We start from the raw sequence: 57671 nt of genomic DNA, 5'->3' as shown, positions 1-57671 counted from the left end.
TGTCTACACCATTAAATATCAAACAAGCAGTAGAAAAAAGTGATTTAGTCATTGGGGCAGTACTTATTCCAGGTGCCAAAGCACCAAAACTTGTTACTGAAGAAATGATTAAAAATATGTCACCAGGATCAGTCATTGTTGATATTGCAATTGACCAAGGTGGTATTTTCGAAACTACAGATCGTATTACAACACACGATGATCCAACATACGTAAAACATAATGTAATACACTATGCCGTGGCAAACATGCCAGGTGCGGTGCCAAGAACTTCAACGAATGCTTTAACTAATGCGACTTTACAGTATGGACTTTTAATTGCGAACAACGGTTACAAAGAAGCTGTAGCTAAAAACCCGGTTATCGCTGGAGGTTTCAATACTTTCCAAGGTCACATTACCTATAAAGCAGTTGCTGAAGCACAAGGTAAAGAATATAAAGATATCTTAGAGTTACTAGGATAATTGCTATAAATTAAGAAAGCGGTGGAGTCGATGGGAGTCCACCGCTTTTTTGAGTTTATCGAGTGAATGGTGGTGGGTTTTGAGTGGGCTTGGTGGGTGGATGGTTGAGTAAGTGATTGCACCGCTTCGAACTGAAAACGAAGCTGACGAATTGCGAGGCCGCCGCTTCGAACTAAAAACGAAGCTGATGAATTGTGCGGGCGCCGCTTCGAATTCAAAACGAAGCTGATGAATTGCGAGAGCGCCGCTTCGAATTAAAAACGAAGCTGATGAATTGTGATTGCTCCGCTTCGAACTAAAAACGAAGCTGATGAATTGTGATTGCACCGCTTCGAATTCAAAACGAAGCTGATGAATTGCGAGGGCTCTGCTTCGAAATCAAAACGAAGCTGACGAATTGCGCGGGCGCCGCTTCGAACTAAAAACGAAGCTGACGCAAAATGAAAAGTCCCCTTAACAAAGCCCCAACATCACTTATTACTTACATCTCATCAATCACACAGACATCAAAGGGAATACTTTTCTTTAAAGCTTCTAGTTGTTCGGCTTTAATTAAAGGAATAATTGAAATTCGTTTTTTTACGTGCATCTTCAGCTTAGCTAGAGGCTGTAAGGCTTTAAAATCACTCAAATCTATTTCTCTTAAATCATATATAATGCCGGAAACATCGTTGTCGATAAAGACCTCGGCTAAGCGGCTATGTAAAAAGTAAGGGACCTTTGTAAATGCGGGTCCAATAATAAAGTGACAGTTACGAATTTCATTTGATAGGGTACTTAACAAAGCTTCGTTCACATCGTGATAATCACGGGTAAAGATCTGATCGACAATAAAGCCATCGACCTCATTTGCTCTGATTGTTTCAATCAATGTATTTTCTAACATAAAAGCATCTGTCTCGTAATTGTTGTTTATAGACATGTAGATTTCAGCTTGTGGTGTTAATGCTTTTTGCATAGAGATTAAAACACTGTTGGGTGCATTAAAATCTGACTGACTAAATAAAACATGGTCGTAAGCTAGTGAAAGGTTATGGCTAAGTGTAATTTGTTTCAACATAATTCTCCTTTACATTTATGATTAGAACTTAATTTTTTAGGGAATGGATAATTATTAAACATTTTCTATAGGAGTGAAAATAATGACTGTAAAATTTCATGGACATGCAGTACTATCATTTTCTAATAACGATTCAAATGTAATTATTGATCCATTTATAAATGGTAATGAATTAACTGATTTAAGGGTTGAAGATGTCAAAGCAGATTATATTATTTTAACACACGGTCATAATGACCATGTGGGTGATACGATTGAAATTGCAAAAAATAATGACTCTACTATCATCGCACCTGTAGAGCTCGCTGACTACCTTGAAGGACAGGGCCTAAACGCTATCGGTATGAACGTTGGTGGTGAAGGTGAGTTTGAATTTGGTTCGATTAAATTTGTTCATGCCTTCCACACATCAAGTTTTACAGATGACGACGGTGTCATCAATTATACTGGCGAATCCATGGGACTCATCCTAAAGATTAATGGAAAAACAGTATACGTGACTGGGGACACAGGTATCTTTGGTGACATGGAATTGATTTCTAAATTGAATGGGCCAATTGATGTGTGCTTCATTCCAATCGGTGGCCATTTTACTATGGGTATTGATGATGCGGTTTATGCAATTAACAACTTCATTAAACCCACTATTGTTGTACCGACGCATTATGATACTTTCCCACCAATTAAGGCGGACCCTGAAGTATTTAAAGATAAGGTCAACACAAACTGTCAAATCCTAAAACCAGGTGAAGCAGTTCAATACTCATAAACCATAATTTATTTTAACCGGAAGCTCAAGCTTTCGGTTTTTTGTTTTCGGACTTTCTATTTACATGCTATGATAAATTTAAGCTGAATTAATGGAAAAGGTGAACTTATGTCTAAACACGATGAAATTTTAAAGTATATCAGAGGTCTAAGGGAAGGTAGCAGTCTATCAGTCAGACAGATATCTGCCTACATGGGTGTCTCCTTAGGCACGAGTTACCGTGCAATCAAGCAAGCTGAAGAGGACGGACTAGTGAAGACCGTTGAGCGCGTCGGGACTTTTAGAATTGTCCAAAGAGAGCTAAAGAATCACGGTAAGATTATGTTTAGAGAAGTGAACCGTGTCATCCAAGGGACCGTTTTAAGCGGGGATAACTATCTGGATAAAGAAATATCAAGAATTTTAATCGGTGCCATGCAGACTGAGGACATTGTAAAATATTTAGAACCCAACGGTTTATTAATTGTCGGGAACCGTGAAAAATCTCAGAGAAGTGCTTTAGAAAACGGAGTGGGTTTACTTATTACTGGTGGCTTTGGCACAGGGAAGGAAATATTAGAACTTGCTGAAGAAAAACAATTACCCGTGATATCGACCACACACGATACTTTTACATGTGCATCAATTATTCATCGTGAAGTGTATAGTTTATCATTATCACAAAATATTGTTACAGCCGGGCGATTGATGGTAAAACAACCTCAGTATACCGTAGATATCAAAGACCTTGGTACTGAAATTCACCCTGAAGATAAGAATATGATATTACTTGATGGCAATCGATTTGTCGGTGCAATCCGAGCAAAGGATTTACCAGAAATGACTGCTCAAAATTACACTTCTTATTTACTACCGGATTATAGTGCTGAAGAAGATACAACGGTCCTATCACTCAGACAAATTATGTCCTGGCATCAATTAAATACAATACCCGTTGTAGAGTCAGGTGATTATAGAGGCATTGTTCACCGCAGAGAAGTATTTAAAAATATCTCATCTAGAAATTTAAAATCTGGCATGTCGACTGACCAGCTTATCGACCGTGAAATTCAAATCGATAGCCATAAGATTAAGATTCGGGTCATGCCATTTATGACAGATGAATATGGATCACTTTCACAGGCGAACTTTATGCGTCTAGCAGAACGATTGATACTCGTCGTGTTACAAGAAAACAATATACACAGTTATCACATCGATACTTATAATATAATGAACTTTAAAGTCGTCCAACTCTATCAAGAAATTGAGTTACTCGGACAAATCATAGACAAGGGTGAGCAATTTATACGTCTTGAGATTGTCTTGAATATTCAAAGTGAAGCATATTCAAAAGCAACTTTCCTTATCCAACATTTCAATGAAAAATAAAAAGGCTTCCGGACAAACCGGAAGCCTTATGTATTAGCTACGCTTTTTCTTTTTCGCCTGATTCTTTTTCATCGCTTCAAATTCTTGCCATGCTTTTTCTTCTATCGGTAAGTTACCTTTAAAATACTTGCGTGCTTTATTGAAATAATTAAGCTGGAAGCCACCAAAAATAATGAACAATCCACCGATTAAATATGCAACAAAGGTGTGGAATTGGACGATGGTATTTAATCCGAAGACAATCATGAATAAAGCGAGCCATATCCGAGAGATGCTATTATAGTAAGCACCTCGAACGTCTCTTATCGTTCGTATTTTACGAACTTTAAAGACGACGAAGAGAATAAATGTAACAACAATTGCTGTAACTAAAAATGAAACAACAAAAGAATATAAGAATTCCATCCGATACAACTCCAATCTCTTATGTAGTATAATTGATTGATGAATGTAAGTAAATTATTAATGAGGAGTTTTACTATTGTTAAAAGAATTGACGCAGAATTTAAGTGAGTTAAATAGTAAAGCAAAGGACGTTTTAACACTAATTGAACAACATGATCAAATTGTGATTTTAAGACATCAAAAGCCAGATCCGGATGCCTACGGTGCACAACTTGGTTTACGTAACTACTTAAGAAATAAATATAAAGATAAGGACATCATTGCACTTGGTGGCTTAGAACCTTCTCTGGATTTTTTAGGAGAAATGGACGAAGAAAAACCCCTGAACTCACCACTTATTATCGCAGTGGATACAGCAAATCTCGACCGTTTAGATGGCACAGTAGAAGCAGGTAATAAGTTAGTAAAAATTGACCATCATCCTGATGTTGAGCCATTTGGAGATTTGTCGATCGTTGAGACAGCCGTTTCTTCTGCAAGTGAACTGCTCTATTTGTTGATGGATTTATGGGATACTCATCCTATAGATAATGAAGTAGCAGCCTGTCTATACATGGGTATTGTCGGAGACACCGGTCGCTTTTTATATAACAATACAAGTCCTTTAACATTTCAAGTTGCTTCTAGATTAATCGCTTTTGATTTTGACGCAGCTAAGTTAAATAATCAGATGCATCAGTCCACAAAGAAAGCCTTTATGTATAAGGGTTGGTTGATAAGTCAAGCTGTCTTCTTAGACTCCGGTATTGCCTATACTTATGTCCCTGAAGAAGTTATTAAAGAATTCGATCTCTCTATGTCAGAAGCAGGATTAGACGTCAACATATTTAGAGATATAGACGAAGTGAAAGTATGGTTCCTAGCCTTAGAAGATAAAGACCAGATTAGAATACGATTACGCTCTAAAGAGATCGTAATTAATGACATCGCCGGGGAATTTGGCGGTGGTGGTCATCCACTTGCCAGTGGGATTAGAGTAAGTGACAAAGATGAGCTCGAGGCGTTGATTGAACGAATAGAAGAAAAACTAGTATAGGGTGTGTCTGTATGCTTAATTTGAATGTTCATAGTGCATTTGACTTTTTAAATTCAAATATAACGCTAAATCGTTTGTTAGAAACGCTTAAAAACGATGGCCAAACTGCAGTCGCAGTGACGGACTTCAACCGAATGCATGCAGTCTACCAGTTTATGAAAACGGGTCAAGAGGAGAATATCCATGTTGTGCCAGGAATAGAAATTCTAGCAGAGGATGGCTTAAATGGTATTCCCTTAGTTTTATTAGCTAAAAATGTGGAAGGGTATTTAGAACTCGTCCGTTTAAGTGCGATGTTGTCATATAAAGATATCGAAAGGACACCACTCGCTTACCTTATTAATAATATAAGAAACTGTATTGTGATTGGTAAGACACAGTCTAGTGTTGAACTATTAGCAGAACTTAGAACGAGTGATGAAGATCAGTATCTTTCCCACCAAGTTGAAGGACAATATAAAAAAGTTTATATTCAGGCGAGTCATTACGTAAATAGTGATGAGCGCGGGGCATTAAAGGTATTAAATGCGATTCGTGATAACGAAAAAATCAGCGCAGACTCTATACATTCCTTGAGTGGAAATGACTGTATTCAAGTATCTACAATGCTAGATGACCGTGCAGCCTCTTTTTTAAAGAATAACGAAGAAATATTCAATAAGTGTCAAGTGCCACTTCCTCAGGTTGAACATACCTTACCTGTCTTTGACAATCCTTATGATGAACCATCTAAAGACTACTTGTGGCGCGTGTTGATGGAACGTTTTAAAGCGCTCGGACTAGATAAGAGAGGCTCTGTATACAAAGAGCGTTTGAAATATGAGTATGATGTCATTGTCTCTATGGGCTTTGAAGACTACTTTTTAATCGTACAAGATTTGGTGGCTTTCGCTAAGAATCAAGGCATCTACGTTGGCCCAGGTCGTGGATCTTCATCTGCCAGTCTCGTTTCATTTACCCTAAATATTACTGAAGTTGATCCGATTGAGCATCAGCTCTTGTTTGAACGGTTTTTAAATCCAGAACGTGTCAACATGCCAGATATAGATATCGACTTTGAAGATTCAAGACGAGATGAAGTTGTCAGTTATCTGATTGAGAAATACGGCCAGATGCAAGTCGGTAATATCGTAACCTACGGGACACTGAGTGCAAAAATGGCAGCCCGTGATGTTGGTAGAGTGCTCGGTTTTACTGAAGATGAATTAAAATTAATGTCCAATTTAATTCCTTCGGAATTAAATGCAACTTTAAATCAAGCTTTCGATACAGACCGTTTTAAACAACTAGAAGAGAATGACAGTAAATATAAAGTTTTAAAAGAAGTCGCCTTAAAAATTGAAGGGCTGCCAAGACACACCTCCACACACGCTGCTGGGATGGTGTTAAGCAGTAAGAAATTGACCGACTCTGTGCCAATTATTTTTGTTGACCAGCATGTAATGACCCAGTGGCCAATGAAAGATGTTGAGTCTGCTGGGCTCTTAAAAATTGACTTACTTGGCCTTAAAAACTTATCGCTTATCCGATATATGATACAGGGCGTTCACCGTCACGATAAAAACTTTTCTCTAGATGACATCAAAGAAGATGCGCGTGTTTACAAGATGTTATCCCTTGGCATGACCTTAGGCATATTCCAGTTAGAGTCAACTGGAATAAGACGTGTGATTGAAAAATTTAAACCAGAGAGTCTTAGTGATTTAGCCGCAGTACTTGCCCTCTATAGACCGGGTCCAATGAAAGAAATAGATAATTTTATATATCGTAAAGAAAATCCGAAAACAATCGCATACCCACACGAAGACTTAAAGGAAATATTAAAAGAAACATTTGGTATCATCGTCTATCAGGAACAGATTATGCAAATTGCTGGAAAGATTGCAGGCTTTAGCTATGGACAAGCAGATATATTAAGACGTGCCATGAGTAAAAAGGACAAAAATATCTTAGCTGAAGAGCGTGAACACTTTATAAATGGCGCCTTAGATCAAGGATACAGTCAAGCGTTGGCAGAGCAGATATTTGAATTGATTATGGAATTCGCAAATTACGGTTTTGTAAAAAGTCACGCGGTTGCCTATAGTAAAGTGGCTTATATAATGGCTTACATTAAATTACATTATCCATCGATTTTCTACTCCGTAATATTGACGCATCACCGCTCTAATGAAGATAAAATTAAGCAAGTTTTAAGTGAAATCAAGATGATGAAAATTAATATTCTTCCACCTGACATCAATCGTTCCCAATGGCAAAATATCGAGAGCGATGGTATCCTTCTCGGATTTTCAATGATTAGTGGAATTTCAAAACTACTCTATGATGCCATACAAAAAGAACGTCAAAACGGTAATTTTACAGATATATTTGATCTTGTTAGCCGCGTAAATTTCAAATTCAATGAAAAAATATTGAGAAACTTAATTGTTTCAGGTGCACTCGATTCATTTAAAGAGAATAGAAAAACTATGTTACAAACCATACCGAATGTACTCAATAATGCAGGTGACGAATATCATCATGAATCATTTTTAAGTTCTCTTGGGTTTAGTATTAAAAAAGATTTCCATTATACAGATGAGATGTCTCAAGGTGAAATAATTCAAGGTGAGAAGGAGACACTCGGTTTTTATATTTCCGATCATCCAGTCTTACTGAAGCATCAAGCTTTAGAATATATCCCTTTCTCATTTATTCAACAGCATAAAAAACACGCGAGTTATCTTTTGTTTATCGAAGAAGTTAAAACCATCAAGATTAAGAAAAGTGGTCAGAACATGGCCTTCTTAACACTATCAGATGGGTATACATCAATAGATGGTGTTATATTTGCTAAGGAATATTTTAAATATCATCCTTTACTGAATGAACCCATTGTGGTCGCAGTGGCAACCATGGGTGAGCGTAACGGTAGGGATCAACTCGTCATCGATCGCTTGTTCACACCTGAAACATATAAGGATGCTTACATTAAACGGACCAAGAAAATTTATATTAGAAATCTACAAAAAAGTGATATTGAACCATTTCTTTCAGCTGAGGGGATACCGGTTCTAGACTTTGAACGTCATTCAACGATTGGTTATATAGAGGCAATAAATATCAGCGGATTAATTGATACAATTGATTATGAAAATTTCAGATTAATCGTATAAATATATTGTAAAACGGGTAGGTTAGTGATAATATACCGTGGTATGACCACTATAGGAGGAAATGATTTGTCACTTAAAAGCGATGCATTAGAACTACACAAAGTTAACCAAGGAAAATTGTCCGTAAACTCAAAAGTTGAGATTAAAGATAGACAAGCACTATCCCTTGCATATTCACCTGGCGTAGCTGAACCTTGTAAGGAAATTTACGAAGACGAAAGAAAGATCTTTGACTATACAATTAAAGGTAATACAGTTGGTGTTGTTACAGATGGGTCTGCTGTACTAGGCCTTGGTAATATTGGTGCTTCTGCAAGCTTACCAGTGATGGAGGGTAAGTCTATCCTTCTGAAAAATTTTGCAGGAGTGGATTCATTCCCAATTGCCCTTAAAACAAATGACGTTGATGAGATTGTTAATACTGTGAAATTGATGACACCAGTATTTGGTGGAATCAATTTAGAAGATATCTCAGCACCGAGATGTTTTGAAATTGAAGAACGTTTAAAAAAAGAAGTCGATATTCCAGTATTCCATGATGATCAACATGGTACTGCAATTGTGACTTTAGCTGGTTTAATTAATGCGATTAAGCTGACTGGTAGAAAATTATCTTCAATCAAGGTTGTACTAAACGGAGCAGGTGCAGCTGGTGTGGCAATTGTTAAGCTCTTACACAGCTTTGGTGTAAAAGATATGATCATGTGTGATTCACGTGGTGCAATTTATGAAGGTCGTCCAAGTGGTATGAATCCTATAAAAGAAGAAGTCGCTAAATTCACTAACATAAATAACATTGAAGGGAATTTAGTCGATGTGATCGAGGATGCTGATGTATTTATTGGTGTGTCAGTCGAAAATGCAGTGACTAAAGAAATGGTTCATTCTATGAAGGAAGATCCGATCATCTTTGCAATGGCTAACCCAACACCAGAAATTATGCCAGATATTGCACATGAAGCAGGTGTTAAAGTAATTGGTACGGGGCGTAGTGACTTTCCGAACCAGGTTAATAATGTGCTCGCTTTCCCAGGTATCTTCCGTGGTGCCTTAGATGTACAGTCGACGCATATAAACGAAGAGATGAAGAAAGCGGCAGTGTTAGCAATCGCAGATATAGTAACAGACGAGGAACTTAGTCCTGAATATGTGATACCGGATGCTTTTCACCCAGAGGTGGCACCTACTGTTGCAGAAAAAGTGGCAGAAGCTGCTATGAATACTGGGGTTGCCCGTATCAAGGTTGAGCCTGGTGAAGTATATGAAAAAACAAAAAAATTAATAAGTGAGTTATCAGTGAACTAATGGAAAATAAAAAAGGTCTCGAAACGATTCTAGAAGAAATCGACAAAATCATCGAAGATCAAAACATCGGTATCGGCGAGAAGATACCAAGTGAAAGATATTTAAAAGAACGACTAAATGTAAGTCGGCAAAGTGTCAGAGAAGCTCTAAGAGCCTTAGAACTCATAGGTGTAATCTATGTTAAAAGAGGCGAAGGGACTTACTTAGCAAATATTGACAATCATCAACTGTATAAATTAATTGCAAAGTATTTAATCCATACTGAAAAACAGTATGAGGAGCTTAATGAACTCATGCATATGATCGATTTTTATTACGAACATAAATATCAGGGTATGAAGACGGTAAAAGACGACGATAATCAGATCGTGCGTAGAATTTATTCTTTACTCGAAAAATATGCAGACAGACATAAAGCGTGATTTAATGAGGTGTAGGAATGCTAAGAGATATATTTTTTAAGTTAAATAAAAAAGCGACAGATGAGCAGGGCAAAGACGGTTTAATAGAGCAAGAAAAAATTATGACCAAATGTCCAAATTGTAAAAAGATATTGTATTCTAAAGATCTTCACAAGCGTTTAAACGTATGTTCTAATTGTGATTATCATTTACCGATAACGAGTACAGATCGAATGGAAGCTTTACTTGATGTCGATACTGAGGAACGTCTTTTTGAAAATGTGACTTCTTCAAACCCGTTGAAGTTTCCTAATTATGATGAAAAACTAAAATCTGATAAGGAAAAAACAGGACTCAATGAAGCCCTTGTCGTTTCCCATGGGAAGATTATGGGCAATGATGTTGTTGTCGCAATAATGGACCCTAGATTTAGAATGGGGAGTATGGGTTCAGCATTAGGGGAAAAGCTTGCACGTAGCTTTGTCTATGCAACAGAGCATAGACTACCTGTCATTGTCTTCACTGCAAGTGGTGGTGCGAGAATGCAAGAAGGTATTCTTTCCTTAATGCAGATGGCTAAAGTCAGTGTCGCTTTAGAAAGACATAGTGAGGCTGGGCTCTTGTATATTTCATATATGACAAACCCGACTACTGGTGGCGTGTCGGCATCATTTGCCTCTGTTGGTGATATTAATATCGGGGAGTCAGGTGCCCTAATCGGCTTCGCTGGCCGTCGTGTTATTGAAGAAACCATAAAAGAAAAATTACCAGATGATTTCCAGACTGCTGAGTTCCTACTCAAGCATGGTCAATTAGACGAGGTCGTTAACCGTACCCATATGAAACGCTATCTCGGTACAATCTTAAAAATGCATAAAGAGGTGGTGTAAATATGGCTTTTGACTTTGAGAAACCTATTGGTGAGCTTGAAAATAAGATTAAAGAACTTGAAAAATACGCACATAAAAATAAATTAGATTTAAAAACTGAAATTAGCTTTTTGGAGAAGAAAGTGAAGGATAAGAGAGCGGAAATATATTCAAATCTAACACCTTGGCAACGTGTCGAAATTGCAAGATATATTAAACGTCCAACTTCTAAGGAGTACATTGCTGCTTTATTTGATGATTTTATCGAGTTAAAAGGTGATAGAGCTTATAGCGATGACAATGCGATTATTGGTGGTATTGCAATGTTCAATGGTCGCCCTGTGACAGTGATCGGTAACCAAAGAGGGATGGATACTAAGGACAACATTGCCAGAAACTTTGGTATGGCACATCCAGATGGTTATAGAAAAGCGTTAAGATTGATGAAACAGGCAGAGAAGTTCAATCGTCCGGTCATTTGCTTTATTGATACGAAAGGCGCTTACCCAGGTAAGGCAGCTGAAGAACGTGGACAAAGTGAATCTATTGCAAGAAATCTCGTTGAAATGGCAGGACTCACTGTACCGGTGATTAGTATTGTTATCGGTGAAGGTGGTTCAGGTGGTGCTTTAGCACTCGGTGTATGTAATCAACTGTACATGCTTGAGAACTCGACCTACTCAGTTATTTCACCAGAAGGTGCGGCATCAATTCTCTTTAAAGATGCATCACTAAAAGAAATCGCAGCAGAATCACTTAAGATCACAGTGGATGATCTTCTAGAATTAGGTGTCAGTGATGGCACGATTGAAGAACCTCCAGGTGGGGCACATAACGATAAGACTTTTGTGTTCAATGAAACTGAGAAAGTACTGAAAAATGCCCTAGAAGAATTGACACAACTCGATGGTGAACACCTTGTAAATCAAAGATTCGAAAAATATATGGCAATTGGTCAATACGAAGAATAATGAGTCGATTTTATTAATAATCCGTACGTTATTAAGTTTGAGTATAAGAAGCTCTAACATTTAACGTATGGATTTTTAATTTTATATTCTTAAGAATAGACCACACTTAAGGTCTGTGCTATGTTTAAGATGACTAAGAAATGGGTGATTCTATTGAAGAAGATTGCAGTATTAACAAGTGGTGGAGACGCACCTGGTATGAATGCAGCCATCCGTGCTGTGGTGAGAAAAAGCATCTATGAAGGTCTTAAGGTCTACGGCGTATCTCATGGATATCAAGGCTTAATCAATGGGGATATAAAGGAGATGTCACTGGGTGATGTAGGCGATATTATACATAGAGGTGGTACGGTCTTATATTCAGCCCGGTCTGAAGCCTTTAAGACAGTTGAAGGACAACAAAAGGCGGTTCAAAATCTAAAGGATTTTGGTATTGAAGGCGTTGTTGTCATTGGTGGTGACGGGTCTTACAGAGGTGCAAGTGTACTTTCAGACTATGGCATCAAGGTCATTGGCATTCCTGGAACAATTGATAACGACATTCCCGGTACAAATGAAACAATAGGTTATGATACGGCATTAAACACCATTGTAGACATGATCGATAAAATCCGTGATACTGCCACGAGTCATGAACGGACCTTTATTGTTGAAGTGATGGGAAGAGATTCTGGAGAACTTGCCTTAAATGCTGGATTAGCAGCGGGAGCTGAAACAATTTTTATACCTGAAAGAAATACGAAGATGTCTGATGTGGCGGACAGAATACAGGCAGGGCTCGACCGAGGTAAGAAACATTCCTTAATAATTGTTGCAGAAGGCGTAATGACTGCAGAATATTGTAGCGTGGAGTTAGTAAAGTATATTAATATAGAAACTAGGTTAAGTGTACTTGGACATATTCAACGTGGTGGTAAACCTTCTGCAAAAGATAGGGTACTCGGTTCACGATTTGGTGCATATGCGGTAGAGTTACTACTCAATGGACAAAGTGAAATTGGGACTTGTATCAAGGACAATCAACTATCTACGGTCACACTCGACTATGTACACGAGCATGAAAAATCTTATAATAATTCTATTTATCAGCTTTCAAAAGAACTATCAATCTAGGGGGAAACTATAATGAGAAGTACTAAAATCGTATGTACAATTGGACCTGCTTCAGAATCTGAAGAAAAGCTTGAACAAATTATTTTAGCCGGTATGAATGTGGCACGTTTGAATTTTTCACATGGTGACCATGCGGAGCATCTTGCACGTATTGAAACGATTCGTAAAGTTGCTAAAAGGCTGGATAAAACCGTCGGGATCTTATTAGACACCAAAGGTCCAGAAATTCGTACACACAGTATGGAAAATGGTTCAGTTGAACTAGTAAAAGGTGAAACAATTGAAGTTTCGATGACTGAAGTGTTAGGTAATAAAGATCGCTTCTCAGTTTCTTATGAAGGTTTGATTGATGATGTTCAGCCTGGCGACTTTATTTTACTCGATGATGGCTTAGTTGAACTACAAGTCGAGAGTATAAATAAAGAAGAAGGTATTATTACAACGACGATAAGAAATAATGGTATTTTGAAAAATAAAAAAGGCGTAAACGTGCCTGGAGTTAGTGTGAACTTACCTGGTTTAACTGAAAAGGACAAAGCTGACGTTAAGTTTGGTATCGAACAAGGCGTTGATTTTATTGCTGCAAGTTTCGTACGTCGTCCACAAGACGTATTAGAAATAAGAGAATTACTTGAAACGCATCAAGGTGAATACATTAAAATTATTCCTAAGATTGAAAACCAAGAAGGCATTGAAAACATTGATGAAATCCTTAAGATTTCAGACGGTCTCATGGTTGCTCGTGGGGACTTAGGTGTAGAAATTGCACCGGAAACAGTGCCGATGAAACAAAAAGAATTGATTAGGAAATGTAATCTAGTCGGTAAACCAGTAATTACAGCTACACAAATGTTAGATTCGATGCAACACAATCCACGTTGTACACGTGCTGAAGCAAGTGATGTTGCGAATGCGATTTACGATGGTACAGATGCTGTAATGTTAAGTGGTGAAACAGCTGCTGGAGATTATCCAGTTGAAGCGGTACAGACAATGGCGAAGATTGCTGAGTCCTCTGAACAAGCACAAGATTACAAGAAATTATTATCTGACCGAACAAAATCAACACAGACAAACATGGTGACTGCCTTAGGCGTATCTGTGGCACATACTGCATTAAACTTAAGTTGTAAGGCGATTGTTGCAGCAACGGAAAGTGGTCACACAGCAAATATGATTGCGAAATATAGACCACATTCAGATATCGTTGCGGTAACACCTTATGATCATGTAGCTAGACAGCTAAACTTAGTATGGGGTGTGCATCCAATTGTTAAGGTGGGTCAAAAGAATACAGATGATCTATTAAATACTTCAGTAACTGCTACGCTTGAAAAAGGTTATGCAAATGAAGGTGATTTAATTATTATTACTGCAGGCGTACCAGCAGGTCGAGCAGGTACAACTAACTTAATGAAACTTCACGTCGTTGGTGATACATTGATTAAAGCACAAGGTATTGGTACGAAAAGCGCAGTAGGAGAAGTTGTTACAGCTCGTAATTTCAGTGAATTAGAGAAGAAAGATACGACAGATAAGATTGTCGTTGTTCAATCTGTCGATGCATTGATGACACCGCTGTTAATTAAAGCAGCAGGGCTTGTAACTATAGAAGGTGGACTGACAAGTCAAGGTGCAATCGTTGGCCTGAACCTAGAATTACCAACTATTGTCGGAGCGACTGATGCCTTTGATGTCTTACAAGATAAAATGCTTGTGACACTTGATAGTGAACAAAGCGTCGTCTATAGTGGACATGCACACGTGTTATAAAGATTAGAGGTGTAAGAGATGAAGAAGACGCTCAGTATATTATTTCTTAGCATGTTCCTTTTAGCTGCATGTAATGCAGGTGGGAATAATGGAGAACAAGAGAACAGTGAACAAGATGAATCAGCAAATGATGCTGAACAAACAGAAGAATCCGCTGGCAATGACAGTGAGATAACAGCAGACCAACTGATTCAAAATGCCGTCAGTAACAGTGAAGGTGTTTTATCTTACACTGGGAATCAGGAATTCACTGTAGAACAAGGTGAAGAGACTACAAGTTTTCAAAGTGTCATCAATTATGATGATCAAAATGAGATGAAACTATCGGTTGATCATGATGGACAAGTGACATCTCACTACATGATTGACGGTTCACATTATATTTATGACAACAATCAATTAAACGAAGTGGACAGTACAGATTCATTAGAAGCGAATAGCTACGAGGCGGTAGTCAGCAGTTTATCTGACTATCCAGCTGGGGAGTTAAGCAGTCTAGAAGAAGGTTACGCAATTACTGTCAACATTGATGATATGTCTACCATAGAACCACTTTTAAACGAAAGTACGAGTGAAATTGCATCATCATTTGACAGTGTCAATGGGACACTGCAGTTGTACTTTGATGCAGAAGAACGCTTTACCGGTAGTCAGTTAGAAGCGACCGTTACAGGAGAAGGCGAAGAAGCGACAATTCAAGCAGCTGCTGATTATACAAATATTGGCGGCATCGAGGCAATCGAAATTCCACAAAATTTAAATGAATAGGTTATTTGATAGGTAGGACTCTTTTGAGCTCTACCTTTTTTGTGTTTAGGTGATTATCGAGAGTATCGGGTCGCTGTGGTATTGACAGCGGACCGCTAGCGAAATATCGGCTCGTTGTAGTACTGACAGCGGTCTGTTAGCTGAGTATCGGGTCGCTCTGATATTGACAGTGGACCGCTACAAAATAACAACTTCAAAATATAAACTTATTCTTATTTATTATTATAAGATAATTAATTTCAACTTATGGATGTGTTAAATTAAATATAATGGGTATAGAAAACAAGAAGTGATAAGTGTTGACGAGTATTTTTGAATATTATTTCACAAAAATGATTGAAATTACTCGAATATCATAACTGTCACAATTTTGTTATACTTGCCTTAAACATTCTGTTGCATATATAGGAGGGGGATTTATGACTGGAAACAGCGGTTTAGAAGGTGTTGTAATTGGTGAATCTAGAATCAGTTCAATTATCGGCACACAGCTGACTTATTGCGGTTATGAAATTGATGATTTAGCAGAAAATGCAGAATTTGAAGAGGTTGTCTACTTATTGTGGCATGATAAGCTACCAAATTCTGAAGAGTTATCAAACTTTAAGAAGGAATTGTTTAATCATGCACATCTTACGGATGATGCAAAAAACTTCTACAAAACTTTTGTAGATAAATCAGTCCATCCGATGAGTGCTTTACGTACGGCAGTTTCATTATTATCTCATACGGATGAACGTGCAGAAGAACAAGTTGAGGAAGCGACTTTACTTAAAGCAATTCGCATTCAAGCGAAGATTCCTTCAATTGTTGCGGCTATCGCACGTACGCGTCAAGGGTTAGGTGTAATTGATCCGAATCCGGATTATGGTTATGCAAAAAACTTCTTGTACATGTTAAATGGAGAAGAGCCGACTGAAGTACAAATTGAAGCGATGAACAAAGCGCTAATATTACATGCAGACCATGAAATTAATGCATCAACATTTGCAGCTCGTGTCATCGTTGCTACACTATCAGATATGTACTCAGGTGTCACTGGTGCAATTGGTGCACTTAAAGGACCATTGCATGGTGGAGCCAATGAGAAAGTGATGGCGATGCTTGAGGAAATCGGTTCTCTAGATAAGGTCGATGACTATATCGAGGAAAAATTAGCAAACAAAGAAAAAATTATGGGTATTGGTCACCGTGTTTATAAAGATGGTGACCCACGTGCGAAGTATCTAGAGGATATGGCACGCCGTCTTACTGAAGAAAATGGAGAACCTGAACTTTACGAAATGTCAGTTAAAATTGCAGAAATTATCGAACGTGAAAAAGGGCTCTTACCAAATGTGGACTTCTTTAGTGCTTCGGTTTACCACTCTTTAGGTATCGAACATGAATTGTTCACACCAATCTTTGCGGTAAGTAGAACTTCAGGTTGGATTGCTCACATTTTTGAGCAGTATGAAAACAATCGTTTAATCCGTCCACGTGCGGAATACAACGGTCATACAGATAGAAAATACGAACCAATCGAAAACAGATAAGATACGGGGGTAAAAAAATGGCAGGAAAAAAGATTGAAACTAAAAATGGTGTATTAAATGTACCAAATGAACCGATTATACCTTTCATCGAAGGTGATGGAATTGGACCAGATATCTGGGCAGCAGCAAGTCGTGTAATCGATGCAGCTGTTGAAAAAGCTTATAATGGTGAAAAGAAAATAGAATGGACAGAAGTACTTGCTGGACAAAAGGCATTTGACCAAACTGGTGAATGGCTACCTCAAGAAACTTTAGATAAAATCGATGAGTACCTCATCGCAATTAAAGGACCGTTAACTACACCAATCGGTGGTGGTTTCCGTTCTCTAAACGTAACATTACGTCAGGAGTTAGACTTATTCGCTTGTCTACGACCAGTTAGACATTACAGTGGTGTACCATCTCCGGTTAAACACCCTGAACACTGTGATATGCAAATCTTTAGAGAAAATACTGAAGATATTTACGCAGGTATAGAATTTAAAGAAGGTACGCCAGAAGTTAAAAAAGTTATCGACTTCTTACAAGATGAAATGGCTGTTGAAAATATTCGTTTCCCAGAATCATCTTCAATCGCAATTAAACCAGTATCAAAAGAAGGTACTGAGCGCTTAGTACGTTCTGCTATTAACTATGCGATTGAGCATAACAAACCATCTGTTACACTTGTTCATAAAGGTAACATCATGAAATTCACAGAAGGCGGATTTAAGAACTGGGGTTATGAACTCGCACGTACTGAATTCAAAGATCAGACATTTACTTGGGCTGAATATGATGAAATTGTAGAAAAAGAAGGTAAAGATAAGGCGAACGAAGTTCAAGACCAAGCGGTTGCTGACGGCAAGATTATCATTAAAGATTCAATTGCCGACATCTTCTTACAACAGATTTTAACGCGCCCTAAAGAGTTCGATGTTGTTGCAACAATGAACTTAAACGGGGACTACATTTCTGATGCACTTGCTGCACAGGTAGGTGGTATCGGTATTGCACCTGGTGCAAACATTAACTATGAATCAGGTCACGCAATCTTTGAAGCGACTCACGGTACTGCACCGAAGTATGCTGGACAAGATAAAGTAAACCCATCATCTGTTTTACTTTCAGGTGTGTTGATGTTAGAACACTTAGGTTGGCAGGAAGCTGCTGACTTAGTGAACAACGCCATTGAAAAAACGATAGCTAAAAAAGTTGTAACTTACGACTTTGCTCGTCTAATGGACGGCGCAACAGAAGTTAAGACTTCTGAATTCGGTGATGCATTAATTGAAAATATGTAATCTTCATTGAATTGTATAGAACTTCATATTATACTTGAAAGGGCTGTCATGGGATGACAGCCCTTAATTTATTTTATCAAATGGGAGGATTATTCTCGTGGAAGATTCAAACAAGAAGCATGGATTGTTTCAGAAATTCCTAGATTTTGTCGAGTGGCTCGGTAATAAATTACCACATCCAGTGACTCTATTTATCTTGCTTGCTTTACTTACTTTAGTCGCTTCGACATTATTTTCTGTCCTAGGTGTATCTGTTACACACCCAGGAGAAGGTAACGAGACGGTTACTGTTAACAACTTATTAAACGCTGAGGGTATCAGTTACATATTTGAAACGATGACTGATAATTTCATAAATTTCGCACCGCTTGGTGTAGTATTAATGACGATGCTTGGTATTGGTGTTGCTGAGCGTTCTGGTTTAATCGGTGCGGCTTTAAAAGGTTTTGTGTTATCGATTCCAAAAAACTTAATTACTGCAGGTCTAGTGTTTGCTGGTATTATGTCGTCAGTAGCGTCTGATGCTGGTTATGTTGTTTTACCACCACTTGGTGCACTACTCTACCTTGCTTTAGGTAGACACCCACTAGCAGGTTTAGCAGCTGCATTCGCCGGTGTATCTGCAGGATTCTCTGCAAACTTACTCTTAAGTGGTACAGATGTAATGCTCGCAGAAATTACTGTTGCAGCAGCATCAGTAATAGATCCAGCATACGCAGATACGATTAATGTCGCGATGAACTGGTACTTCATTGCTTTAAGTGTGTTCTTACTGACATTAGTCGGTTGGTTTGTATCTGCTAGAATTGTTGAACCGCGTTTAGGTTCATTCAAAATGACTAAGGAACAAGAAGAAGAGTTAATGGGTGAAGAAACTGATGATATGCAGACACTTAAACCGGTTGAGAAAAAAGGTTTAATCTGGGCTGGAGTATCAGTAGTTATCAGTTTTGCCTTAGCCTTACTATTAGTTGTTCTACCAAACTCACCAATGCGTGGATCAGATGACTTAGGTAACTACATGGATACGATTATCCAATCACCATTCATGAGTTCACTTGTACCAATTATTGCGATTCTTTTCTTCGTTCCAGGTGTCGTGTACGGTATCGTAACGAAGAGTATTAAAAACGATAAGGACGTTGCCGGTCAAATGAGTGATACGATGGCGTCTATGGGTATGTTTATCGTTTTAGCATTTGCAGCAGGTCAGTTTGTTGCATACTTCACAGAATCTAACCTTGGAATCGTAATTGGTGTTTACGGTGCTGAATTATTAGAAAGTATGAACTTAACGGGTATTCCACTCTTAGTTGGCTTTATGTTAATTACAGCACTAATTAACCTGTTCATTGGTAGTGCAAGTGCGAAATGGGCTATGATGGCACCAATCTTCGTACCAATTCTAATGCAATTGGGTTACTCACCAGAGATGACGACGATGGCATATCGTGTTGCAGACTCTAGTACAAACATCATTACACCATTGATGACGTACTTTGCAATTATTATTGCCTTTGCTCAAAAATACGATAAGAATATCGGTATCGGTACATTGATTTCAGTGATGTTACCATACTCAATTTTCTTCTTTGTATTCTGGGCAATCATGTTGATCGTATGGAGCCTACTTGGTATGCCACTCGGTCCAGATTCACCAATACTTTACTAACATAAATATGTTACTTATAGTAGATGTTATGAATGCACCTCTTGTTTAATACAGGAGGTGTATTTTTATTTGGCTAAACCCTATAATGAACGGTATACTTTAAAATAAGAATGCAATTCAAAGGAGACTATTATGGCGAAATTAATTCTCATGGACGGTAATAGTATCGCATTCCGTGCATTTTACGGCTTGCCACTGTTAACGAATAAAAGTGGCTTGCATACCAACGCTGTATTTGGCTATGCACGCCTCTTAGAAAAAGTAATCAAAGAAGAGAATCCAGACTATTTCTTAGTGGCATTTGATGCCGGTAAGTCTACTTTTCGACATAAGCAATACGAGGAATATAAGGGTGGCAGACAGAAGACACCACCTGAATTAGGGGAACAGTTTGCGCCGATTAGAAAGTTAATTGATGCATATGGTATAAAACGTTTTGAACATGAAGACTATGAGGCCGATGATATTATTGGTTCATGGACAAAACTTGCAGATGAAGCAGGCTTTGAAACGATTGTCATAACAGGTGATAAGGACTTAACTCAACTCGCATCTGATCATACTAAAGTTTACATTACTAAAAAAGGTGTCACGGACATTGAAGTATATACACCTGAACATGTTGCGGAAGTGTATGATGGTTTAAAGCCAGAGCAAATCATAGACTTAAAAGGATTGATGGGAGATAAGTCAGACAATATCCCAGGTGTGCCAGGTGTAGGGGAGAAGACAGCAGTCAAACTCTTGAAAGAACACGGTAGTGTTGAAAATGTAATAGAAAATTTAGATCAGGTCACTGCTAAAAAGTTAAATGAAAATTTAAGCAACAACAAAGATATCGCCTTATTAAGTAAGGAACTTGCTACAATATATCGTGAGATGACTTTTGACTTTAACCTTGAAAGTCTGAAATTTAAAAATGAAGATTCAGAAGAGAAATATGACTTGTTTAAAGAGATGGAGTTCAATTCGCTCTTAGATAATATGGAAGCGACAGAAGTCGATGAAGTTGAAGCTTTTACTGCAAAAGAAACAGATCATCTTAATGACTTTTCAAAAGATATCAGTGTATTTTTAGAAGTTCATGGTGATAATTATATTAAATTAAAACCGGAATTTATCAGTATTACAGATGGTGAACATGTATTTGTAAAAGCTATTTCAGAAATCGATAACAAAGCTTTGGCTGAGTTTTTACATTCTAGGGAATCCGTAAATACCTATGATTTAAAAAGACAAATCGCACTTTTACATCACTTAGATATTGATTTTGAGGACTTTACCGAAGACATAATGCTCGCTAGTTTTCTCATTAATCCATCTAAGAAAATCATCGATGTTGCTGAAACAGTTGCGGACTTTAACATTTCTATCAATAGCGATGACTTCCACTACGGTAAGGGCCGTAAGAAAAAGACACCGACAGAAGAAGAAACGCTTAACTTTTTAGCGGATAAGGTCCAAGCCATTCATCAAGTTAAAAATGTAATGACTGATAAGTTAAAAGCTGATGAGATGTATGATTTATGGCATGATCTTGAAATTCCGCTATCTAAAGTATTAGTTCAGATGGAATTAAAAGGTATAAAGGTAGAAAAAGAGCGCCTAGAAAAAATGGAGGCAGAACTTGCCGGTCAGCTAGAGGAAATTGAAGCTAAAATATATGAACTTGCTGGTGAGACTTTCAATATTAATTCTCCAAAACAACTCGGTGTTATTCTATTTGAGAAGCTCGAATTACCTGTAATTAAAAAGACAAAGACCGGTTATTCAACGGCAGTGGATGTACTTGAACAACTACAAGATAAGCATGAAATCATTGAATACATCTTACACTACAGAACGATTTCCAAGCTACAGTCTACCTATGTTATTGGTCTGCAGAGTGAAGTTTCTGAGGACGGTCGCATTCATACGCGTTTTAACCAGACCTTAGCTCAGACTGGACGCTTATCTAGTATTGAACCAAACCTACAAAACATACCGATTCGTTTAGAAGAAGGTAGAAAAATTAGACAAGCCTTTGTGCCAAAACAGGCAGGTAATGTCTTACTCGGACTCGACTACTCGCAAATTGAGTTGCGTGTACTTGCCGCAATTACTAAAGATGAATCAATGATGGAAGCCTTTACCAATGACATTGATATCCATACGAAGACTGCCATGGAGGTCTACGGCGTTGATTTAGATGATGTTACGCCTCTCATGAGAAGAAATGCTAAAGCAGTAAACTTTGGGATTGTTTACGGCATTAGTGACTATGGACTGAGTCAAAATCTTGGTATTACAAGAAAAGAAGCTGGGCAGTTTATTGAGACATATTTGAATTCATTTAAAGAAGTGAAGACCTTCATGCATGATGTGGTTCAAGATGCGAAAAGAGATGGTTATGTAACGACGCTCTTACACAGACGCCGCTATTTACCTGATATAAATAGCCGTAATTTTAACGCGCGGTCATTTGCTGAAAGAACAGCAATGAATTCACCGATTCAAGGGTCAGCTGCTGATATTATTAAACTTGCAATGGTCAAGTTTGCTAATAGTGAAGCAGCGAAGGACTTTGATGTTGAATTGCTCTTACAAATCCACGATGAATTGATCTTTGATATTCCAGAAGACCAAGTTGAAGCATTCATACCAATAATTACTGAAATTATGGAAGATGCTTTAGATATTGGTGTACCACTGAAAGTGGATGCGGGCTATGGTAAAAATTGGTACGAAGTAAAGTAGGTGTAGCAAATGCCGGAATTACCGGAAGTTGAATTGGTAAAAAGAGAATTAGACCCCATACGTAGTCTAAAGATTAATGATGTAGAATTATCTCAGTATATTTATAAGGGATACGTGAGTGGAAAGCGGACGATTGTTAAAGAGGACTTAGATCACTTTATAAACAAAGTAAAAGGTAAGACGATTATTCATACTGGTCGGCGTGGTAAATATCTGTACTTTTTATTATCAGATGAATATGAGACGACCCATCTGGTCAGCCATTTGGGAATGTCAGGTGCCTATTTTGTAGTGAATCAGCTTGATGATATTCAAGAGATTAACTTCAAAAAACATGCTCAAGTTATTTTCTCACTTGATAACGGACAAAAATTGATCTACTCAGACATTAGACGATTCGGTGAGATGCATACGCATGATCAGTTAAGTGAGTTTCCTCCATTTATGAGAATGGCACCAGAGTATACTGATGAACTTAGTCAGGCACACTTTATAGAGACCTTAAGAACGAAGCGATTTAGTGAAAAAGCTATAAAAGCAGCAATTATGGATAGTAGTGTGATTCCAGGTGTCGGTAATATTTACGCCGTTGAAAGTCTGTACTTAGCGCATATTTTACCGACTAGAAAGGTTAAAAACGTTTCAAATAAACGACTGAATGAACTTTTCGATAAAATTACTGAAGTCTTTGAACTTTCCTTATCACACGGGGGTTCAACGATTTCTGACTACCGCAGTGTTACAGGTGGAAAAGGTGAAATGCAGCACAGTTTCAAGGTGTACGGGCGAGACACTTGTCCGCTTGGTCACCCTTTAAAAACGAAAGTGATCAATACTAGAAACACATACTATTGCACAACTTGTCAGAGGTGACCGAAATGTATAAAGTAATTGGCTTAACTGGCGGCATTGCGAGCGGTAAAACGACGGTCAGTAACTACTTAAAAGATCAAGGATTTACTGTGCTTGATGCTGACGTTTACTCCAGAAAGACAACTGAAAAAAATGGGCCTGCAATTCCCGAAATCATTGAAGAATTTGGTGAAGATATCGTCGATGAGTCAGGGAATTTAAACCGAAAAAAACTTGGTAACATCATCTTTAATGATGAGGGAAAGCGGAAGAAATTAAATGCCATTGTACATCCTTTAATTCGTCAGATGATGAATAGTGACGAAAAGAAATTTAAAGAAAAAGGTCATGTCTTTTTAGATATTCCACTCTTATTTGAAAATGGTCTCGATTCACGATGCGATCTTATCCTAACGGTTTACGTGGACCGAGAAGTTCAAATTGAGCGTCTAAGTGAGAGAAATAATCTCAACCGCTCCGATGCGGTCTCAAGAATTGATAGTCAGATGCCTTTATGTGATAAGGCGAGTAAAAGTGATATCGTCTTTGACAACAACGGTACACTTGATGAGTTGTATGAACAGGTTAATAAATTTTTAGAGACATTAAAAACTATGTGAAAACGCGTTCAATGATAGCTTTAAATGTGTTATACTATTTATGAAAAATGAACTTTTAAAGGAGCTCTAGTGATGAAAAAAGTTGCAATTAATGGTTTAGGTAGAATTGGTAGAATGGTCTTCAGAATCGTTAGCGAATCTGAAGAACTTGAACTTGTTGCAGTTAACGCGACACACCCTGCAAGTACTATGGCACATCTTATTAACTACGATTCAACTCATGGTAAATGGGACAAGCATGTTGAAGTTTCAGGCGACAACTTACTTGTTGGTGGTAAAGAAGTCATTGTTACAAGTGACCGCAATCCTGAAAACTTACCATGGAAAGATCTTGGCATCGATGTTGTTATTGAAGCAACAGGTGTATTTAACCATGGAGACAAAGCACAAGCACATATTACTGCGGGTGCTAAAAAAGTCTTACTTACAGGACCATCTAAAGGTGGTAACGTACAAACACTCGTACGCGGTGTAAACTGTGCGACTTTAGATACGTCATCATATGATGTTTTCTCAAATGCTTCATGTACGACGAACTGTTTAGCACCAGTTGCTAAAGTATTGAACGATGAGTTTGGAATCGACAATGGTCTCGTGACAACAGTTCACGCTTATACAAATGACCAACAAAATCTCGATAACCCGCACAAGGACTTACGTCGTGCGCGTTCAGCTGCAGAGAATATTATTCCAACATCAACAGGTGCTGCAAAAGCAACTGCACTTGTTTTACCTGAACTTGAAGGTAAATTAGATGGTATGGCACTTCGTGTACCTGTACCAAACGTATCACTTGTTGACCTAGTTGTAGATCTTAAAAAAGAGGTCACTAAAGAAGAAGTCAATGAAGTATTCAAAAAACATGAATCAGATCAAATGAAAGGTATTCTTGGTGTAAGTGAACAACCATTAGTATCTAGAGATTTCAATACAGATCCACGTAGCTCAATTGTTGACGCTGACCTTACAATGGTTATGAATGGTAACAAAGTTAAAGTACTTTCATGGTACGATAATGAGTGGGGCTACTCAGTGAGATGTGTTGAACTTGCTGAAATGATTGCTAAAGATATTTAACAAATTCGACATGGGAGAGCAGCTGAGACTGCTCTCTTTTTTTTGTTATAATAGAAGTAACAAATAACGGAGGTAGAGACATGAAACTTATCAATTCAGACGGTCAGAATACAGTACTCGAACTTAATGAATCCAGTGTGACTTATAAGGATGATACTTACGATATCATCATCTACGACGGTGATATTTCACAAGCTGGTCACATTGCGACGAATAACTTTGTCGTAAAACCGGATCGTGTTGAGACACTCATTGAACGCTTCTCTAACCGTAAAGGAAACGTCGACAATTACCAAGGGTTTACTGGCTTCATGCTCATTAAAAATGAACAAAAACTCACTGTTTTAACAGGCTGGAAGACAATAGAAGACTTCAATGCTTGGGTGAATTCTGAAGCCTTTCAAAACTCTCATGTTAAGAAAGAAAATCGTGTTAAAGAAAAAGGTAGTGAGCATCTAGAAGCAATGCCAGTTAGAGAAAATTACACAGTAGAAGCTTAAGTATTACTTACAAACGGTAAATTCCGAGGTGCTCGGTGTTTATCGTTTTTTACTTTTTAAGTTTATGTACTTCAGTGTTATAATAGGTTAAGTATTTATATCAAAAGAGGTGAACATCATATGAGATGTCCAAATTGCAGACATACCAGTTCAAAAGTTGTGGACTCGAGACATGCAGATGAGATGAATGCAATTCGCCGTCGACGAGAGTGTGACAACTGTGGGGCACGTTTTACAACTTTTGAAAGAATGGAACTGTCACCCTTAATTGTAATTAAAAAAGATGGGACGAGGGAAGTGTTCGACCGAGCAAAAGTACTTGATGGTCTTTTAAAAGCTTGTGAGAAACGGGCCATTCCCTATGAAGAAATAGAAAAACGTGCTGATAATGTAGAAGCAACTTTAAGAAATTTAAATAAATCAGAAGTTTCATCAAATGATATTGGTGAATCTGTTATAGACGAACTCATTACACTCGATCAAGTCGCGTATGTTCGCTTTGCATCAGTCTACAGAGAATTTAAAGATATCGATCAGTTGATGGATATCGTGAAAAATCTTGAAAAGGGTAAGACCGATAATGAAATTTAATGACCGTCTAAAACCAAACACGGAATTTATTGTCTATAAATCATTTAGGTTGTCAGAGGATCAATACGATATTTTAAGTATGATATATTTGCCACTGATTGGACCGACAACTTTTTCAATCTATATGTATTTACACCAATCTACAAGGCAGACAGAACCTTTAGATATTAGATTCCATAGAGAATTTATGGATGAATTGTCCATGACCTTAACTGATTTTGAAGGTGATCTTGATAAACTAGAGGCAATTGGTTTGCTTAGAACTTACGTTTCAAATGAAGCACATTCAGACCGTTTCATTTACAGGCTCCAACAGCCACTGACAGCTGAAGAATTCTTTAAGGATCCTATGTTGTCTATGTATCTCTATAGTCAGGTCGGTTCTGAGAAATATAATAGTAAAAAGAAAGAACTGACATATCCTTCATTACCAGATGATCACACAGAGGTGACTAAAAAGTTCACTGATGTTTTTCACCATACGAGCCAGGAAGGGTTTAGGGTTTCAAATGAGAACTTTAAACAGAATGACAAAAGCCGTGGACCGACTATTGATCTAGATGATTTTGACTTCGAGGTATTGTTCACTCACCTTAAGGGTACGAGAATAGATAAGCAGTTTTTCTCTAAAGATGTTAAGAAGTTGATTGTACAACTGAGTCAATTATTTAATCTAAATGCCTATGATCTTAAACAGGTTTTACTGCAGTCAACGAGCCCACAATTTGGGATTGACCAAGAACAGTTAAAGCGAGAAGCGAGAAAATATTATCAAAAAGAATACGGTAGAGTCGTACCGACCTTTAAAACATCGACTGATGACCAGGTAGAAGATGACGATCTCGGTTATCTGGAAAATTTAGATAAGGTAAGTCCACTTGATCGAATTAATGATTTAAGAAATTATAAACCTTCCGAAAATGATCTTAAAGTGGTCACAGAGGTGATCACTAAAACAGGTTTAGAAAATGGAGTCATCAACATGCTCTTAGAGTATACATTTCAAATGAAAGACGGGGACCTACCGCTTCGTTATGTGATGACGATTGCTGAAAACTGGGAAAAAGAAGGTTATAGAACAGCGGCTGAGGCTTATAAATCGATTATGGACTTTCGTGAGGCTAAGGTTCAGGAACAGTCTAAATATAAGAAACAAAGATTTGCTCAAGGTGAAACAGATCCATCTTGGTTAAAAGAGAAGAAAGAGAATACTAAGAGAAAACCAGAAACAAAAAAAACTGATGAACCACCAAAAACTTTAAAAGATGATAAGAGTTTTAGTGATTTAATTAAAAAATTTAGAGAGAATTAGGTGAGTCGATGGAACCCTTAAGTAACTATTTAAAAAACTCACAAAAGATAGCTGAAAATAATGAAAGAATCTATGAAGAAGTAGTCAATCATCCGAAGATGCAGGCATTTATGCATGAACATGAAGGTGAAATCACGCGTTCAATGATCCAAAATGATCTGATGATTCTTAAGCATTATATCAATCAAAAAAACGAATGCGAACCTACTGAAAATGGAAAGTGTAAGAGTCATCCCGACGGCTATATCTTTAACTTAGAAATTCGACAAGGGCGCTTCAATATGGTCTATAAAAAATGCCCAGTTAGAAAAAAATACGAAGAATTCCTAAAGAGAGAAAGCCTAATCCAAAGTTTTCATATTCCACGTGATGTCCGAGAAGCGACCTTTGAAACGATTTACTTAAATGATGACCGACGTGAAATTTTAGAAAATGCTATTGGACGTGCTGCAAAAATTGCACGTGGTGAGGACTACCGTGGACTTTATATATATGGTGAGTTTGGTATTGGTAAATCTTATATACTTGGCTGTATTGCCAATGAGCTTAAGGAAAAGTCCATCTCTTCTATGATGATTTACGTCCCGGAAATTTTAAGAGACTTAAAAGCTGGATTTAACGATGGGTCTTCAAATGCACGTTATGAAGCTATAAGAAACGCCGAAGTTTTAATCCTCGATGACCTTGGTGCTGAAGATGTAACGGCTTGGTCCAGAGACGAAGTAATCACAAGTATTTTAAACTATCGTATGGTGGAGCAACTCCCGACCTTTATTAGTTCTAATTTTGCGATTGACGAGCTTAAAGGACGCTATAGTTATACAAAAACAAATGGCAGAGAAGAGACTAAGGCACTCCGTATGATTGAGCGTATTCGTGCCTTGTGTGAAGAAGTGAAACTTACTGGTGACAACTTAAGACAGTCATAGCTTGATTTACATTAAAAATCGTGTATAATGAACCTTACATTTCATTAATGTATCCAAAGGACAAGACAATTTTTATAAGTTTATTTTAGAGAGTGTATGATGTGCTGAGACATGCATATAAACTGCGGATTGTTACTACCTTTGATTTTGTTTCCTTAATCGGAAGCCGGCCTGGACCGTTATCTCCAAGCTGAGGCATACTGTTGTATGTGAATCAGGGTGGTACCGCGTAAAAACGCCCCTATATTTTATATAGGGGCGTTTTTTTATTTAAATTTGAAAGGATGATTAAAATGACTGAACAAATTGAAATTAGATTTCCAGATGGTAATGTAAAATCTTTTGATTTTGGTGTAACTGCTGAAGAAATTGCCGCATCAATTAGTCCTGGATTAAAGAAAGCATCACTAGCTGCTAAAGTGGATGGTGAACTTTTTGATTTGACACGCCCCTTAGAACAGGGTGCAGAAGTTGAATTGATTACAAACAAAAGTGAGGAAGGATTAGAAATTCTCCGTCATTCTACTGCACACCTTATGGCGCAAGCACTAAAACGCCTTTATGGTGATGTACATTTCGGTGTTGGTCCAGTCATTGAAGAAGGTTTCTATTACGACTTCGACATCGATAAAAATATCTCATCAGAAGACTTTCCTAAAATTGAAAAAGAAATGAAACGTATTGTCGATGAGAACATTCCGATTGAGCGTAAAGTTTTATCGAGAGATGAAGCAAAAACTTTCTTTGAAAATGATCCTTATAAACAAGAACTCATCGATGCCATTCCTGAAGATGAGCTCGTTACAGTCTATAGCCAAGGTGAATTTACAGACCTGTGCCGCGGCGTACATGTGCCACGCACTTCTAAGATCAAGGTCTTTAAGTTACTTTCTACAGCAGGTGCTTACTGGCGCGGGGACTCAAATAACAAGATGCTACAACGTATTTACGGGACAGCATTTTTCGATAAAAAAGAATTATCAGCCTATATGGACTTAATTGAAGAGCGTCGTGAACGTGATCACCGTAAGATTGGTAAAGAGATGAAACTCTTTGAGAACAACCAACTTGTCGGTGCTGGCTTACCACTTTGGCTACCAAATGGGGCGACAATCCGTCGTGAAATCGAACGCTATATTGTGGATAAGGAAGTGTCACTTGGCTACAATCACGTCTACACACCGATTATGGCAAACTCTAACTTATATAAGACAAGTGGACACTGGGATCACTATCAAGACGATATGTTCCCACCGATGGAAGTGGGTAATGAAGAGCTTGTGCTCCGTCCTATGAACTGCCCGCACCATATGATGATTTATAAAAATGAACGTCACTCTTATCGTGAATTGCCAATTAGAATTGCAGAACTTGGTATGATGCATCGCTATGAAGCGAGTGGGGCAGTGAGTGGTTTACAACGTGTACGTGGTATGGTCTTAAATGATGCACACGTCTTCGTTCGCCCAGATCAAATTAAAGAAGAATTTATTAGGGTCGTTGAGTTAATCCAAGAAGTTTATAAAGACTTCAAGATTGAAGATTATAAATTCCGCCTGAGTTACCGAGATCCAGAGGATAAGGAAAAATACTTCGACGATGACGATATGTGGCAACGCGCGGAAGCAATGTTAAAAGAAGCGGTCGACGAAATGGGTCTGACTTACATTGAAGCAGTCGGTGAAGCGGCCTTCTATGGACCAAAGCTAGATATCCAAGTTAAAACTGCCCTAGGTAAGGAAGAAACACTATCAACTGTACAACTCGATTTCCTCTTACCAGAACGATTTGACCTGACTTACATTGGTAAAGACGGGGAAGAACATCGTCCAGTCGTAATTCACCGTGGTGTTGTTTCCACAATGGAACGCTTTGTTGCCTTCTTAACAGAAGAATATAAAGGTAACTTCCCTTTATGGCTTGCACCAAATCAAGTGGAAATCATTCCAGTAAACGTCGATCTTCATTACGATTATGCTAGAGAAATCTATGATGATATGAAGAGCCAAGGAATCCGTGTCCACATTGATGACCGTAATGAGAAGATGGGCTATAAGATTAGAGACGCTCAGATGAAGAAAATTCCTTATCAAGTTGTTGTCGGCGACCAAGAGAAAGACAACTCTGAAGTCAACGTGCGTAAGTACGGTGAAGAGAAACAAGAATCACACGATAAAGAAGAATTTGTATACCAGCTAGTTGATGAAATTAGATTGAAAAAATAAAATTGACAATCCGAAACTCTTCGTGTATAGTATTAAGAGTTGAAAGAAACGGACAAGTTGAAGCTCCCGCTTCACACCCTTGAACGCTTGAGTGACTGGGTAAATTGGGAAAGAGATGCAATAACGATTGTATCTCTACTTCTGAAGCGGGTGCATGATGATGCACTCGCTTTTTTGTTCGTTAAATATTATGGAGGTGCTAAACATAGCTAAAGATCAAACACTGATCAATAACCGTATTCGCGCTAAAGAAGTTCGTTTAATCGGTCCTGATGGTTCACAGATGGGAATCAAAGACACTAGAGAAGCGATGGAAATCGCAGAGAGAGCAAATCTCGATGTTGTTTTAGTCGCTCCGAATGCTAAACCACCAGTTGCACGTATCATGGACTACGGCAAGTATAAGTATGAGCAACAGAAGAAAGAAAAAGAAGCTCGTAAAAAACAAAAGGTCATTAACCTTAAAGAAATTCGCTTATCACCAACGATTGAAGAACACGACTTTAATACGAAATTAGGTCATGCAAAAAAATTCCTTGCTAAAGAAGACAAGGTAAAAGTTTCAATTCGCTTTAAAGGGCGTGCAATTACGCACAAGGATATCGGTCGTAAAGTACTTGAGCGCTTCGCTGAAGCACTTAAAGAAGACGGTCAGATTGAACAGCGTCCTAAAATGGAAGGTCGTTCAATGTTCCTAGTCGTTGCACCATTTCAGGACAAAAAATAATATATAATCGGAGGGTTTTATCATGCCAAAAATGAAGACTCATAAAGGCTATGCTAAACGAATTAAGAAAACTGGTACAGGCAAATTCAAACGTTCACAAGCTTTCACAAGTCACTTATTTGCTAACAAAACAACTAAACAAAAACGCCACTTAAGAAAATCTGCATTAGTTGCTAAATCTGATGCGAAACGCTTAGTACACTTATTAGCTAAATCTGCAAAATAATATATTAAAAGGAGGAGTTAGAAATGGCTCGCGTAAAAAATGGTTTAACTTCACGTAAAAGACGTAAAAAAGTATTAAAACAAGCAAAAGGTTATTTTGGTGCGAAGAGCACTTTATATAGAACAGCGAAACAAGCTGTCATCAAATCAGGTCAGTATGCATACCGTGACCGTAAACAGAAGAAAAGCGAATTCCGTAAATTATGGATTTCACGTATCAACGCTGCTGCACGTAACCACGACATCAGCTACAGCCGTCTAATGAACGGTCTTAAAGTTGCTGGCATCGATATCAACAGAAAAATGCTTTCTGAAATTGCAATTTCAGATGATAAGGCATTTGGTGAAATCGTAGAACAAGCTAAAAAAGCTTTAAACTAATATAATTTTAAGCTCCCATTGTTGGGAGCTTTTTTGTTATGCTTTTAAATGGAGGTATACATATGATTGAGAACTCAGAAATAATGATGATGGGCATCACCGCATTGGTTACGGTCCTGTTACCATTTATCTTCATACTTGTATTACGTTTTAAATTTAAAACACGGTGGCTTCCTATCTTAATAGGGACTCTAGTATTTGTCGTATTTGCTTTAGTATTAGAGCAAATTTTACATATGATTGTACTCAATCCCGGAGTAGATGATAGTGTGTCCTTAAGAGATAATTCACCATGGCTATTTGTTTTATATGGTGTACTTGCAGCAGGAATATTTGAAGAAACAGGAAGATTTCTTGCCTTTTTAATCACAAAGAAATGGTATAAAGACATCGACAGTGCCATCTCTTACGGTATCGGACACGGTGGGATTGAAGCTATATTAGTCGTCGGACTTGCTATGGTGAATTCTATTATTATTGCCTTTATGGTGAATTCCGGATCACCACTATTAAATGACATACCGATTCCAAGAGAGGAATTAATCAATAGCCAAGCATGGTATATGTATTTACTAGCAATTTTTGAACGCATCATCGCTATGAGTCTACACATCGCGCTGTCTGTCATTGTCTTTTGCGCGGTCATGATGAAAGGAAAATGGTATTTATACCCACTTGCGATATTGCTACACGCACTCGCAAATGTTACAGCTGCAATGATGCAGGCAGGCCTGCTAACTAACCCTTGGCTCATGTATAGTGGCTTAATTGTCGTAACAGCTATCGTTATATTTATTGCCTTTAGATTAATTAAAAACTATCAGCGTGATCCCTTGATTTAAAATCAAGGGATTTTTAGTGGAATTCAGTGATTTTGTGAGAACTCGTGAAAAATACGATTTCAACCATCCACCAAAGCGCGAAATCCCTCAATCGTACACTAGGCTTGTGATTGAAGAATTCCTTTATATATCAACATTGTAAGCGATAACAAAATTTCGAAAAATCTATAGACATGAGCGATTAAATGGACTATATTTGAAAGGTAATTTGATATATAAATAAAGGGAGAAACAAAGGGGAGTCTTATTATGGAGACAATAGTATCGTTTTTAAACGATATAGTTTGGAGCTGGCCACTGCCTGTCTTATTAGTGGTCGTCGGACTATATTTCTCGCTTAGAATGAAATTTTTCCAAGTGAGATATTTAAAAGACATGTTGCGTCTTATGTTAAAAGGGGAGAAATCTGATCAAGGAATCTCAAGTTTTCAGGCAATCGCTGTAACACTAGCTGGACGAGTGGGTACAGGTAACATCGTTGGTGTATCAACAGCAATTTTCCTTGGTGGTCCGGGTGCAGTGTTCTGGATGTGGCTGATAGCATTTTTAGGTGCGGGTAGTGCCTTCGCTGAATCGACGCTCGCGCAAGTTTATAAGCAAAGGGAAGACGCACAGTACCGCGGGGGACCGGCTTACTATCTAGAAAAGGGGATAGGTGGTACGTTCGGTAAGATATACGGTATGTTGTTTGCGGTGGTTACAGTTATTTCTTGTGGTATTCTCTTACCTGGGATTCAGTCAAATTCAATCGCAAGTTCTGCAGTCAACGCTTTTCCAATTGATAATTGGATGATTGGAGTATTTATTGCTTTAATATTAGGTGCTGTTATCTTTGGTGGAATCAAGTCAATTGCAAATGTTGCTACAATCTTAGTACCGTTCATGGCTGTTGCTTACATAATAGTAGCTGTCATCATTGTAATTATGAACATCTCTGAAGTACCGGCATTACTTGCATTGATTTTTAGAAGTGCTTTTGGCCTAGAACAACAGTTTGCAGGTATACTTGGTGCCATGATTATGATCGGTATCAAACGTGGTCTATATTCAAACGAAGCAGGGCAAGGTACAGGCGCACACGCTGCTGGTGCAACTGAAGTATCTCACCCAGCTAAACAAGGGTTAGTACAATCATTTTCTGTATATATTGACACATTATTTGTATGTACTGCGACTGCCTTAATGATTTTAATGACAGGAATGTACAACGTATCAGATGATAACGGTGGACTCATAGTGGACAATGGGGTATATCAAGAAGCAGCGGATGGTAGCCGAGATGTCAGTGGAACAGTTGCCTTTACTCAAGCCAGTATCGATAAAGCCTTCTCAAGCCAAGATTCATTCAATATTGATTTTATAGGCTTTGGCTCATACTTTATTGCTTTTGCCTTACTGTTCTTCTGTTATACAACGATATTGGCCTACTACTATATTGCAGAAACCAACGTTATGTATATTACTAGAGGTAAGATGACTTGGTTAAAACCAGTATTAGGTGTCGCTCTAATTGCGTCAGCAGTGTACGGTACACTATCAACAGCTGATGTTGCATGGATGATGGGTGATGCCGGGGTCGGTATGATGGCTTGGATTAACGTCATCGGTATCATCATTCTTCAAAAACCGACACTAGCAATCTTCAAGGACTACGAGCGGCAATACAAACTTAAGAAACAAGGTAAGCTTGAAGGTGAGATTATTTATCGACCAGGTGAGAATGATGGCCTTAAAGGTGAAACATTCTGGCATAGACGTGTTCATGAAGTAGAAAATAAAGCTGAATATGGCTATCCTAAATCCTAGGAAAATACAATAAGCACCCTAATCAGGGTGCTTATAACTTTTATAAATATGATAAACTACAAATAAGGAATTAAAAAGGAGCATTATTAAATGGATAAACAACTTGAAATGTTAAAAGATTTAACAGATGTCAATGGTATTGCTGGCTTTGAATCAGCAGTCAAAGGCAAGGTTAAAGCCTATATTGAGCCTTTAAGTGATGAAATTATTGAAGACAACTTAGGTGGAATCTTTGGTAAGAAACGTAGTGAGTCGGGTACTAAGACGATTTTAGTTGGTGGCCACTTAGATGAAATCGGCTTTATGGTCACTGAAATTGATGATAATGGATTCTTAAAATTCTCACCTGTCGGTGGCTGGTGGAACCAAGTCATGTTATCACAGCGCATGACTATCACAACAGGTGAAGGAAAACAGCTGACTGGTGTGATTGGATCAAAACCCCCACATGTACTCACGGCTGAAGAAAGAAAAAAACCAGTTGAAATCAAAGATATGTTTATTGATATCGGTGTCGCTTCAAAAGAAGAAGCAAGAGAAGCGGGTGTAGAGCTTGGAGATATGGTGACACCATATACTGAGTTTACCGAGCTTGCTAATGAAAATTACCTGCTTGCAAAAGCTTGGGACAACCGCTTTGGGACTGCACTATCCATTGATTTATTAAAATCTGTAAAGGATGACAACTTAAATATTAACTTAGTCTCAGGTGCGACAGTACAAGAAGAAGTCGGCCTACGTGGTGCAAAAGTTGCTGCAAACAAGGTAAAGCCTGACCTTGCGATCGCAGTTGATGTTGGACTTGCAATGGATACACCAGGAATGAAGTCATCGAATGGTACAGGTGATTTAGGTAAAGGCCCACTTCTACTTTTACTTGACGGCTCAAACATTGGCCACGTACCATTTAGAAAACACATTCAAAAAGTCGCAGCAGAAAAAGACATTCCATATCAACTTCAAGTCATCCAAGGTGGCGGTACTGATGCGGGTTCTTTCCATGTGTCTAACGAAGGTGTACCATCAGTTGCGATCGGTGTACCCCTTCGTTATATGCACTCAAACGTCTCTATTATGCACCGTGAGGACTACCAAAATGCAGTCAAGCTTGTTGCGGAAGTTGTCAAATCACTCGATGACAGTAAGGTGGACGAAATCATTTGGTAAAAGAAGTTATCTCCTCAAAGGATAATAAACAAGTAAAAAACTACCGTAAACTGAACACGAGACAAGGCCGTAAAAAATCAGGCTTGTATCTAGTTGAAGGAGTACACCTAGTAGAAGAAGCTCTTAAAAGCCAGATTGATATTGAAATAATCATTGTTACTGACGGCTTTAAACATGGCTTAGACTTATCAAATCAACGCACGATGTTTGTGACCGATGAAGTGATGAAGTCACTGTCAACCTTAGATACACCACCTGGTATTGTTGCAGTATTAAAGGAAAGTAAAGCGACTGGTTTGTCATATAAACGCGTCTTACTTCTAGAAGATGTTCAGGATCCTGGTAATCTCGGAACCTTAATTCGAACTGCTGATGCTTTTGGTTTTAAGACAATAATTCTAACACCAAAAGCTGCAGATCCATTTAATCCTAAAGTACTAAGAGCAGCTCAAGGTAGCCATTTTCATTTAAATATTATCACTCGGGAGGTTTCAGAAGCAGCAATGGCCTTTAAAGGGATTAAGATAGGTACAGCGCTAGACAATGCAGTGTACATTGATAGCTTCCAACAACCGGATGATGATATCATGCTCGTTTTAGGAAATGAAGGCAACGGCTTATCTTCTGAAGCCCTCGAGTTGATGGACATCAATGCAAAAATTGATATGACTGGTGACAGTGAAAGTTTGAATGTAGCGATTGCTGGTGCCATACTCATGCATCACTTTAAATCTTGATTTTAAGTCACAATTAGTTATAATTATAGTATCAACTTTATAGACATACTTCGGTAGAAGTCAGAAATAAATGATTATAGAGACCGTCAAAGAGAACATTAATAGAGCTGAAAATTAATGTACGGTTTTAATCAGTGTTCATCTGATTGATGAAGTTATGGGGTGTGCGTCACCTTATATAGATGCGTTTAAGTGTCTGCTTCATGCAGAAAATTAGGTGGTACCACGGAACTCCGTCCTTTTATATAAGGACGGAGTTTTATTTTTTAATGAGGAGATGAAGGGCAATGACAGATACTATGTCAACGTTGTATAAAGAATTTGAAGAACAGTTAAAAAGTGTTTCTTCAAGACAAGAACTGACTCAACTAAAAGTTGAATATCTCGGTAAAAAAGGTCATGTGACTGGATTAATGAAAGAAATGAAAAATCTTTCTAATGAAGAAAAACCTGCCTATGGTCAGAAGGTAAATGAATTAAGAACTTCAATAGAAAGTGAAATTGATGAACTTGAAGCTGAATTAAAAGCTGAGGCTCTCAATGAAAAGCTTGCCAATGAAACAATTGATGTGACGCTTCCTGGTCGTTCTACAGAAATTGGAGGCGCCCATCCGATTACGCGAATCATCGATGATATTGAAGATTTCTTTATTGGTTTAGGTTATGAAATTAAAGAAGGCTATGAAGTCGAACAGGATTACTATAACTTTGAAGCGCTAAATCTTCCAAAAGCACACCCTGCAAGAGATATGCAAGATAGCTTCTACATATCTGAAGATATATTACTGCGTACGCATACTTCACCCGTTCAAGCACGTACGCTCGAAGCGAGCAATGGCGTCGGACCTGTGAAAATAATTTGTCCAGGTAAAGTGTACCGACGTGATAGTGATGATGCAACACACTCTCACCAATTTACGCAAATCGAAGGTTTGGTAGTGGATAAGAACATCCACCTGTCAGATTTAAAAGGGACCTTAGAGTTATTCGCTAAGGAAATGTTCGGTGAAGACCGTGAGGTCAGACTCCGTCCGAGTTACTTCCCATTCACTGAGCCAAGTGTCGAAGTAGATATTTCATGCTTCAAGTGTAAAGGGTCAGGTTGTAACGTATGTAAAAAGACAGGTTGGATTGAAATATTAGGTGCCGGTATGGTTCATCCAAATGTTCTAGAGATGGCTGGCTTTGACTCGAAAGAATATTCAGGCTTTGCTTTTGGTATGGGTCCAGACCGTGTTGCGATGCTAAAATACGGAATAGAGGATATTAGACATTTATATACCAATGACCTTAGATTCATTGATCAATTTATTCCGACAGAAGATGGAGGTCAAAAAGATGAGAGTATCTAGAGAATGGTTAGAAACATTTATAGACATTAATGTATCGACTGATGAACTTTCAGAAACGATTACACGCGGTGGAATTGAAGTCGATAGCATTGACGACTATACATTAGATGTTAATAATCTCGTTGTTGGTTACGTCAAATCAGTCGAGCCGCATCCAGAGGCAGATAGACTGAATCTATGTCAAGTTGATGTTGGAGAAGAAACAGTCCAGATTGTCTGCGGGGCACCGAATGTCAAGGAAGATTCATACGTTGCTGCTGTACTTCCAGGCGGTCGTTTACCTGGTGGCGTAAAAATTAAACGTGCGAAACTCCGCGGTGAAAAATCAGAGGGTATGATTTGTTCACTTCAAGAACTCGGTATTAAAGAAGAATTCGTACCTGAAGAATATAAGCATGGTATCTTCATGTTTAACACTAAACAAACACCAGGTGAAGATGCATTAAAAGCATTATATTTAAGTGATCAAGTCCTTGATTTTGATTTAACACCAAACCGTAAGGACGCCTTATCTATGATTGGTGCAGCTTATGAAACTAGCGCACTATTCGGTGGTGAAGTAAAAGCACCGAATATTAGTGTTAATGAAGCAGATGAAACAGTAACGACTAGTGTGAAGAACGAAGACTCTAGTGCAGTACCGTTTTATGCCCTTCGTGAAGTTAAAGACATTGTGATTCAACCGGCGCCACTCTGGATGCAAGTGCGTTTAATTAAAGCAGGTATTCGACCAATTAACAACGTTGTTGATATTTCAAACTATGTTCTTTTAGAGTTTGGCCAACCCTTACACATGTTCGATAAAAACCGAATTCAAGCAGATGAAATCGTGACACGACGTGCCGAGGAAAATGAGAAATTCACTACATTAGATGGTAAAGAGCGAGTTTTATCAGCTGAAGATATTGTTATCACTAATGGTGAATATCCAATCGCCTTAGCGGGTGTCATGGGGGGATTAAATACTGAGGTAACGGATCAGACAACTAACGTTGTTATTGAATCTGCCCTGTTTGATCCCGTAAGAGTTAGAAAAACAAGTAGCCGCCTTAACCTTCGTAGTGAAGCGTCTCAACGTTTTGAAAAGGGCCCTTCTCATGAGTTTGTGCTTGCTGCATTAAATAGAGCCGCTTATCTCTTAGAAAAATATGCGAGTGCGACAACACTTAACGGTATCAGTAGTGATGGTGTACTTAATCTCGAGAACAGTGTAATCACAACATCTTCAGACTTCATCAACAACCGTCTCGGTACGGATTTACCGTCGAGTGAAATCTTAAATACTTTAGAGCGACTTGGTCTAGGCGCTAAAAAGACAGGAGACATGATTGAAGTCATTGTCCCATCTCGCCGAGATGATTTAAAAATTCCTGAGGACATTTCTGAAGAAGTCGCACGTATTTATGGTTACGACAATGTACCATCTTCACTACCTAAATACAGTGAGATTACACCAGGGCGTCTGACAGATGAGCAAGCAAAAACACGTGTTATTAAACGCCAACTCAACGCTCATGGCCTCTCTGAAGCAATCAATTATGCACTGACTAGTGAAGATAGAATCGGAGAGTTTACACAAATTAAAGAAGGCCTAAAATTACTTATGCCGATGAGTGAAGACCGTTCGATATTAAGAACGTCACTCATTCCACACTTAGTCGACAACGCGACGTATAATGTGAACCGCCAACAAAAGAATGTTGCCATATTTGAAATCGGCAATATCTTTGTTACAAACGGTCAAGATAAGCTCCCTGATGAAGTGTTGAAAATTGCAGGTCTTATGACTGGTGTTCATCACCAGACGCAATGGGAGAAACCTGGTCAAGCCTCAGATTTCTATACTTTAAAAGGAATTGTTGAAGCAATTTTTGAAAAACTGAATTTAAGTAATCGAGTCAATTATCACAGTGCAAGTCATTTTGATGAATTACACCCAGGTCGTAGCGCTGAAATTACTTTAGATAATAAAGTCGTTGGTCTAATTGGTGAGCTTCATCCAACTTATGGTGAAGCACATGACCTCGGTCAAACGGTTGTTTTTGAGCTGAATCTAGAAGAAATATTCTCATACAAGACCGGAAATATCTTATATGAGTTTCTACCAAAATACCCATCAATTTCTAGAGATATCGCCTTAGAAGTGGAAGATTCAGTGAGCGTTCAAACCATCATTGATACGATGAAATCAAATGCATCGAAACATCTCATCGATGTGTATCCTTTTGATGTTTACCAAGGTGAGCATATTGAAGAAGGTAAAAAATCAATTGCACTCCATCTAACTTATTTAGATCGAGAACAAACCCTAACGGATAAGGATGTCGAAGCACTTCATCAACCAGTCATCGATGCGCTCGTTGACAAGGGATATACAATTAGATAATAATGATTTCGCACTTACTGACCACGGTTAGTGAGTGCGATTCTACTTCTTCTGTCTTGAATAAACAAAATAGGATAAGTATAATGTGAATAAACTAAAATAGTGTGTGACATGACTAAAGATTAGGGGGCGAAGTCGAATGAGTGAACAGAAAAACCGCATATCTGTAAGAATTTACAACGAGAATTATACCTTAGTAGGCTCTGAGGACGAGGCACATTTAAGGCACATAGCCGAAGAGGTTAATGATAAGATTACAGCGATTGCAAAGATGAGCCCAGGACTAGATACAACTAGAAAAGCAGTACTTACGGCTTGTAATATAATGGACGATTATATAAAGTTAAAAGAAAAATGCGATGCACTCGAAAGAGAAGTGGACGCGCTTAAAAAAGGGAACTAAACTATGACATTTATAATATTAATCATTCTGTTGATTGGGTTAATTGTAGGGTATCGTAGAGGTATTATCCTACAATCCTTACATTTTATTGGCACCATTGCTGCAGTGATTATTGCAGCCACTAATTATGAAACACTCGGTAGTCGTTTTTACCTGGTGATGCCTTATCCATCGACAGCAGCTCCAAACCCAGTATTAGAAAACGTGGCGAATCAAGAATATGCTTACTACTATATGTTTGCTTTCTTCATTATCTTTATTATTAGTAAGATTATCATTCAGATTATTGTCAGTGGGTTTGATTACTTCCAACAAGTGGCTTCTGGTGGTCTAATTACAAGTATCATCGGTAGTATAATTGGTTTAATCGAAGTCATTTACGTACTCGCAGTTATCTTGTTCTTCGTTGCTACAGTACCATTTGCACCAGTTCAAGAAGCAATTGTTGAATCTGGCCTTGCTAACTTTATAATGGATCACACATTTATTATTTCCGATAAGTTAATAGAATGGATACAAGTAGAGTCATAGAAATATGGCTCTTTTTTTGGAGGAAACTATGGTAAAAAAAGATGTGATTAGACTCTTAGAAACAATCGCAGTCTATATGGAATTAAACCTTGAAAATAGCTTTAAAGTGTCAGCTTATAGAAAAGCTGCAGCTGCACTAGAAAGTGATGAACGGACACTGAAAGAAATTGATAATGTTTCATCAATTAAAGGCATCGGAAAAGGGACCTCAGCAGTTATCAATGAATTTATTGAAAGTGGACAATCGACCGTCTTAAAAGAACTGGAAGATAAAGTACCAAACGGTCTAGTGCGCATGTTAAAAATACCGAATCTTGGCCCAAAGAGAATTGCAAAAATTCATGAAGCACTCGGTATCGATAGTCTAGAAGCATTAAAAAAAGCCTGCCAAAACAATGAAATTAGTAATATGCCAGGTTTTGGTAATAAAACTGAAGAGAATATATTAAAATCCATCGATCTCGTGATCAGTCGACCTGAGCGTTACCCAATCGATAAGATTCTCAAATTTAAGACACTGATTACAAAGACGATTGATGAGATGGACCAGGTTGTTCAATACGATATGGCAGGGAGTTCAAGACGCCTAAAAGAGACGTCTAGGGACTTGGACTTTATCGTTAAGACAAATGATATTGAGGGCTTTACCCACCATATTTTACAAGCGGACTTTGTGAGTGATGTCGTAAGCCGTGGTGACAAGAAATTATCAATTGAGATTGAACATGACTTTGATAAGATCAATGTGGATTTTAGATTCGTTCAAGGTGATGAATATATTTCGACACTGCAGCACTTTACAGGGTCAAAAGACCACAATGTTAAAATGCGTCAAATTGCGAAAGCGCGTGGCGAGAAGATTAGTGAGTATGGTGTGGAAACTAAAGATGGCCTAAAAACATTTGAATCTGAAGCGGCATTTTACGATTATTTCGGTCTGCCTTTTATTCCGCCGAGTATGAGAGAAACAGGTAAAGAAACGGAAATTGATATCAGTGAAATTATTTCAGAAGACGATATCAATGGTGATCTCCATATGCATACAATCGCTAGTGATGGTGCGAATTCCATCGTCGAGATGGTTGAGAAGGCTAGGGAGAAAAATTATAGCTATATTGTCATTACCGACCATTCAAAGAGTTTGATTGTGGCAAATGGTCTATCAGAAGCACGCTTGTTAGCTCAAGTAGAAGAAATTAAAAAGATTAACGCGCAATACGATGATATTGATGTGTATAGTGGTATCGAGATGGATATTTTAGCAGATGGTCGCCTCGATTATGATGATGAAGTATTGAAGCAACTAGACTATGTTATCGCTGCGATCCATTCTAGTTTTCAGCAGAGTGAAGACGAGATTATGAAGCGTTTGAAAAATGCGATGGATAATCCTTACGTCAGACATATTGCCCATCCGACTGGCCGCCTGATTGGTCAAAGAACGGGTTATCCTGTTAATATGGAAGCACTATTTGACTATGCTAAAAAGACGGGCACTGTTTTAGAAATAAATGCGAATCCAAAACGACTCGATCTTTCGAGTGCTGTTATTTCTAATAAAGACAACCTGTTCACTGTGAATACAGATGCCCATCACACAGACCATTTTGATTTTATGAAGTACGGTGTTGCGACCCTACAAAAAGGTTTTGTTCATAAGTCTCAAGTGATCAATACGATGAACCGTCAGGCATTTAAAGATTTTATTAATAAAGGTAAGCAGAGTGATATAAATGAATGAAAAAACATTTAAGACTTTAGAATTCGATAAAATTCTCGAGACACTTAAAACGTTCGCTATCTCTAAAAAGACAAGCGAAGCGCTTGATTTCTCTATAGTTGAGCGAGACCGTGACTTAATTGAGCGAAACATTTTAGAAGTGGACGATGCTTCTACTATGATTCGCCATCGTCACGTTGAACTCGCTGGAATTAGTGATATCAAACCTTACATCAAGCGAGCGGAAATCGGCAGTATTTTAGGTGTAAGTGAATTTAATAGCATTAGAAGTATATTAAATCGTAAAAAGATGCTAGAAAATTTAATTCGCTCTTTTGAAGAGGATGAAATATTTTTAGAACATATTAAAGGTTACATTGAAAATCTTGAAGATATTCATGTCTTGTACAAGAGAATTACTGAAACGGTTGATGAAGTCGCAGTCTTAGATCATGCTTCTTCTGAGCTCTTAAGAATTCGCCGTAAAATCGGGTCAGAAGAACAAAAGGTTAAAGATCGTCTAAATGATATCGTCAGAAAGAACCAAAGAAAACTAAGTGACAGTATAATAACGACTCGGAATGGCCGCTATGTGATTCCTGTTAATGTAGACTATCGTAGTGAATTTAAAGGGATTGTGCATGACTCATCACAGAGTGGACAAACCATTTATGTCGAGCCGACTGCGATTGTCGAATTGACGAATAATATTTCACAGCTAAAAGAAAAAGAACAAGTTGAAGTGACTAAAATACTGAGTGACTTAACGAATGAAACAGCTGGCTATGCCGACGTACTTTATCAGCATGATGAAAATTTACATCATATAGATATGGTCTTTACTAAGGCGAAGTACGGGGCTTCAATTAAAGGGACTAAGCCGACGATTATCGATGATCAATCGATTCGACTCATCAGTGCCTATCATCCGCTTTTAGATGCAGAAACAGCAGTTAAGAATGATATCGTTATTGATCAAAAGACACAAGCAGTTATCATTACTGGACCCAATACCGGTGGTAAAACGGTGACGATTAAAACGGCAGGTCTGTCAGTATTAATGGCACAGGCTGGGATTCCTATACCTGCTAGGGATGGCTCTGAAATATCGATATTTAAGGAAGTCTATGCAGATATTGGTGATGAGCAATCTATAGAGCAATCCCTGTCAACCTTTTCGAGTCACATGGTGAACATATCTGATATTTTAAGGCGGGTAAACAGTGATTCACTCGTTATCCTTGATGAGCTTGGTGCAGGGACAGATCCAGAAGAAGGTGCAGCGCTCGCGATTAGTATTATTGAATACTTACTGGCTAATCAAGCGAAAGTCATAGCGACAACGCACTACCCACAGCTTAAATCCTTCTCTTATACGCGTGAAGATGTTTTGAATGCGAGTATGGAGTTTGACGTAGAAAGTCTTTCTCCAACTTATCGATTGTTGATGGGGATTCCAGGTAAGTCAAATGCCTTTGAAATCTCATCTAAACTCGGTTTAGAAGAAACGGTGATTGAACGTGCAAGAACTTTAACTGGCCGAGATAATATGGAAGTCAATGAGATGATTTCTGCCCTTGAACGTCATACTTCTAAAGTACGTGATTCAGAAATTGAAACGACTGAGTTACTAAAAGAATCAGAGCGTCTGTATCAAGACCTTCGTAATCAATATGAACAGTACAATCAAATGAAAGAGAAGATGATTGATAAGGCACAAGAAGAAGCCAATCGTATTGTTAAACAAAGAGAACTAGAAGCAGAAGAAATAATCAAAGAGCTTGAAATGATGAAAGAATTAGGTGTAGATAGCATTCAAGAACATGAACTTATCGATAAGAAAAAAGCCTTATCTGATGCCTATTATCAAAAGGATATTAAGAAAGATATTCGAAATGAAAAAGTCGAAACGCTTGAGGTTGGTGATGAGGTGGACGTATTAACCTACGGTCAAAAAGGTGAAATTATCGATGTAAGTGATGATGAAGTCACCGTTCAAATGGGTATTATCAAGATGAAGCTAGATAAGTCTGAAGTGAAGAAAAGGAAAGCCAAAAAGGTTGAAAAACCAGTGACTATCCGTCAAAATAAAACTCAAGTCAATCGAACATTGGACCTTCGGGGTGAGCGGTATGAGGATGCGCTAATTAAATTAGAGCAGTACCTAGATCAAGTCTTGCTCTCTAACTATGCTGAAGTAGAAATTATCCATGGTAAGGGAACAGGTGCACTTCAAAAAGGTGTCCAGCAGTACTTGAGACGCCATCCCAAGGTCGCGTCCTTTAGAGGTGGGATGCCTTCAGAAGGTGGTTTTGGTGTGACGATTGTAGAAATGAAATAGGTGAATGTATGGATAATTTTGATATGTACAAACTGGCTAAAATACTGATAGCCGTAGGTATAATCATGTTTTTAAGCGGTATTGTGTACTTGGTTTTCCTCGTCTAAGCAATACCGTTGAGTGAGAAAATAAATTGTTGTATACTTAAACCAATATAAAAATGGAGGTAGTTTTAGATGGCTATTATTGAAGTAAACGATTCAAGTTTTAAAGAAGAAGTTGGCAGTGGATTAACACTAGTAGATTTTTGGGCACCATGGTGCGGGCCTTGTAAAATGATCGCTCCAATTTTAGAAGAATTAGCACCTGAAGTTGAAGGAAAAGCAAACATTGCTAAATTAAATGTTGATGATAACCAAGCAACTGCAAGTGAGTATGAAGTAATGAGTATTCCAACTTTAATTCTTTTCAAAGACGGCGAGCCTGTTGACAAAGTAGTTGGATTCCAACCTAAAGAACAGCTTTCAGCTTTAATTGAAAAACACGCATAAGTCGCCATTCGGCGGCTTTTTTTATATAAAGAAGGGATTATATGAGCGAATTAAAACTAAAACTATCCGTTTTGCCGACTGAACCTGGTTGTTACCTAATGAAAAATAAGGACCAGGAAATTATATACGTTGGTAAGGCGAAAAATTTAAGAAACAGAGTGCGTTCTTATTTTTCTGGTGCACATGATGAAAAAACCATGCGTCTCGTCCAAGATATTACAGACTTCGACTATATAGTTACAGGCTCAGAAATTGAATCATTGCTCCTAGAAAACACTCTGATTAAAAAGCATTTACCGAGATACAATATCCTCTTAAAAGACGATAAGAGTTACCCCTTTATAAAGATTACAAAAGAAGAGCATCCAAAGCTCGTCGTGACACGGACCGTAAAGCCGAATTCAGGTAAATACTTTGGACCCTATCCAAATGCCTACAGTGCACATGAAACAAAAAAACTGTTAGACAGAATTTATCCCCTAAGAAAGTGCAATGTCATGCCAGATAAATTATGTCTGTACTATCACATCGGACAATGTCTCGGCCCTTGTGTATTCAATGTGACAGAAGAACAAAACCAGAAGATGATTGATGGCATCACGAGTTTTTTAAACGGCGAAACCGACGAAGTGATGAAAGAATTACAAGAGAAGATGGAAACAGCAGCAGAAGCCTTAGAATTTGAAAAGGCTAAAGAATATCGTGATCTGATGGGGCATATTGAAAACACGATGTTAAAACAAAATGTACTCACCAATGATATGACAGCAAGAGACTGTTTCGGTTACGCGGTTGAGAACGGCTGGATGTCTGTATCAGTACTCTTTATAAGAAGCGGTAAACTCATCGAGAAGAAAGCTGAGATGTTTCCTTTAAACGATGACATAGAAGAAGAGTTCTTTAGATTCATCGTTCATTTCTATGATGTAAAATCGAACTTAATGCCTAAGGAAATTCATATTCCTAAAAACTTCAATGTAGAGTTGTTAAATGAAGCCTTACCCGTTAATGTTAAAGCGCCACAAAGAGGTGCCAAAAAAGAAATGGTGGACCTTGCGAGTAAAAATGCGAACATCGCGATCGGTAATAAATTCGAAATGATCAAAAGAGACGAAGCACGTACGATTCATGCGATTGATACACTCGGAGAACTGATGAATATTGAAACGCCGAGGAGAATTGAAGCCTTTGATAACTCCAATATTCAAGGTGTGGATCCTGTCAGTGTAATGGTGTCCTTTATAGACGGTAAACCTTCTAAAAAAGACTACAGAAAATATAAGATTAAAACTGTGGAAGGTCCGGATGATTATGCTTCAATGGCTGAGGTCGTGAGAAGAAGGTATACAAGAGTCTTAAAAGAAAGTTTACCACTACCAGACTTGATCATCGTTGACGGGGGTGTTGGCCATATGAACACGGTTAAAGGTGTCTTATTAAATGAATTGTCCCTAGACATTCCAGTTGCAGGACTAAGGAAAGATGATAAGCACTCGACAGCTGAATTATTATACGGAGAACAAGCTGAAGTCGTACCGATGAAAAAGAATTCACAGAGTTTCTATTTACTCCAGAGAATACAAGATGAAGTACACAGATTTGCAATTTCTTTCCATAGGAACACAAGGCGGAAGACAACCATTGCTTCACAGCTAGATAATATTGAAGGGGTCGGCCCCTCTAGAAAACGAAAATTGCTCAAAGAATTTGGTTCTGTGAAAAAGATGAAAGAGAAAAATACAGAGGATTTTATGGCCATCGGAATACCCAAAAATGTAGCTGAGAATATTTCTCAAAAGCTAGGTGAATAAAGGATTCTAAAAGAATGTAAGTATATTACACAAATGCCCAAAGTCGCCTTGATTTGTTTTTTAACAAAGAGTAAAATGATAAGTAAAGTTTATTGACAATTAGTTAGGGGGGGTCTTTTGTGTCGAATCAGGATTCAGGTTTTTACATTCGCAGATTACATTCATTACTTGGAGTTATTCCGTTGGGCGTATTTTTAATCCAGCACTTGTTGGTTAACTTTACGGCTACATACAGTGAAGAGGCTTTTAACTTTGCTGCAGGGATTATGGGTAACCTGCCATTTGTTATTTTGCTAGAAATTTTCATCATTTATTTACCAATACTTTTCCATGGTATTTACGGTATTTACATCGCATTTACTGCTAAGATGAACGTTGGTCATTATAGCACTTACCGAAACTGGATGTTTGTTCTGCAAAGAATTTCAGGGGTTATTGCATTTATTTTTATTGCAGTTCACGTTTACCAGACGCGTTTCCAAGTGTTCTTAGGTGAAGAAGTGAATTTCCAAATGGTTGAAGAAGTCGTTGCCAATCCATTCTGGTTAGTATTTTGGATTGTTGGTGTGGTAGCAACTGTCTTCCACTTTGCCAACGGTTTATGGTCATTCATGATTACATGGGGTATTACGCAATCTAACAAATCACAGCAGCTTATGTCTTACGTCGCAATTTTAGTATTCTTAGTGATCAGCACAATTGGTTTAATGGCAATATTTGCGTTTGTATAAAAGGAGTGTAAATAATGGCGGATAATAAAGTAATCGTTGTCGGCGGGGGTCTCGCTGGTTTAATGGCAACGATCAAAGCAGCAGAATCAGGAGCGAATATCGATCTTTTCTCAATCGTTCCTGTTAAAAGATCACACTCAGTGTGCGCACAAGGTGGAATTAACGGTGCGGTAAATACGAAGGGTGAAGGTGACTCACCGCTTATTCACTTCGATGATACCGTTTACGGTGGAGACTTTTTAGCGAACCAGCCTCCAGTTAAAGCGATGACAGAAGCAGCACCGAAAATTATTCACTTACTTGACCGTATGGGTGTAATGTTTAACAGAACATCTGAAGGACTTTTAGACTTTAGACGTTTTGGTGGAACGCTTCACCACCGTACAGCTTATGCTGGTGCAACAACAGGTCAGCAATTACTGTACGCGCTAGATGAGCAAGTGAGAAGTTATGAAGTTAAAGGACAGGTAGATAAATACGAAGGTTGGGAATTCCTTGGTGTCGTTATCGACGATGAAGGGAAAGCACGTGGTATTACTGCCCAGGAGATTACATCTGGAGAGATTAAAACCTTTAAAGCAGATGCAGTTATCATGGCAACTGGTGGACCAGGAATTATCTTCGGTAAATCAACAAACTCTATGATCAATACAGGTTCTGCAGCATCGATCGTTTATCAGCAAGGTGCAGTCTATGCGAATGGTGAGTTCATCCAAATTCACCCAACTGCCATTCCTGGTGACGACAAGTTACGTCTGATGAGTGAATCGGCACGTGGTGAAGGTGGTCGTGTTTGGACCTATAAAGACGGTAAGCCTTGGTACTTCCTAGAGGAAAAATACCCGGATTACGGTAACCTAGTGCCACGTGATATTGCGACACGTGAAATCTTTGATGTGTGCGTGAATCAGAAGTTAGGTATTAACGGTGAAAACATGGTATACCTAGACCTTTCTCACAAGGACCCACATGAACTGGATGTCAAACTTGGTGGTATCATAGAAATCTATGAGAAATTCACTGGTGATGACCCAAGAAAGGTACCAATGAAGATCTTCCCAGCAGTGCACTACTCTATGGGTGGTTTATATGTTGACTACGATCAAATGACTTCAGTACCTGGTTTATTTGCTGCAGGTGAATGTGATTATTCACAACACGGTGGTAACCGCCTGGGTGCGAACTCATTACTATCTGCAATTTACGGTGGTATGGTTGCTGGACCAAAAGCGATTGAATACGTTAACGGTCTAGATAAGTCTTATGAAGACTTAGATGAGTCATTATATGAAAAACACGCTCAGGTAGAGCAGGAGAAATTCGACAACATCCTAGCGATGGACGGTACAGAGAATGCATATGTAATCCATAAGGAACTCGGTGAAATTATGACAGCGAATGTAACTGTTGTACGTCACAACGACAAATTGCTTGAAACTGATAAGAAAATCGTTGAATTGATGGAACGTTACAAAAACATCAATATTAATGACACTCAAAAATGGTCGAACCAAGCTGCTTTCTTTACACGTCAGCTATGGAACATGTTAGTCTTGGCTCGAGTGATTACGATTGGTGCATACAACCGTAATGAATCACGTGGGGCTCACTTTAAACCTGAATTCCCAGACCGTAACGATGAAGAATGGTTGAAAACGACAAAAGCGTCATACGATGGACCGACAAATGCGCCTAAGTTCGAATACGAAGATGTGGACGTAAGTTTAATTCCACCACGTATCCGTGACTATTCTACTAAACATTAAGAAAGGGATGGCTGAAAATGAGTAATGCAACTGATACAAAAACAATTAAGTTAAGCATAAAGCGTCAAGAAAACCAAGAAGCATCAAGCTATTGGGAAGAGTTTGAAATTCCATATCGCCCGAATATGAACGTGATCAGTGCCTTAATGGAAATTCAAAGAAACCCAGTTAATGCTAAGGGGCAAAAAACAACTGCGGTTACTTGGGACTCAAGCTGTCTTGAGGAAGTCTGCGGTGCGTGTTCTATGGTGATTAACGGCAGTGCCCGTCAATCATGTACAGCACTAATTGATCAGTTCGAACAACCGATTAAATTAGAGCCAATGAGTACTTTCCCAGTAATCAGAGATTTACAAGTCGATCGTTCATTTATGTTCGATAACTTAAAACGTGTGAAAGCTTGGGTACCAATCGATGGTACATACGACCTTGGTCCAGGACCAAGAATGCCTGAGAAAAAACGCCAGGTTGCTTATGAACTCTCTAAATGTATGTCATGTGGTGTATGTTTAGAAGTATGTCCAAACGTTAATAGTAAATCTAAATTCATGGGTGCAGCACCAATTTCACAAGTTAGATTATTTAACCTACACCCAACAGGTAGTATGACTAAAAACGAACGCCTAGATGCTCTAATGGGTACAGGTGGTATTGCTGAATGTGGTATGGCACAGAACTGTGTTGAAGCTTGTCCTAAAGGGATTCCTTTAACGACTTCAATCGCTTCAATGCAACGTGAAACTACTTTCCATATGTTTAAATCATTCTTTGGTTCAGACCACCAAGTAAACTAAGTTTACGGTTGGATTGAAGGTTAAAATAAGCTCACTATTTAACAGCTACGGTTAGTTTTGACCGTGCTAAAAGTAGTGAGCTTTTTACCTTTGTGGATTGGATAAGTATTGAACTGATTGGCTTAGACGCCTTGTTTTGTTATTATATTAATAATGACACATAAGGGGACTAGAAATTATGTACGGAGAAGCTGAGATTATTTCAATAGAAAAATCCTTACGCTACATTGCTGCTAGAGTGAGGGCAAATGGTCGTGAGATTTTAAAGGATCACGAAATCTCTCCACTTCAATTTATTGCACTGCAATGGGTTGGAGATAAGGAAGGGATTACTATTGGTGAGCTGTCGAATAGGTTGTATTTAGCGCACTCAACAACAACTGATATCGTAGATAAATTAGAACGCTCAAATTACGTTAAACGTCAGCGCTCTACAAAAGATAAGCGTCTAGTCTTAGTGAGTATGGAAGAACGTGGGCGAACACTGATTCAATTAGTGATCGATAAGCGAGTGGAATACATTTCTAAAATTACAGGTGACTTAAGTGAGGACAAAAAAGCAATCTTACCTGTTGTTTTAGAAGAGGTTTTACAAGAAAGTGAGCGATATATTAATGATTAAACCGATTGGCATTATGGATTCAGGCGTCGGTGGATTAACCGTAGCGAGTGAAGTCATGCACGCTTTGCCTTCGGAGACAATCTACTACTTCGCTGATACAATTAACTGTCCATACGGACCAAAAGACACAGCCGCTGTGTATAGACATACTAAAGCGGCTGTTCAATTTTTAATAGAACAAGGTGTCAAAGCAATTATCATTGCATGTAACACTGCTACAGCTGCAGTCATGCCAGAACTGCAAAAAGAGGTGGACATCCCACTCTATGGTGTAATTACCCCTGGTGCACTCGGTGCAGTCAGGAAGAGTAAGAACAGTGAAATACTCCTCTTAGCGACAGAAGGCACAGTAAAATCAGGTGAGTATGAAAAGGCAATTTTTGACTTTGATAGTGAAGTCACAGTGCATAGTCTCGCCTGTCCTGAATTTGTGACCTTAATCGAAAGTGGAGACTATAAAAATCACAAGCTTACTCAAGAAGTGATTGAACAGTCACTTAAAGCTTATAAAGATACAAGAGCAGATACTGTAATTTTAGGCTGTACACACTTTCCTTTAATCGAACGTGAAATCGATAAATTTTTCGATGGCAAAAAAGAAATTGTCGATGCAGGCTTTGAGACTGTCAATATTGCCTTAAACCAAATGTATCGCCAGGATTTGTTGATCTCAGAAAAACATCAACCTGTGCATCAATTTTTTATTCATGGGGAAAATTACACTTTTGAAACCATTCTAACAAGTTGGATCAAAGATATAGATTATAAAATAAAATATATATGGCTAAGTGAGGAGAACGAATATGAGTAAAATTGTGATTGCGAGTGGAAACCAAGGTAAGATCAATGACTTTAAAGCAATTTTTTCTGACTATGAAGTTGTCGGGATCAAAGAAATTTTACCGAATTTTGATGTCGAAGAAACCGGCGTGACATTTAGAGAAAATGCGGTATTAAAAAGTGAAGCAGCCGCAAAAGCCTTAAATCTACCGGTTATTAGTGATGACTCAGGACTATCAGTTGAAGCCCTAGACGGCCGTCCAGGCGTCTATTCTGCACGCTATTCAGGTGAACATGGCAACGACCAGAAAAACAATGAAAAGCTACTTAATGAATTATCAGGTGTAGAAAATAGAGCCGCTTACTTTACTTGTGTTTTAGCCTTAACGATTCCAGGAGAAGAAACTCGTACCTACGAAGGCACACTCCTAGGTGAAATTCTAACAGAAGCACATGGTGAAGGTGGCTTTGGTTACGATCCACTCTTTAAAACTTTAGATGGGATTTACCTTGGTGAGATTAATTCTGAAGAAAAAGGGAAGATAAGTCATAGAGGAAAAGCTTTAGAAAAATTAATAAATGATGAAGCAGTATTTGAAAAGCTAAAGAAATGAGAGGTTGAGTTCGATGAGAGTATTAGTCATTAGTGATAATCACAGTGAAAAAAATATTCTGACTGAAGTGTATGAGACAGTAAAACCAGATGAGGCAATTCATTTAGGGGATAGTGAATTTCCATACGACGATGAAGAAATGCAGCAATTTTTAAGAGTTACAGGTAACACAGATAAAGATTCAGCGTATCCAAAAGAAGGACTCTTAGAAGAAACATCGATGTTCTATACACATGGACATTTATATGGCATTAAATCAAACCGAAATGAACTTGCAGCTAAAGCAGAAGAAGTCGGTGCGAAGTATGCCTTATATGGACACTCACATGTGGCTAAAATAGAGAAGATTAATGGAGTCTTTGCCATTAATCCAGGCAGTATTTCATCCTCACGTAACGAGTATCCAGAAAGTTATTTAGTCATTGATACAGAGAGTAAAATTGCGTCATACTATAGTAGAAAACATCAGTTGATGGATGAATTTAACTTAAACAACTAAGGATTGAGTGTATGAAAGTACAAATCGATGAAACGTTAATGCTGAGACAGCTAAAAGTACGTGAATATCAGACCATGTTTGATCTTGTAGATAAGAACCGAGAACAACTAAGAGAATGGTTGCCTTGGGTAGATTATGTTACCGAAGCAGAAAGCTATAAGAAGACGATTCAGGCTTGGATAGAGTCGAATGATGCCAACCAGTCGATGACCTTAGGTGTGTACCTAGAAGGTCATCTCGTCGGTATGTGTGGCTTCAATACAATCGATCTATTGAATAAAAGAGGTGCCATAGGTTATTGGTTAGCCGAAGGCTATAATGGGCAAGGTATCATGACACGTGCCGTAAGAGGACTCGTGGATTATGGCTTTAAACAACTCGAGCTTCATAGAGTAGAAATCTCTGCAGGAGTAGAAAATGTAAAGAGTCGTAAAATTCCTGAGCGATTAGGCTTTGAAGAAGAAGCACTGTTGAAAGAATATGAATTTTTGTATGATCACTTTCACGATTTAGTCCAATATCGTATGATGAAAAGAGACTGGTTAACGAAAAATTAACATTGGTTACAAAAAATCAAAAAATGCATTGACTTTCACTATGCACTTTGATTATAATAGAACTTGTGTTAATTAAGTCGTGTCCTGGTAGCTCAGCAGGATAGAGCAATGGCCTTCTAAGCCATCGGTCGGGGGTTCGAATCCCTCCCAGGACGTCTGAATACTTTTTTAAACCCTATTAATCATCGTTAATCGTTGATTTAATAGGGTTTTTATTTTTTCGTCATGTGATTTAAAGTGATTAAAAGTGAATATAGATGTCAATATTCTGCCAACGAAACACATACCCTTATGGGGTATCATTATTTTCTATAGAATTTAGGATATCTTTAACGACACTTTCTGATTGTTCTTTTGAACTATTAAAACGATGTCCATAGAATTCACGTGTAATATTTATGTTCGCATGTCCAACACGTTTTGATACATGTTCATCATCGACACCTTTATCGATTAAGTAGGTAATGTGTGTATGTCTGAGAGAGTGTAGGACTTTATGTCCTTTGATGTCACCATTGTCTAATGCTTTTCTAAAGTGCTGTTTAATAGCAGTGTTAGATCGTTTGAGGAATGTGCCATTTAAATTGATTTTAAGAGCTTCTATTTGTTCTTTAATATATTTGCTATCTTCATATGATAATTCCACTGTGCGCTTAGCATTTATCGTTTTACCACCACGTATAAATATCGTTTCCTTTTCAAAATCAAAATCTTCATATCTTAGATTACTTACTTCACCAAATCTAGCACCTGTGACATGTAAGATGAATAAAAATAATCCGCTTGGTGTATTCATTTCTTTAATGACTTCTTTTAACTTCTCGTACTCAAAATCTTCCATAAACTTAACATGTCCAGGCATATCTTCAATCTCACTTTCTAAACGAGCATTAAATGTAGGATTACGTTTTGCGATTCCATCGTAGACTGCCTGCTCATAACATTCTCTGATTGCTTGATGATCTTTCTTCATGGTACCTAATGTATATTGTTCGCCTAGTTGATTAATATACTCTTGATATTCACGTTGTGTGACATCATTAGGACGTACATTATCACCAAAGTAGAGTAGGAACTTTCTAAGAGCATTAAAGTATCTCAAATAGGTTTTATGAGTGACGTACTTCTCTTTATACGTTTCTACCCACAAGGTAAAGTATTGAGCGAAGTTTAGATGAGCATATTTATTTTGTTGTTTAATAGGATTTTCTAGTATCTTTTCTATAACCATTTTAGCTTCTTTCTTAGTCGCAAAACCTTGCTGTCTATACCGTTTGTTTTTATATGAAAAATCAAATCCCCACTTACCATTTATCTTCTTCGGTTCCATTGTATCCCTCCTAAAACTGTATTCCAGAGACTTTAGAATGATTGACTAGCATATCTATCCTTTTAAGTGCAACGTCCTCACAAACGCCAAAATACGCCATTAAATCCGTTGCCTGATAGAGTCTATTTTTGGTGATTAGCTTTTCTGGCATCTGTAGGAGTAGTCCAAACTTTTCAGCTTCTGCTTCTTGGTACTCGTTGTATGCTCTAGGCATATTGTGTTGATGTGTGGCGTGTAAAAACATGTGTCCTGCTTCATGGCAGAATGCTTTGAACATCTCATGCTTTTTATCGAATTTAAGCCCGATAATGTCTACGCTTGCCTTCTGTACATAAAAGTTGGATTGGTGGTTATACAGTATGTGTACATCAAACATGTACGCTAGGTGTTCTATATTCAGATCGTGTACATCTAATATGGATAAATCCACGATGTCATTAACTTTCTGTTCGATTCTCATGTCAAAACCCCTTTATTTTAGAACATATGTTCGGTTTAAAGTTTAAAAAATTACTGACCACTGTATAAAACCAATGGTCAGTTGGTTGTTACTTATCAGCTATTTGGCTTAATAGGTTGATGATTTCATCATTTTGTTCAATTATTTTATCGTTCTGCTTAATCAATTCATCGTTCTGTGCAGCTAACATAAATGATTGTTTAAGTTGATTGTTGTAGTAATTGAATGTGGCTTGCTTTTCCATATTGAATGTCAACATACCAAAAGCATTATAAAATTTATCGAACGAAGCCATCATATTCTGTGATTGGTAAGAGTGTTTAGTTACGTCGGTAGGGTTATCAAATCCGTGTTTATTTAATGGTTCTTTCTTGTTTTCTACACGTTTATTCTTTTCGTATTCACGAACTTCTTTAAAAGAAACTTTTTCATTCTTTTGTGTGGTTTCACCTTTAGAAAACTTTTTCCAATCCATACAAACACCTACTTATCTTTATTCTGCTTATACTTCAAGAACTCAATCTTCTCATTAATCTCACGGATCAATTCTTTCTTCACATCATCTGGTAGGCTATCGAATGCTTCTTTGTTGTCGAACATGAAGGAGTCGAAGTCGTCAGATGAAAAGTTTTCACTATCAGTTTTACCTAATAAATAATCTGTAGTCACATCGTAGAGTTCGGATATCTTCACTAGCATCTCATTGTCAGGCTTACGATGACCGTACTCATAACCAGAATATGTGCTATTGGCAATGTTCAAACGTCTAGCAGCTTCTGTCTTAGACCACCCTTTACCTTCTCTTAAAGAAATCAAACGATTAACATCCATATTTAACACTCTTTCATATGTGAATTTACTCTTATTGTAGCGTTTTAATGCGTATAGAGAAATATATTTTTCAAAAAGCGTAATAAAAGTGTTGACTTACGCAAAACGCATAAGTATAATACTAATTAAGAGTTACGCATTACGAGTAATAATTGGTCGCCGATATGATGGATATCTAGCGAAAGTGAGCTATCATGTAGCTATTGACGATAAAGAAGCAGTACAACTTATCCCGTTTAATCGCACAGCCTGGCACTCAGGGGATGGTATGGGTAATGGGAATATGCGTTCAATCGGTATCGAAATTTGTTACTCAATGGATAATGGATATTCAGGCTCTAAATCAGCCAGATATAAAGCGGCAGAGGAAAACGCAGCACTATATATCGCTCACGTGCTTAAACAATACGGTTGGGGAATGGATAGACTGAAAAGACACTATGACTGGTCAGGCAAAGACTGTCCACACAAGATGCACGCTACAGGCACTTATCAAGCATTCAGAAACCGTGTACAAGCACATCTCAATGCGTTAAATAAAGGTACAGTGGCTAGTAAGCCATCTGCTAAACCGGCAAGCAAGAAGGAATTAGTGAATACTGGTGGCTGGAAGAAAAATAAATATGGTACACAGTATATGAAGAAAAAAGGCACATGGAAAAACGGTAGCACTAGAGTTATGAGTCGCTTTGGCAGTCCATTTAGATCAGCACCTGAAGGTGGTTGGGCGAATCCTGGTTGGAAGTGTAACTATGACGAGATTGTTCGTCAGGACGGTCACATTTGGTTAGGTTACACGGTAAGTGGTAAACGTAAGTATATTCCAGTGAAAACATGGAATAGTAAAACTGGCGAAGTTGGTAAAGACTGGGGTACATTTAGTTAAACAAACACATTACACAAGTATTTTAAGGGTATTCGGATTATCGTGTGGAAAAACATTATAGCTGGTAGATTTTTGCTAAACTAAGG

General features: G+C 38.1%; 54 protein-coding genes and 1 tRNA gene (1 of these 55 only partly in view). 49 read left to right on the top strand and 6 right to left on the bottom strand.

Annotated features, from left to right (window positions below; translation table 11 throughout):
• Positions 1-464: the 3' end of an alanine dehydrogenase gene (ald, locus tag EYB29_RS05375; protein WP_235678880.1), read on the top strand. Its footprint begins 652 nt before the window's first position; 464 of the gene's 1116 nt are visible here — the last part of the coding sequence; its start codon lies off the left edge, out of view; its stop codon occupies positions 462-464.
• A gap of 481 nt (positions 465-945) precedes the next feature.
• Here ald and EYB29_RS05370 read toward each other — a convergent pair whose 3' ends face one another.
• Positions 946-1521, bottom strand: coding sequence for a hypothetical protein (locus EYB29_RS05370; RefSeq protein ID WP_026866850.1), 576 nt, complete (start codon positions 1519-1521; stop codon positions 946-948).
• An 85-nt stretch (positions 1522-1606) separates the two neighbouring features.
• On the opposite strand from EYB29_RS05370, the gene EYB29_RS05365 reads away from it, so the two are divergent.
• Both EYB29_RS05365 and EYB29_RS05360 read left to right on the top strand, forming a co-directional pair.
• On the top strand, positions 1607-2293 hold the full coding sequence (locus EYB29_RS05365; protein ID WP_026866851.1) for a metal-dependent hydrolase: 687 nt from the start codon (positions 1607-1609) through the stop codon (positions 2291-2293).
• A 108-nt stretch (positions 2294-2401) separates the two neighbouring features.
• A complete protein-coding gene (locus EYB29_RS05360) occupies positions 2402-3664 on the top strand; it encodes a DRTGG domain-containing protein (protein WP_166626780.1) in 1263 nt (420 codons plus the stop codon).
• 33 nt (positions 3665-3697) lie between these two features.
• Here the strand turns inward: EYB29_RS05360 and EYB29_RS05355 are convergent, their stop codons facing one another.
• Entirely contained in the window at positions 3698-4069 is a 372-nt protein-coding gene (locus EYB29_RS05355; protein ID WP_026866853.1) for a YtpI family protein, read from the bottom strand.
• A gap of 76 nt (positions 4070-4145) precedes the next feature.
• Here EYB29_RS05355 and EYB29_RS05350 point away from each other — a divergent pair, with 76 nt between their 5' ends.
• The 45 genes from EYB29_RS05350 (at position 4146) to EYB29_RS05130 (ending at position 54233) form a co-directional block, all read left to right on the top strand.
• Positions 4146-5105 carry a DHH family phosphoesterase gene (locus tag EYB29_RS05350; protein ID WP_051220508.1) on the top strand — a complete coding sequence of 320 codons (960 nt, stop codon included), beginning with the start codon at positions 4146-4148 and terminating at the stop codon, positions 5103-5105.
• Positions 5106-5116: 11 nt separating this feature from the next.
• The gene (locus EYB29_RS05345; RefSeq protein WP_166626779.1) at positions 5117-8263 is read left to right on the top strand and encodes a DNA polymerase III subunit alpha; all 3147 of its coding nucleotides are present in this window, start codon (positions 5117-5119) and stop codon (positions 8261-8263) included.
• Between the two features lie 66 nt (positions 8264-8329).
• Positions 8330-9568, top strand: a complete 1239-nt coding sequence (gene ystJ / locus EYB29_RS05340; RefSeq protein ID WP_026866856.1) for an NADP-dependent malic enzyme — start codon at positions 8330-8332, stop codon at positions 9566-9568.
• Positions 9568-9990: a FadR/GntR family transcriptional regulator gene (locus EYB29_RS05335; RefSeq protein ID WP_166626778.1), complete on the top strand. Its 423-nt coding sequence runs from the start codon at positions 9568-9570 to the stop codon at positions 9988-9990. The genes ystJ and EYB29_RS05335 overlap by 1 nt, the downstream gene beginning before the upstream one ends.
• A 17-nt stretch (positions 9991-10007) precedes the next feature.
• Positions 10008-10859: an acetyl-CoA carboxylase, carboxyltransferase subunit beta gene (gene accD, locus EYB29_RS05330; RefSeq protein ID WP_026866857.1), complete on the top strand. Its 852-nt coding sequence runs from the start codon at positions 10008-10010 to the stop codon at positions 10857-10859.
• A gap of 2 nt (positions 10860-10861) precedes the next feature.
• Positions 10862-11809, top strand: a complete 948-nt coding sequence (locus EYB29_RS05325; RefSeq protein WP_166626777.1) for an acetyl-CoA carboxylase carboxyltransferase subunit alpha — start codon at positions 10862-10864, stop codon at positions 11807-11809.
• Positions 11810-11962: 153 nt separating this feature from the next.
• A complete protein-coding gene (pfkA, locus tag EYB29_RS05320; protein WP_166626913.1) occupies positions 11963-12922 on the top strand; it encodes a 6-phosphofructokinase in 960 nt (319 codons plus the stop codon).
• Positions 12923-12934: 12 nt separating this feature from the next.
• The gene (pyk, locus tag EYB29_RS05315) at positions 12935-14695 is read left to right on the top strand and encodes a pyruvate kinase (protein WP_166626776.1); all 1761 of its coding nucleotides are present in this window, start codon (positions 12935-12937) and stop codon (positions 14693-14695) included.
• A gap of 18 nt (positions 14696-14713) precedes the next feature.
• Positions 14714-15463, top strand: coding sequence for a hypothetical protein (locus EYB29_RS05310; protein WP_166626775.1), 750 nt, complete (start codon positions 14714-14716; stop codon positions 15461-15463).
• A gap of 419 nt (positions 15464-15882) precedes the next feature.
• Positions 15883-16998, top strand: coding sequence for a citrate synthase (citZ, locus tag EYB29_RS05305; protein WP_026866862.1), 1116 nt, complete (start codon positions 15883-15885; stop codon positions 16996-16998).
• 17 nt (positions 16999-17015) lie between these two features.
• Positions 17016-18281, top strand: coding sequence for an NADP-dependent isocitrate dehydrogenase (gene icd, locus EYB29_RS05300; RefSeq protein WP_166626774.1), 1266 nt, complete (start codon positions 17016-17018; stop codon positions 18279-18281).
• 97 nt (positions 18282-18378) lie between these two features.
• Positions 18379-19953: an AbgT family transporter gene (locus tag EYB29_RS05295; RefSeq protein ID WP_026866864.1), complete on the top strand. Its 1575-nt coding sequence runs from the start codon at positions 18379-18381 to the stop codon at positions 19951-19953.
• A gap of 132 nt (positions 19954-20085) precedes the next feature.
• The gene (gene polA, locus EYB29_RS05290; RefSeq protein ID WP_166626773.1) at positions 20086-22689 is read left to right on the top strand and encodes a DNA polymerase I; all 2604 of its coding nucleotides are present in this window, start codon (positions 20086-20088) and stop codon (positions 22687-22689) included.
• A gap of 9 nt (positions 22690-22698) precedes the next feature.
• Entirely contained in the window at positions 22699-23562 is an 864-nt protein-coding gene (gene mutM, locus EYB29_RS05285; protein WP_166626772.1) for a bifunctional DNA-formamidopyrimidine glycosylase/DNA-(apurinic or apyrimidinic site) lyase, read from the top strand.
• Between the two features lie 5 nt (positions 23563-23567).
• Entirely contained in the window at positions 23568-24161 is a 594-nt protein-coding gene (coaE, locus tag EYB29_RS05280) for a dephospho-CoA kinase (protein WP_026866867.1), read from the top strand.
• A 69-nt stretch (positions 24162-24230) separates the two neighbouring features.
• A complete protein-coding gene (gene gap, locus EYB29_RS05275) occupies positions 24231-25238 on the top strand; it encodes a type I glyceraldehyde-3-phosphate dehydrogenase (RefSeq protein WP_156889157.1) in 1008 nt (335 codons plus the stop codon).
• Between the two features lie 80 nt (positions 25239-25318).
• The gene (locus EYB29_RS05270; RefSeq protein ID WP_026866869.1) at positions 25319-25738 is read left to right on the top strand and encodes an antibiotic biosynthesis monooxygenase family protein; all 420 of its coding nucleotides are present in this window, start codon (positions 25319-25321) and stop codon (positions 25736-25738) included.
• 120 nt (positions 25739-25858) lie between these two features.
• The gene (gene nrdR, locus EYB29_RS05265; RefSeq protein ID WP_026866870.1) at positions 25859-26329 is read left to right on the top strand and encodes a transcriptional regulator NrdR; all 471 of its coding nucleotides are present in this window, start codon (positions 25859-25861) and stop codon (positions 26327-26329) included.
• Positions 26319-27641: a replication initiation and membrane attachment family protein gene (locus tag EYB29_RS05260; protein WP_026866871.1), complete on the top strand. Its 1323-nt coding sequence runs from the start codon at positions 26319-26321 to the stop codon at positions 27639-27641. The genes nrdR and EYB29_RS05260 overlap by 11 nt, the downstream gene beginning before the upstream one ends.
• 8 nt (positions 27642-27649) lie before the next feature.
• Complete coding sequence (gene dnaI / locus EYB29_RS05255; protein WP_166626771.1) at positions 27650-28570, top strand: primosomal protein DnaI; 921 nt, start codon at positions 27650-27652, stop codon at positions 28568-28570.
• Positions 28571-28863: 293 nt separating this feature from the next.
• On the top strand, positions 28864-30795 hold the full coding sequence (thrS, locus tag EYB29_RS05250; protein ID WP_035856299.1) for a threonine--tRNA ligase: 1932 nt from the start codon (positions 28864-28866) through the stop codon (positions 30793-30795).
• Positions 30796-30991: 196 nt separating this feature from the next.
• Positions 30992-31522: a translation initiation factor IF-3 gene (infC, locus tag EYB29_RS05245; protein ID WP_156889158.1), complete on the top strand. Its 531-nt coding sequence runs from the start codon at positions 30992-30994 to the stop codon at positions 31520-31522.
• A 22-nt stretch (positions 31523-31544) separates the two neighbouring features.
• A complete protein-coding gene (rpmI, locus tag EYB29_RS05240; protein WP_026866875.1) occupies positions 31545-31748 on the top strand; it encodes a 50S ribosomal protein L35 in 204 nt (67 codons plus the stop codon).
• Between the two features lie 23 nt (positions 31749-31771).
• A complete protein-coding gene (gene rplT / locus EYB29_RS05235; protein ID WP_026866876.1) occupies positions 31772-32128 on the top strand; it encodes a 50S ribosomal protein L20 in 357 nt (118 codons plus the stop codon).
• 62 nt (positions 32129-32190) lie between these two features.
• Positions 32191-32970 carry a YhfC family intramembrane metalloprotease gene (locus tag EYB29_RS05230; RefSeq protein ID WP_026866877.1) on the top strand — a complete coding sequence of 260 codons (780 nt, stop codon included), beginning with the start codon at positions 32191-32193 and terminating at the stop codon, positions 32968-32970.
• Positions 32971-33216: 246 nt separating this feature from the next.
• A complete protein-coding gene (locus EYB29_RS05225) occupies positions 33217-34776 on the top strand; it encodes an alanine/glycine:cation symporter family protein (RefSeq protein WP_026866878.1) in 1560 nt (519 codons plus the stop codon).
• A 90-nt stretch (positions 34777-34866) separates the two neighbouring features.
• Complete coding sequence (locus tag EYB29_RS05220; RefSeq protein ID WP_166626770.1) at positions 34867-35943, top strand: M42 family metallopeptidase; 1077 nt, start codon at positions 34867-34869, stop codon at positions 35941-35943.
• On the top strand, positions 35937-36680 hold the full coding sequence (locus EYB29_RS05215) for a TrmH family RNA methyltransferase (RefSeq protein ID WP_166626769.1): 744 nt from the start codon (positions 35937-35939) through the stop codon (positions 36678-36680). The genes EYB29_RS05220 and EYB29_RS05215 overlap by 7 nt, the downstream gene beginning before the upstream one ends.
• 287 nt (positions 36681-36967) lie before the next feature.
• Complete coding sequence (pheS, locus tag EYB29_RS05210; protein ID WP_035856301.1) at positions 36968-38032, top strand: phenylalanine--tRNA ligase subunit alpha; 1065 nt, start codon at positions 36968-36970, stop codon at positions 38030-38032.
• The gene (pheT, locus tag EYB29_RS05205; RefSeq protein WP_166626768.1) at positions 38019-40418 is read left to right on the top strand and encodes a phenylalanine--tRNA ligase subunit beta; all 2400 of its coding nucleotides are present in this window, start codon (positions 38019-38021) and stop codon (positions 40416-40418) included. Before pheS ends, pheT begins: the two co-directional genes overlap by 14 nt.
• A 139-nt stretch (positions 40419-40557) precedes the next feature.
• On the top strand, positions 40558-40821 hold the full coding sequence (gene zapA / locus EYB29_RS05200) for a cell division protein ZapA (RefSeq protein ID WP_026866883.1): 264 nt from the start codon (positions 40558-40560) through the stop codon (positions 40819-40821).
• A gap of 3 nt (positions 40822-40824) precedes the next feature.
• Positions 40825-41352 carry a CvpA family protein gene (locus tag EYB29_RS05195; protein ID WP_026866884.1) on the top strand — a complete coding sequence of 176 codons (528 nt, stop codon included), beginning with the start codon at positions 40825-40827 and terminating at the stop codon, positions 41350-41352.
• A gap of 28 nt (positions 41353-41380) precedes the next feature.
• Entirely contained in the window at positions 41381-43093 is a 1713-nt protein-coding gene (polX, locus tag EYB29_RS05190) for a DNA polymerase/3'-5' exonuclease PolX (protein WP_026866885.1), read from the top strand.
• Entirely contained in the window at positions 43086-45413 is a 2328-nt protein-coding gene (locus EYB29_RS05185; protein ID WP_026866886.1) for an endonuclease MutS2, read from the top strand. The genes polX and EYB29_RS05185 overlap by 8 nt, the downstream gene beginning before the upstream one ends.
• Positions 45414-45589: 176 nt before the next feature.
• Positions 45590-45904, top strand: a complete 315-nt coding sequence (trxA, locus tag EYB29_RS05180; protein ID WP_026866887.1) for a thioredoxin — start codon at positions 45590-45592, stop codon at positions 45902-45904.
• A gap of 41 nt (positions 45905-45945) precedes the next feature.
• The gene (gene uvrC, locus EYB29_RS05175; protein WP_026866888.1) at positions 45946-47715 is read left to right on the top strand and encodes an excinuclease ABC subunit UvrC; all 1770 of its coding nucleotides are present in this window, start codon (positions 45946-45948) and stop codon (positions 47713-47715) included.
• Positions 47716-47834: 119 nt separating this feature from the next.
• Positions 47835-48446, top strand: coding sequence for a succinate dehydrogenase cytochrome b558 subunit (locus EYB29_RS05170; protein ID WP_026866889.1), 612 nt, complete (start codon positions 47835-47837; stop codon positions 48444-48446).
• Between the two features lie 14 nt (positions 48447-48460).
• Positions 48461-50212, top strand: a complete 1752-nt coding sequence (gene sdhA / locus EYB29_RS05165) for a succinate dehydrogenase flavoprotein subunit (protein WP_026866890.1) — start codon at positions 48461-48463, stop codon at positions 50210-50212.
• Between the two features lie 17 nt (positions 50213-50229).
• The gene (gene sdhB, locus EYB29_RS05160) at positions 50230-51006 is read left to right on the top strand and encodes a succinate dehydrogenase iron-sulfur subunit (protein WP_051220509.1); all 777 of its coding nucleotides are present in this window, start codon (positions 50230-50232) and stop codon (positions 51004-51006) included.
• Between the two features lie 178 nt (positions 51007-51184).
• Positions 51185-51628 carry a MarR family winged helix-turn-helix transcriptional regulator gene (locus EYB29_RS05155; protein WP_026866892.1) on the top strand — a complete coding sequence of 148 codons (444 nt, stop codon included), beginning with the start codon at positions 51185-51187 and terminating at the stop codon, positions 51626-51628.
• Positions 51621-52439, top strand: a complete 819-nt coding sequence (gene murI, locus EYB29_RS05150) for a glutamate racemase (RefSeq protein WP_026866893.1) — start codon at positions 51621-51623, stop codon at positions 52437-52439. The genes EYB29_RS05155 and murI overlap by 8 nt, the downstream gene beginning before the upstream one ends.
• The gene (locus EYB29_RS05145) at positions 52432-53022 is read left to right on the top strand and encodes an XTP/dITP diphosphatase (RefSeq protein WP_026866894.1); all 591 of its coding nucleotides are present in this window, start codon (positions 52432-52434) and stop codon (positions 53020-53022) included. The genes murI and EYB29_RS05145 overlap by 8 nt, the downstream gene beginning before the upstream one ends.
• A gap of 13 nt (positions 53023-53035) precedes the next feature.
• Entirely contained in the window at positions 53036-53521 is a 486-nt protein-coding gene (locus EYB29_RS05140; RefSeq protein WP_026866895.1) for a metallophosphoesterase family protein, read from the top strand.
• 11 nt (positions 53522-53532) lie between these two features.
• Positions 53533-54078: a GNAT family N-acetyltransferase gene (locus EYB29_RS05135; protein ID WP_026866896.1), complete on the top strand. Its 546-nt coding sequence runs from the start codon at positions 53533-53535 to the stop codon at positions 54076-54078.
• An 81-nt stretch (positions 54079-54159) separates the two neighbouring features.
• A tRNA-Arg gene (locus EYB29_RS05130) sits at positions 54160-54233 on the top strand.
• Positions 54234-54367: 134 nt separating this feature from the next.
• On the opposite strand, the gene EYB29_RS05125 is transcribed toward EYB29_RS05130, so the two are convergent.
• The 4 genes from EYB29_RS05125 to EYB29_RS05110 form a co-directional block, all read right to left on the bottom strand.
• The gene (locus EYB29_RS05125; RefSeq protein WP_166626767.1) at positions 54368-55408 is read right to left on the bottom strand and encodes a tyrosine-type recombinase/integrase; all 1041 of its coding nucleotides are present in this window, start codon (positions 55406-55408) and stop codon (positions 54368-54370) included.
• Positions 55409-55418: 10 nt separating this feature from the next.
• Positions 55419-55868: an ImmA/IrrE family metallo-endopeptidase gene (locus tag EYB29_RS05120; RefSeq protein ID WP_026866898.1), complete on the bottom strand. Its 450-nt coding sequence runs from the start codon at positions 55866-55868 to the stop codon at positions 55419-55421.
• An 88-nt stretch (positions 55869-55956) separates the two neighbouring features.
• A complete protein-coding gene (locus tag EYB29_RS05115) occupies positions 55957-56343 on the bottom strand; it encodes a hypothetical protein (protein ID WP_235678882.1) in 387 nt (128 codons plus the stop codon).
• An 8-nt stretch (positions 56344-56351) separates the two neighbouring features.
• On the bottom strand, positions 56352-56699 hold the full coding sequence (locus tag EYB29_RS05110; protein WP_026866899.1) for a helix-turn-helix domain-containing protein: 348 nt from the start codon (positions 56697-56699) through the stop codon (positions 56352-56354).
• Positions 56700-56883: 184 nt separating this feature from the next.
• On the opposite strand from EYB29_RS05110, the gene EYB29_RS11570 reads away from it, so the two are divergent.
• Complete coding sequence (locus EYB29_RS11570) at positions 56884-57585, top strand: SH3 domain-containing protein (RefSeq protein WP_235678883.1); 702 nt, start codon at positions 56884-56886, stop codon at positions 57583-57585.
• Positions 57586-57671: the final 86 nt, after the last annotated feature.

This window comes from Jeotgalicoccus sp. S0W5 (genome assembly GCF_011634875.1).
GTDB lineage: Bacteria > Bacillota > Bacilli > Staphylococcales > Salinicoccaceae > Jeotgalicoccus > Jeotgalicoccus marinus.
Note: the sequence above shows the minus strand (reverse complement) of the source record. Positions and strands in the feature narration are given on the sequence as shown.

What these genes read in the sequence shown, in the direction of transcription:
- sdhA (WP_026866890.1), top strand. Translation starts at nt 48,461, where the DNA reads ATGGCGGATAATAAAGTAATCGTTGTCGGCGGGGGTCTCGCTGGTTTA.
- zapA (WP_026866883.1), top strand. Translation starts at nt 40,558, where the DNA reads ATGAGTGAACAGAAAAACCGCATATCTGTAAGAATTTACAACGAGAAT.
- polA (WP_166626773.1), top strand. Translation starts at nt 20,086, where the DNA reads ATGGCGAAATTAATTCTCATGGACGGTAATAGTATCGCATTCCGTGCA.
- EYB29_RS05365 (WP_026866851.1), top strand. Translation starts at nt 1,607, where the DNA reads ATGACTGTAAAATTTCATGGACATGCAGTACTATCATTTTCTAATAAC.
- EYB29_RS05270 (WP_026866869.1), top strand. Translation starts at nt 25,319, where the DNA reads ATGAAACTTATCAATTCAGACGGTCAGAATACAGTACTCGAACTTAAT.
- citZ (WP_026866862.1), top strand. Translation starts at nt 15,883, where the DNA reads ATGACTGGAAACAGCGGTTTAGAAGGTGTTGTAATTGGTGAATCTAGA.
- thrS (WP_035856299.1), top strand. Translation starts at nt 28,864, where the DNA reads ATGACTGAACAAATTGAAATTAGATTTCCAGATGGTAATGTAAAATCT.
- EYB29_RS05155 (WP_026866892.1), top strand. Translation starts at nt 51,185, where the DNA reads ATGTACGGAGAAGCTGAGATTATTTCAATAGAAAAATCCTTACGCTAC.
- mutM (WP_166626772.1), top strand. Translation starts at nt 22,699, where the DNA reads ATGCCGGAATTACCGGAAGTTGAATTGGTAAAAAGAGAATTAGACCCC.
- EYB29_RS05310 (WP_166626775.1), top strand. Translation starts at nt 14,714, where the DNA reads ATGAAGAAGACGCTCAGTATATTATTTCTTAGCATGTTCCTTTTAGCT.
- EYB29_RS05360 (WP_166626780.1), top strand. Translation starts at nt 2,402, where the DNA reads ATGTCTAAACACGATGAAATTTTAAAGTATATCAGAGGTCTAAGGGAA.
- EYB29_RS05110 (WP_026866899.1), bottom strand. Translation starts at nt 56,699, where the DNA reads ATGGATGTTAATCGTTTGATTTCTTTAAGAGAAGGTAAAGGGTGGTCT.
- pyk (WP_166626776.1), top strand. Translation starts at nt 12,935, where the DNA reads ATGAGAAGTACTAAAATCGTATGTACAATTGGACCTGCTTCAGAATCT.
- EYB29_RS05220 (WP_166626770.1), top strand. Translation starts at nt 34,867, where the DNA reads ATGGATAAACAACTTGAAATGTTAAAAGATTTAACAGATGTCAATGGT.
- rplT (WP_026866876.1), top strand. Translation starts at nt 31,772, where the DNA reads ATGGCTCGCGTAAAAAATGGTTTAACTTCACGTAAAAGACGTAAAAAA.
- trxA (WP_026866887.1), top strand. Translation starts at nt 45,590, where the DNA reads ATGGCTATTATTGAAGTAAACGATTCAAGTTTTAAAGAAGAAGTTGGC.
- rpmI (WP_026866875.1), top strand. Translation starts at nt 31,545, where the DNA reads ATGCCAAAAATGAAGACTCATAAAGGCTATGCTAAACGAATTAAGAAA.
- EYB29_RS05325 (WP_166626777.1), top strand. Translation starts at nt 10,862, where the DNA reads ATGGCTTTTGACTTTGAGAAACCTATTGGTGAGCTTGAAAATAAGATT.
- EYB29_RS05230 (WP_026866877.1), top strand. Translation starts at nt 32,191, where the DNA reads ATGATTGAGAACTCAGAAATAATGATGATGGGCATCACCGCATTGGTT.
- EYB29_RS05140 (WP_026866895.1), top strand. Translation starts at nt 53,036, where the DNA reads ATGAGAGTATTAGTCATTAGTGATAATCACAGTGAAAAAAATATTCTG.
- dnaI (WP_166626771.1), top strand. Translation starts at nt 27,650, where the DNA reads ATGGAACCCTTAAGTAACTATTTAAAAAACTCACAAAAGATAGCTGAA.
- EYB29_RS05115 (WP_235678882.1), bottom strand. Translation starts at nt 56,343, where the DNA reads ATGGATTGGAAAAAGTTTTCTAAAGGTGAAACCACACAAAAGAATGAA.
- EYB29_RS05125 (WP_166626767.1), bottom strand. Translation starts at nt 55,408, where the DNA reads ATGGAACCGAAGAAGATAAATGGTAAGTGGGGATTTGATTTTTCATAT.
- EYB29_RS05345 (WP_166626779.1), top strand. Translation starts at nt 5,117, where the DNA reads ATGCTTAATTTGAATGTTCATAGTGCATTTGACTTTTTAAATTCAAAT.
- pheS (WP_035856301.1), top strand. Translation starts at nt 36,968, where the DNA reads ATGACAGATACTATGTCAACGTTGTATAAAGAATTTGAAGAACAGTTA.
- uvrC (WP_026866888.1), top strand. Translation starts at nt 45,946, where the DNA reads ATGAGCGAATTAAAACTAAAACTATCCGTTTTGCCGACTGAACCTGGT.
- accD (WP_026866857.1), top strand. Translation starts at nt 10,008, where the DNA reads ATGCTAAGAGATATATTTTTTAAGTTAAATAAAAAAGCGACAGATGAG.
- polX (WP_026866885.1), top strand. Translation starts at nt 41,381, where the DNA reads ATGGTAAAAAAAGATGTGATTAGACTCTTAGAAACAATCGCAGTCTAT.
- murI (WP_026866893.1), top strand. Translation starts at nt 51,621, where the DNA reads ATGATTAAACCGATTGGCATTATGGATTCAGGCGTCGGTGGATTAACC.
- EYB29_RS05135 (WP_026866896.1), top strand. Translation starts at nt 53,533, where the DNA reads ATGAAAGTACAAATCGATGAAACGTTAATGCTGAGACAGCTAAAAGTA.
- sdhB (WP_051220509.1), top strand. Translation starts at nt 50,230, where the DNA reads ATGAGTAATGCAACTGATACAAAAACAATTAAGTTAAGCATAAAGCGT.
- EYB29_RS05260 (WP_026866871.1), top strand. Translation starts at nt 26,319, where the DNA reads ATGAAATTTAATGACCGTCTAAAACCAAACACGGAATTTATTGTCTAT.
- coaE (WP_026866867.1), top strand. Translation starts at nt 23,568, where the DNA reads ATGTATAAAGTAATTGGCTTAACTGGCGGCATTGCGAGCGGTAAAACG.
- EYB29_RS05355 (WP_026866853.1), bottom strand. Translation starts at nt 4,069, where the DNA reads ATGGAATTCTTATATTCTTTTGTTGTTTCATTTTTAGTTACAGCAATT.
- EYB29_RS05145 (WP_026866894.1), top strand. Translation starts at nt 52,432, where the DNA reads ATGAGTAAAATTGTGATTGCGAGTGGAAACCAAGGTAAGATCAATGAC.
- EYB29_RS05120 (WP_026866898.1), bottom strand. Translation starts at nt 55,868, where the DNA reads ATGAGAATCGAACAGAAAGTTAATGACATCGTGGATTTATCCATATTA.
- icd (WP_166626774.1), top strand. Translation starts at nt 17,016, where the DNA reads ATGGCAGGAAAAAAGATTGAAACTAAAAATGGTGTATTAAATGTACCA.
- EYB29_RS05195 (WP_026866884.1), top strand. Translation starts at nt 40,825, where the DNA reads ATGACATTTATAATATTAATCATTCTGTTGATTGGGTTAATTGTAGGG.
- EYB29_RS05185 (WP_026866886.1), top strand. Translation starts at nt 43,086, where the DNA reads ATGAATGAAAAAACATTTAAGACTTTAGAATTCGATAAAATTCTCGAG.
- EYB29_RS05335 (WP_166626778.1), top strand. Translation starts at nt 9,568, where the DNA reads ATGGAAAATAAAAAAGGTCTCGAAACGATTCTAGAAGAAATCGACAAA.
- pheT (WP_166626768.1), top strand. Translation starts at nt 38,019, where the DNA reads ATGAGAGTATCTAGAGAATGGTTAGAAACATTTATAGACATTAATGTA.
- nrdR (WP_026866870.1), top strand. Translation starts at nt 25,859, where the DNA reads ATGAGATGTCCAAATTGCAGACATACCAGTTCAAAAGTTGTGGACTCG.